This is a genomic window from uncultured Winogradskyella sp. (genome assembly GCF_947498345.1).
Taxonomy (GTDB): domain Bacteria; phylum Bacteroidota; class Bacteroidia; order Flavobacteriales; family Flavobacteriaceae; genus Winogradskyella.
The window spans coordinates 1-57,671 of the sequence record NZ_CANMJY010000012.1; the positions used below are offsets into that span (position 1 = coordinate 1).

At 32.9% G+C, this 57,671-nt stretch carries 55 protein-coding genes and 2 tRNA genes (1 of these 57 running past the window's edge); 31 read left to right on the plus strand and 26 right to left on the minus strand.

What is annotated here, in order from left to right; translation table 11 throughout:
• Positions 1-182: 182 nt before the first annotated feature.
• The 4 genes from thrS to rplT all read left to right on the plus strand — a co-directional run bounded on the left by thrS (position 183) and on the right by rplT (position 3,412).
• Positions 183-2,123, plus strand: coding sequence for a threonine--tRNA ligase (thrS, locus tag Q0912_RS14770; RefSeq protein ID WP_299116471.1), 1,941 nt, complete (start codon positions 183-185; stop codon positions 2,121-2,123).
• 33 nt (positions 2,124-2,156) lie between these two features.
• A complete protein-coding gene (gene infC, locus Q0912_RS14775; protein ID WP_299116729.1) occupies positions 2,157-2,708 on the plus strand; it encodes a translation initiation factor IF-3 in 552 nt (183 codons plus the stop codon).
• 58 nt (positions 2,709-2,766) lie between these two features.
• The gene (rpmI, locus tag Q0912_RS14780) at positions 2,767-2,964 is read left to right on the plus strand and encodes a 50S ribosomal protein L35 (RefSeq protein WP_299116473.1); all 198 of its coding nucleotides are present in this window, start codon (positions 2,767-2,769) and stop codon (positions 2,962-2,964) included.
• 103 nt (positions 2,965-3,067) lie between these two features.
• Entirely contained in the window at positions 3,068-3,412 is a 345-nt protein-coding gene (gene rplT / locus Q0912_RS14785; protein ID WP_299116474.1) for a 50S ribosomal protein L20, read from the plus strand.
• 71 nt (positions 3,413-3,483) lie between these two features.
• On the opposite strand, the gene Q0912_RS14790 is transcribed toward rplT, so the two are convergent.
• From Q0912_RS14790 to tgt, 10 genes are all read right to left on the minus strand, one after another.
• Positions 3,484-3,909 carry a secondary thiamine-phosphate synthase enzyme YjbQ gene (locus Q0912_RS14790; RefSeq protein ID WP_299116475.1) on the minus strand — a complete coding sequence of 142 codons (426 nt, stop codon included), beginning with the start codon at positions 3,907-3,909 and terminating at the stop codon, positions 3,484-3,486.
• A gap of 7 nt (positions 3,910-3,916) precedes the next feature.
• Complete coding sequence (locus Q0912_RS14795; protein ID WP_299116476.1) at positions 3,917-4,195, minus strand: EF-hand domain-containing protein; 279 nt, start codon at positions 4,193-4,195, stop codon at positions 3,917-3,919.
• 44 nt (positions 4,196-4,239) lie between these two features.
• Entirely contained in the window at positions 4,240-5,313 is a 1,074-nt protein-coding gene (locus Q0912_RS14800; RefSeq protein ID WP_299116477.1) for an adenylate/guanylate cyclase domain-containing protein, read from the minus strand.
• 12 nt (positions 5,314-5,325) lie between these two features.
• Complete coding sequence (locus Q0912_RS14805) at positions 5,326-6,591, minus strand: asparagine synthetase B (RefSeq protein ID WP_299116478.1); 1,266 nt, start codon at positions 6,589-6,591, stop codon at positions 5,326-5,328.
• Between the two features lie 74 nt (positions 6,592-6,665).
• Entirely contained in the window at positions 6,666-7,700 is a 1,035-nt protein-coding gene (locus Q0912_RS14810; protein WP_299116479.1) for an AI-2E family transporter, read from the minus strand.
• Between the two features lie 71 nt (positions 7,701-7,771).
• Complete coding sequence (gene dnaB / locus Q0912_RS14815; protein ID WP_299116480.1) at positions 7,772-9,304, minus strand: replicative DNA helicase; 1,533 nt, start codon at positions 9,302-9,304, stop codon at positions 7,772-7,774.
• Positions 9,305-9,473: 169 nt separating this feature from the next.
• Positions 9,474-10,427, minus strand: a complete 954-nt coding sequence (locus tag Q0912_RS14820; protein WP_299116481.1) for an acetyl-CoA carboxylase carboxyltransferase subunit alpha — start codon at positions 10,425-10,427, stop codon at positions 9,474-9,476.
• A 55-nt stretch (positions 10,428-10,482) separates the two neighbouring features.
• Positions 10,483-11,391: a DMT family transporter gene (locus Q0912_RS14825; protein ID WP_299116483.1), complete on the minus strand. Its 909-nt coding sequence runs from the start codon at positions 11,389-11,391 to the stop codon at positions 10,483-10,485.
• Entirely contained in the window at positions 11,378-12,454 is a 1,077-nt protein-coding gene (locus Q0912_RS14830) for an LptF/LptG family permease (protein WP_299116485.1), read from the minus strand. Before Q0912_RS14830 ends, Q0912_RS14825 begins: the two co-directional genes overlap by 14 nt.
• 3 nt (positions 12,455-12,457) lie before the next feature.
• Positions 12,458-13,588, minus strand: coding sequence for a tRNA guanosine(34) transglycosylase Tgt (gene tgt / locus Q0912_RS14835; RefSeq protein WP_299116487.1), 1,131 nt, complete (start codon positions 13,586-13,588; stop codon positions 12,458-12,460).
• Positions 13,589-13,765: 177 nt separating this feature from the next.
• Between tgt and Q0912_RS14840 the strand changes: the two genes are divergently transcribed.
• Genes Q0912_RS14840 through Q0912_RS14850 form a run of 3 tightly spaced genes read left to right on the plus strand, consistent with a single transcriptional unit; the run spans position 13,766 to position 16,237 of the window.
• Positions 13,766-14,611, plus strand: coding sequence for a transketolase (locus Q0912_RS14840; protein WP_299116489.1), 846 nt, complete (start codon positions 13,766-13,768; stop codon positions 14,609-14,611).
• Positions 14,612-14,629: 18 nt separating this feature from the next.
• Positions 14,630-15,583, plus strand: coding sequence for a transketolase C-terminal domain-containing protein (locus Q0912_RS14845; protein WP_299116491.1), 954 nt, complete (start codon positions 14,630-14,632; stop codon positions 15,581-15,583).
• Between the two features lie 54 nt (positions 15,584-15,637).
• Positions 15,638-16,237, plus strand: coding sequence for a porin family protein (locus Q0912_RS14850; protein ID WP_299116493.1), 600 nt, complete (start codon positions 15,638-15,640; stop codon positions 16,235-16,237).
• Positions 16,238-16,308: 71 nt separating this feature from the next.
• On the opposite strand, the gene Q0912_RS14855 is transcribed toward Q0912_RS14850, so the two are convergent.
• Positions 16,309-17,457 carry a hypothetical protein gene (locus Q0912_RS14855; protein WP_299116495.1) on the minus strand — a complete coding sequence of 383 codons (1,149 nt, stop codon included), beginning with the start codon at positions 17,455-17,457 and terminating at the stop codon, positions 16,309-16,311.
• A 29-nt stretch (positions 17,458-17,486) separates the two neighbouring features.
• Here Q0912_RS14855 and Q0912_RS14860 point away from each other — a divergent pair, with 29 nt between their 5' ends.
• The 3 genes from Q0912_RS14860 to Q0912_RS14870 are packed head-to-tail and all read left to right on the plus strand — an operon-like array spanning position 17,487 to position 18,993.
• The gene (locus Q0912_RS14860) at positions 17,487-17,855 is read left to right on the plus strand and encodes an RNA-binding S4 domain-containing protein (RefSeq protein ID WP_299116497.1); all 369 of its coding nucleotides are present in this window, start codon (positions 17,487-17,489) and stop codon (positions 17,853-17,855) included.
• Positions 17,842-18,432, plus strand: a complete 591-nt coding sequence (locus Q0912_RS14865) for a methyltransferase domain-containing protein (RefSeq protein ID WP_299116499.1) — start codon at positions 17,842-17,844, stop codon at positions 18,430-18,432. Before Q0912_RS14860 ends, Q0912_RS14865 begins: the two co-directional genes overlap by 14 nt.
• A gap of 57 nt (positions 18,433-18,489) precedes the next feature.
• Positions 18,490-18,993 (plus strand): phosphoribosyltransferase family protein, encoded by a 504-nt coding sequence (locus Q0912_RS14870; RefSeq protein WP_299116501.1) that lies wholly within the window; start codon positions 18,490-18,492, stop codon positions 18,991-18,993.
• On the opposite strand, the gene Q0912_RS14875 is transcribed toward Q0912_RS14870, so the two are convergent.
• Positions 18,985-19,506: a shikimate kinase gene (locus Q0912_RS14875; protein WP_299116503.1), complete on the minus strand. Its 522-nt coding sequence runs from the start codon at positions 19,504-19,506 to the stop codon at positions 18,985-18,987. The two genes, Q0912_RS14870 and Q0912_RS14875, sit on opposite strands and share 9 nt — an antisense overlap.
• A gap of 129 nt (positions 19,507-19,635) precedes the next feature.
• Between Q0912_RS14875 and Q0912_RS14880 the strand changes: the two genes are divergently transcribed.
• The 11 genes from Q0912_RS14880 (at position 19,636) to Q0912_RS14930 (ending at position 28,834) form a co-directional block, all read left to right on the plus strand.
• A tRNA-Lys gene (locus tag Q0912_RS14880) sits at positions 19,636-19,708 on the plus strand.
• A gap of 336 nt (positions 19,709-20,044) precedes the next feature.
• Positions 20,045-21,124 carry a bestrophin family ion channel gene (locus Q0912_RS14885; RefSeq protein WP_299116505.1) on the plus strand — a complete coding sequence of 360 codons (1,080 nt, stop codon included), beginning with the start codon at positions 20,045-20,047 and terminating at the stop codon, positions 21,122-21,124.
• Positions 21,125-21,212: 88 nt separating this feature from the next.
• Positions 21,213-21,953, plus strand: coding sequence for a 2OG-Fe dioxygenase family protein (locus tag Q0912_RS14890; protein ID WP_299116507.1), 741 nt, complete (start codon positions 21,213-21,215; stop codon positions 21,951-21,953).
• Between the two features lie 165 nt (positions 21,954-22,118).
• Positions 22,119-23,003, plus strand: coding sequence for a pentapeptide repeat-containing protein (locus tag Q0912_RS14895; protein WP_299116509.1), 885 nt, complete (start codon positions 22,119-22,121; stop codon positions 23,001-23,003).
• Positions 23,003-23,995 carry a hypothetical protein gene (locus Q0912_RS14900; protein ID WP_299116511.1) on the plus strand — a complete coding sequence of 331 codons (993 nt, stop codon included), beginning with the start codon at positions 23,003-23,005 and terminating at the stop codon, positions 23,993-23,995. The genes Q0912_RS14895 and Q0912_RS14900 overlap by 1 nt, the downstream gene beginning before the upstream one ends.
• 197 nt (positions 23,996-24,192) lie before the next feature.
• Positions 24,193-24,645, plus strand: a complete 453-nt coding sequence (locus Q0912_RS14905) for a hypothetical protein (RefSeq protein ID WP_299116513.1) — start codon at positions 24,193-24,195, stop codon at positions 24,643-24,645.
• 205 nt (positions 24,646-24,850) lie between these two features.
• Positions 24,851-24,936, plus strand: a tRNA-Leu gene (locus Q0912_RS14910).
• Positions 24,937-25,125: 189 nt separating this feature from the next.
• Positions 25,126-26,025, plus strand: a complete 900-nt coding sequence (locus Q0912_RS14915) for a MerR family transcriptional regulator (RefSeq protein WP_299116515.1) — start codon at positions 25,126-25,128, stop codon at positions 26,023-26,025.
• A 6-nt stretch (positions 26,026-26,031) separates the two neighbouring features.
• Positions 26,032-27,492 carry a phytoene desaturase family protein gene (gene crtI, locus Q0912_RS14920; RefSeq protein WP_299116517.1) on the plus strand — a complete coding sequence of 487 codons (1,461 nt, stop codon included), beginning with the start codon at positions 26,032-26,034 and terminating at the stop codon, positions 27,490-27,492.
• Positions 27,493-27,529: 37 nt separating this feature from the next.
• Complete coding sequence (locus Q0912_RS14925; protein WP_299116519.1) at positions 27,530-28,369, plus strand: phytoene/squalene synthase family protein; 840 nt, start codon at positions 27,530-27,532, stop codon at positions 28,367-28,369.
• 18 nt (positions 28,370-28,387) lie between these two features.
• Positions 28,388-28,834: a sterol desaturase family protein gene (locus Q0912_RS14930; RefSeq protein WP_299116520.1), complete on the plus strand. Its 447-nt coding sequence runs from the start codon at positions 28,388-28,390 to the stop codon at positions 28,832-28,834.
• 51 nt (positions 28,835-28,885) lie between these two features.
• Here Q0912_RS14930 and Q0912_RS14935 read toward each other — a convergent pair whose 3' ends face one another.
• The 4 genes from Q0912_RS14935 to Q0912_RS14950 form a co-directional block, all read right to left on the minus strand.
• Entirely contained in the window at positions 28,886-29,440 is a 555-nt protein-coding gene (locus tag Q0912_RS14935; protein ID WP_299116522.1) for a hypothetical protein, read from the minus strand.
• A gap of 13 nt (positions 29,441-29,453) precedes the next feature.
• The gene (locus Q0912_RS14940) at positions 29,454-30,017 is read right to left on the minus strand and encodes a TlpA disulfide reductase family protein (protein WP_299116524.1); all 564 of its coding nucleotides are present in this window, start codon (positions 30,015-30,017) and stop codon (positions 29,454-29,456) included.
• 9 nt (positions 30,018-30,026) lie between these two features.
• A complete protein-coding gene (locus Q0912_RS14945; protein ID WP_299116526.1) occupies positions 30,027-30,698 on the minus strand; it encodes a Crp/Fnr family transcriptional regulator in 672 nt (223 codons plus the stop codon).
• 125 nt (positions 30,699-30,823) lie between these two features.
• Positions 30,824-33,091: an aconitate hydratase gene (locus tag Q0912_RS14950; RefSeq protein WP_299116528.1), complete on the minus strand. Its 2,268-nt coding sequence runs from the start codon at positions 33,089-33,091 to the stop codon at positions 30,824-30,826.
• 431 nt (positions 33,092-33,522) lie between these two features.
• Between Q0912_RS14950 and Q0912_RS14955 the strand changes: the two genes are divergently transcribed.
• Positions 33,523-35,832: a prolyl oligopeptidase family serine peptidase gene (locus Q0912_RS14955; protein WP_299116530.1), complete on the plus strand. Its 2,310-nt coding sequence runs from the start codon at positions 33,523-33,525 to the stop codon at positions 35,830-35,832.
• Between the two features lie 88 nt (positions 35,833-35,920).
• On the opposite strand, the gene Q0912_RS14960 is transcribed toward Q0912_RS14955, so the two are convergent.
• Genes Q0912_RS14960 through Q0912_RS14975 form a run of 4 tightly spaced genes read right to left on the minus strand, consistent with a single transcriptional unit; the run spans position 35,921 to position 41,074 of the window.
• Complete coding sequence (locus Q0912_RS14960) at positions 35,921-36,874, minus strand: MoxR family ATPase (protein ID WP_299116532.1); 954 nt, start codon at positions 36,872-36,874, stop codon at positions 35,921-35,923.
• Positions 36,875-36,877: 3 nt separating this feature from the next.
• The gene (locus Q0912_RS14965; RefSeq protein WP_299116534.1) at positions 36,878-38,335 is read right to left on the minus strand and encodes a peptidylprolyl isomerase; all 1,458 of its coding nucleotides are present in this window, start codon (positions 38,333-38,335) and stop codon (positions 36,878-36,880) included.
• Positions 38,283-39,134, minus strand: a complete 852-nt coding sequence (locus tag Q0912_RS14970; protein ID WP_299116536.1) for a peptidyl-prolyl cis-trans isomerase — start codon at positions 39,132-39,134, stop codon at positions 38,283-38,285. The genes Q0912_RS14965 and Q0912_RS14970 overlap by 53 nt, the downstream gene beginning before the upstream one ends.
• A gap of 5 nt (positions 39,135-39,139) precedes the next feature.
• Positions 39,140-41,074, minus strand: a complete 1,935-nt coding sequence (locus tag Q0912_RS14975; protein ID WP_299116538.1) for a peptidylprolyl isomerase — start codon at positions 41,072-41,074, stop codon at positions 39,140-39,142.
• A gap of 227 nt (positions 41,075-41,301) precedes the next feature.
• Between Q0912_RS14975 and Q0912_RS14980 the strand changes: the two genes are divergently transcribed.
• Together Q0912_RS14980 and Q0912_RS14985 are read left to right on the plus strand one after the other, a co-directional pair.
• Positions 41,302-41,757 carry an SRPBCC family protein gene (locus Q0912_RS14980; RefSeq protein WP_299116540.1) on the plus strand — a complete coding sequence of 152 codons (456 nt, stop codon included), beginning with the start codon at positions 41,302-41,304 and terminating at the stop codon, positions 41,755-41,757.
• A complete protein-coding gene (locus tag Q0912_RS14985) occupies positions 41,750-41,989 on the plus strand; it encodes a hypothetical protein (protein WP_299116542.1) in 240 nt (79 codons plus the stop codon). The genes Q0912_RS14980 and Q0912_RS14985 overlap by 8 nt, the downstream gene beginning before the upstream one ends.
• Here Q0912_RS14985 and Q0912_RS14990 read toward each other — a convergent pair.
• Entirely contained in the window at positions 41,986-43,125 is a 1,140-nt protein-coding gene (locus tag Q0912_RS14990; RefSeq protein WP_299116544.1) for a lycopene cyclase family protein, read from the minus strand. The genes Q0912_RS14985 and Q0912_RS14990 overlap by 4 nt on opposite strands.
• Positions 43,126-43,295: 170 nt before the next feature.
• On the opposite strand from Q0912_RS14990, the gene Q0912_RS14995 reads away from it, so the two are divergent.
• The 3 genes from Q0912_RS14995 (at position 43,296) to Q0912_RS15005 (ending at position 46,895) form a co-directional block, all read left to right on the plus strand.
• Positions 43,296-43,826: a hypothetical protein gene (locus tag Q0912_RS14995; protein WP_299116546.1), complete on the plus strand. Its 531-nt coding sequence runs from the start codon at positions 43,296-43,298 to the stop codon at positions 43,824-43,826.
• A gap of 294 nt (positions 43,827-44,120) precedes the next feature.
• A complete protein-coding gene (locus Q0912_RS15000) occupies positions 44,121-45,959 on the plus strand; it encodes a DEAD/DEAH box helicase (RefSeq protein ID WP_299116548.1) in 1,839 nt (612 codons plus the stop codon).
• Between the two features lie 123 nt (positions 45,960-46,082).
• Positions 46,083-46,895, plus strand: a complete 813-nt coding sequence (locus Q0912_RS15005) for a carboxypeptidase-like regulatory domain-containing protein (RefSeq protein WP_299116550.1) — start codon at positions 46,083-46,085, stop codon at positions 46,893-46,895.
• Positions 46,896-46,904: 9 nt separating this feature from the next.
• Here the strand turns inward: Q0912_RS15005 and Q0912_RS15010 are convergent, their stop codons facing one another.
• Genes Q0912_RS15010 through Q0912_RS15020 form a run of 3 tightly spaced genes read right to left on the minus strand, consistent with a single transcriptional unit; the run spans position 46,905 to position 48,500 of the window.
• Complete coding sequence (locus tag Q0912_RS15010) at positions 46,905-47,267, minus strand: VOC family protein (protein ID WP_299116552.1); 363 nt, start codon at positions 47,265-47,267, stop codon at positions 46,905-46,907.
• 5 nt (positions 47,268-47,272) lie between these two features.
• Positions 47,273-47,803, minus strand: coding sequence for an SRPBCC family protein (locus Q0912_RS15015; RefSeq protein ID WP_366125137.1), 531 nt, complete (start codon positions 47,801-47,803; stop codon positions 47,273-47,275).
• A gap of 40 nt (positions 47,804-47,843) precedes the next feature.
• Positions 47,844-48,500, minus strand: a complete 657-nt coding sequence (locus Q0912_RS15020) for an RNA methyltransferase (protein WP_299116554.1) — start codon at positions 48,498-48,500, stop codon at positions 47,844-47,846.
• 170 nt (positions 48,501-48,670) lie between these two features.
• Between Q0912_RS15020 and recG the strand changes: the two genes are divergently transcribed.
• From recG to Q0912_RS15035, 3 genes are all read left to right on the plus strand, one after another.
• Positions 48,671-50,773 (plus strand): ATP-dependent DNA helicase RecG, encoded by a 2,103-nt coding sequence (gene recG / locus Q0912_RS15025; protein WP_299116556.1) that lies wholly within the window; start codon positions 48,671-48,673, stop codon positions 50,771-50,773.
• Positions 50,774-51,144: 371 nt separating this feature from the next.
• A complete protein-coding gene (locus Q0912_RS15030; protein ID WP_299116558.1) occupies positions 51,145-51,918 on the plus strand; it encodes a helix-turn-helix domain-containing protein in 774 nt (257 codons plus the stop codon).
• Between the two features lie 162 nt (positions 51,919-52,080).
• Positions 52,081-54,111, plus strand: coding sequence for a hypothetical protein (locus Q0912_RS15035; protein WP_299116590.1), 2,031 nt, complete (start codon positions 52,081-52,083; stop codon positions 54,109-54,111).
• Between the two features lie 75 nt (positions 54,112-54,186).
• On the opposite strand, the gene Q0912_RS15040 is transcribed toward Q0912_RS15035, so the two are convergent.
• Positions 54,187-55,275, minus strand: a complete 1,089-nt coding sequence (locus Q0912_RS15040) for a DUF2911 domain-containing protein (RefSeq protein WP_299116592.1) — start codon at positions 55,273-55,275, stop codon at positions 54,187-54,189.
• Between the two features lie 176 nt (positions 55,276-55,451).
• On the opposite strand from Q0912_RS15040, the gene Q0912_RS15045 reads away from it, so the two are divergent.
• Positions 55,452-56,861: a TIGR00366 family protein gene (locus tag Q0912_RS15045; RefSeq protein ID WP_299116594.1), complete on the plus strand. Its 1,410-nt coding sequence runs from the start codon at positions 55,452-55,454 to the stop codon at positions 56,859-56,861.
• Positions 56,862-56,972: 111 nt separating this feature from the next.
• Here Q0912_RS15045 and mtaB read toward each other — a convergent pair whose 3' ends face one another.
• On the minus strand, positions 56,973-57,671 hold the 3' portion of the coding sequence (mtaB, locus tag Q0912_RS15050; protein WP_299116596.1) for a tRNA (N(6)-L-threonylcarbamoyladenosine(37)-C(2))-methylthiotransferase MtaB. It continues 636 nt past the right edge of the window; the window shows 699 of its 1,335 coding nt (coding positions 637-1,335); its start codon lies off the right edge, out of view — the gene reads right to left on this strand; its stop codon occupies positions 56,973-56,975.

Consider the following 57,671-nt stretch of genomic DNA (forward strand, 5'->3'; position numbering starts at 1 on the left):
TTAGCGGGCGCAAATATATAATACCTTTTTATTATCGCAATACCTTTTTGCATTTTATTTGTACTTTATTTTTATTTGCTTAATCTACAAGGAATTACAATCTGTTTTTTTTTATTAAAACTTCACTTTGTCCTTTATATATATAGGTATATCTTTGTGGGCTAAAATTTACACTATATATAATGATAAATATTACTCTACCTGACGGTTCAGTTAGATCTTTTGATAAAGATGTAACTCCTTATGAAGTGGCTGTAGATATTAGCGAAGGTTTTGCACGCAATGTTATCTCAGCAAAATTCAATGACAATGTTATTGAAACCACCACTCCATTAACCACAGATGGTAGTCTTACATTATATACATGGAGGGATGATGCTGGTAAAAAAGCCTTTTGGCATTCTTCAGCTCATGTCTTGGCTCAAGCTTTAGAAGAGTTATACCCTGGTGTGAAACTTTGGGTTGGCCCAGCAATTGATAATGGTTTTTATTATGATGTTGATTTAGGAGATGGTGTTATTTCTGAAAAAGATTTTAAAACCATTGAAAATAAGATGATAGAGATTGCTCGCGGAAAACACAATTTTAAAATGCGAGAAGTTTCCAAAGCAGATGCTCTTTCTTTTTATAGGGATAAGAATGCGTACAAAGTTGATTTAATAGAAAACCTTGAAGATGGTACCATCAGCTTTTGCGATCATTCTACATTTACAGATTTGTGTCGAGGTGGACACATTCCTAATACTGGCATTATAAAAGCTGTAAAAATTCTTAGTGTTGCTGGCGCTTATTATAAAGGAGATGAAAATGAAAAACAACTCACAAGAGTCTATGGGATTTCATTCCCTAAACAAAAAGAACTTACTGAATATTTACACCTTTTAGAAGAAGCTAAAAAGCGTGACCATAGAAAGCTTGGAAAAGAACTTGAGCTTTTTACTTTTTCTCAGAAAGTTGGGCAAGGTTTACCGCTTTGGTTACCTAAAGGTGCTGCTTTAAGAGAACGTTTAGAAAACTTCTTAAAAGCTGCTCAAAAAAAAGCAGGTTACGACATGGTAGTTACACCTCATATAGGTAATAAGGATCTCTATGTAACTTCTGGGCATTTTGCAAAATATGGTGAAGACAGTTTTCAACCCATAAATACACCTGCAGAAGGAGAAGAGTTTTTGTTAAAGCCCATGAACTGTCCTCATCATTGTGAAATTTACAATGCTAAACCATATTCATATAAAGAACTACCAAAACGTTTTGCAGAATTTGGTACAGTATATAGATATGAACAAAGTGGTGAATTACATGGTTTAACTCGTGTTAGAGGGTTTACACAAGATGATGCTCATATATTCTGTACTCCAGACCAGCTAGATACAGAGTTTAAAGAAGTCATAGACTTAGTACTTTATGTCTTTGGTTCTTTAGGTTTTGAAAACTTTACAGCTCAAGTGTCTTTAAGAGACCCTAAAAATCCTGATAAATATATAGGTAGTGATGAAAATTGGGATAAAGCCGAACAAGCCATATTAAATGCTGCTAAAGATAAAGGCTTAAATTATGTTGTTGAAACAGGTGAAGCAGCATTTTACGGCCCAAAACTAGATTTTATGGTAAAAGATGCTCTTGGTCGTCAATGGCAACTAGGAACCATTCAAGTAGATTACAACCTACCTGAACGTTTTGATCTAACTTATAAGGGCAGTGATAATGAGCTACATAGACCTGTCATGATTCATCGTGCTCCTTTTGGAAGTATGGAAAGATTCGTAGCTATTTTATTAGAGCATACAGGTGGGAATTTTCCGCTTTGGTTAATGCCAGAACAGGCAATTATTATCTCAATTAGCGAGAAATATGAAAAATACGCTGAAAAAGTTTTAAATTTGCTAGAAAATGACGAAATTCGCGCCCTTGCAGACAATAGGAATGAAACTGTAGGTAAGAAAATTCGTGAAGCTGAAATGCAAAAGTTTCCGTTTATGATTATCGTTGGAGAGCAAGAAGCGCAAGACGGTACAATAACTGTGCGTGAACATGGTGGTGAAGACCTTGGCACAATTAGTGTAACGGATTTTGTGAAAATTATAAAAGAAAGAATACATAAAAGTTTAAAAACTTTTAAATAAATAACGTTTAATTTAAATATATAAGCCATAGCAATACGTAGAAACAGAAGAAATTATAACAGACGTGTATCTCAAGAAGATAAACACCGTATAAATTCTAAAATTAGATCTGAAGAAGTAAGAGTTGTAGGAGACAATGTTGAAGTAGGAGTTTATCCTATTAAGCAAGCTCTATCCATGGCTGACGAACAAGGTTTGGATCTGGTTGAGATTTCGCCAAATGCGAATCCTCCTGTTTGTAAAATCATGGATTATAAAAAGTTTCTTTACGAACAAAAGAAACGTGAAAAAGCGTTAAAATCTAAAGCAACAAAAGTTGTAGTAAAAGAAATTCGTTTTGGTCCAAATACAGATGACCATGATTATGAATTTAAAAAGAAACACGCTATTAAGTTCTTAAATGATGGTGCAAAGCTAAAAGCCTTTGTATTTTTTAAAGGACGTTCAATAGTATTTAAAGAGCAAGGTCAAATCTTATTATTAAGATTAGCGCAAGACCTTGAAGAATATGGCAAAGTAGAACAAATGCCAAAACTTGAAGGTAAACGTATGATTATGTTTATTGCTCCAAAAAAGAATAAATAAAATGTTGAAATAATTCAGCATAAAAAATAAGCGAAACGTAAATTAAAACTAGGACAAAATGCCTAAAATGAAAACAAAATCGAGTGCTAAGAAACGTTTCAAACTAACTGGCACTGGTAAGATTAAAAGAAAGCACGCTTTTAAGAGTCATATATTGACAAAAAAATCTAAAAAGCGTAAGCTTGCGTTAACTCATGATACTTTAGTACATAAGTCAGACGAGAATAATATTAAAACCATGTTACGCTTAAAGTAACAGTGTTTTAATCGGTTAAAACAATTTATAAACCCTGGAGTTAGGCAAAAGTATTTAGCAAGTGTAGATAATCTACCGCCTACTACAAAAAACAATTAAAGAAATGCCAAGATCAGTAAATTCAGTTGCAAAGAGAGCCAGAAGAAAAAAGGTTCTTAAGCAAGCAAAAGGTTACTTCGGAAGACGTAAAAACGTTTGGACAGTAGCAAAGAATGCGGTTGACAAAGCGATGCAATATTCGTACAGAGATCGTAGAAACAAAAAAAGAACATTTCGTTCGTTATGGATTATGCGTATAAACGCAGGTGCAAGACAACATGGAATGAGCTATTCAAAATTGATGGGAGGATTAAAAGCTAATAACATTGAATTGAATCGTAAGGTTCTTGCAGATTTAGCCATGAATCACCCAGAAGCTTTTGAGGCTATAGTAAACAAAGTTAAGTAAGGCTTTTAGCCAAATTAATAACAACATTTCGCTTAAAAAAATCCGATTCTAACGAGTCGGATTTTTTATTTTTAATTGCTGCCCAGAGCTGTAATTACTATATTTCTCCCCGAAGCGTTATTTCTATGCTCACATAGGTAAATACCTTGCCAAATGCCAAGATTAAGTTTGCCATTCGTTAATGGAATTAGGACTGACGACCCCATCAAAGATGCTTTAATATGTGCTGGCATATCATCAGGTCCTTCAAAAATGTGCTTATAATACGGTTGATTCTCAGGTACCATTTCATTTATATGGCTTTCAAAATCTTGTCGAACGGTTGAATCTGCATTTTCATTTATCGTTAAACTTGCAGAAGTATGTTTTATGAAAACTTGTAGCTGACCAGTTTTTATAGTTTTAATTTCAGGAATCGCATTTAATATATCGGACGTAATTAAATGAAAACCTCTTGGATAAGCTTTCAATCTAATCTCTTTTTGAAAAAATTCCATTCAACAATTATTTAGATTCATCTGAAATCTCATCGATAGAATATTTAAACTCTTCCCAGTCTATAAGTCCATCACCATCTTTATCGTAACCTTCTATGAGTTTTGACGCTACAACACCTCTAATAAAGCCACTAATCTCAGCTTGCTTTAAAAGCTTTACAATTTCTTTCCTAGTGAGTTTGCCATCACTGTCCTTATCAAAAAAGGCAAAAGCTTCTTCTGGTGTATTAAAATGATTTGTGATTAAAATTTGAATTTTGTTGAGTATGGCTTCTTTTCGTCCCATCAGAATTGCTTTAGAATTATCTTTTACAAGATAAAGTTTTCTCTTTATTTAGAAATTTCAAAAATTTGAACAGCCCTCTCTTTACCTTTTAATGTAATCGTACCTTTTGAATTTGTCATATATTGACCATCTAGTTTTAATTTTTTTAAAGTTGTTTCAGACACTAAAAGTGAGCTGTAATAGGTATTACACAGGCTTTGAATTCTTGATGCCGTATTAATGACATCTCCATGATAAGCAATTTCTTTTTTAACTGTACCTACTTCTGCAATCATGAGCTTACCAAAATGAATACCTGCTTTAAAAATGGGCTCATAGCCAAACTTTAGTGTGTAATGTTCATTTCGTTTTTTTAGCTGTTCTCTAAAAGCAAAGAATAGTTTGATACAGTTATTCTTTTTAAAACCCTTTTTTGAAGTCCATGTTACAACCGCCTCATCCCCTACATATTGATAAACTTCTGCTTCGTATTTATTTAAAACTTTATTTAAATCCGTAAAACAATCCTGAATAAACTTACTATACTTAATATGACCTAAATGTTCTGCTATTTTAGTAGAATCTTTTAAATCCAGAAACATTAATATCCTACTTTCTTCTCGAGGTTTTCTATATTTACCAAGAAGGATATTCAGAAACATGCCTCTACCAAACTTATCGTTGGCAATTCTTATGAGTGAAAATACAATGGAAGCTGTTATAAAATAAATAACTGTATTCCAAAAAAATGGATCTGTACGCCACCAACCCCTTTCGTTAGGCAAATCAATATCAATCTGTTCTTCAATTCTAAATGATAGCAAACTAAGTACTATAATTATTAAAATAAGATAAATTAGAGACTTAATTATTACACTAATACCTAGAATAAGTTTTTTACTAAAAAACTCATCAAACAAAAATTCAATGACAGCATAAAAAGTACCTAACAAAAGGCCAAGTATAATACCATATTTATAAAACGCAGATATTGGTAGCCCAAGGTCTTCATCTGTATATATAGCTAACTCTTCAATTAGACCATTATATCTTATAACAATAAAAAAAGTGAAGGCTATAAGCCAATAAATAATAGAAATTACAAATAACTGAAGAAAGGGTTTTAATCTATTACTCATAAAATTAAGTAATTAGGTCTTCTGTTTCTTCTTTTTAGCAGCCGGAAATAACACATTATTTAAGATTAACCGATAACCAGGAGAGGTTGGATGTAAATCGAGTTCTGTCTTTGGGTCTCCTACTCTATGTGTATAATCTTCTGGATCATGACCACCATAAAATGTAAAAAAGCCTTTGCCTTTTATACCATGAATATATTTGGCTTCACTATTGGTTCGGTTTTCACCCATTACTAAAACATTAGACTTTATTTGCTCTCTTGTAAATGATGTGGTCTGTCCCATAAATCCTTTTACTAAAGAAGTATGGTTTTGTGTCAGCATTGTTGGAATTGGGTCCCATTTTGCTGAGTATTCCATCAATGAAAAATAGTCAGTTTTAAAAGGGATTTGACGTTTTTGCGTCATATCTATTGAGGAGAATTCATAGACATTAGGACTGCGTTCTAGAATATAATCCTTAAAAGCAAACGTTTTGGAATAATCAATTTTATTTTGATAACCAGGATCGCTACCATCACCATCAAACATAGGCTCGCAGATATCTACATTTTCGGCGGACAAAGCGATATCAAAGCTATCTGTAGCTGAGCACATCGCAAACATAAAACCACCACCAACAACATAATCCTTTATTTTTTTGGCTACAGCTAATTTAGCATCAGAAACTTTACTATATCCTAAACGCTTTGCTAATTCTTCTGCAGCTTTTTTCTCTTCAATATACCATGCTGCAGAACGGTAAGTTCGGTAAAACTTACCATATTGACCCGTAAAATCTTCATGATGCAAGTGTAGCCAATCATAAAGTAGCAATTCATCCTTTAAAACTTCCTCATCATAAATGGTTTCATAAGGGATTTCAGCATATGTTAACACCATAGTTACCGCATCATCCCATGGCTGTTTTCCATAAGGTGTATATACTGCAATCTTTGGAGCTTTCTCTAACACTACAGCTTCTTGATTAACCGCAGGACTACTAATATCATCTAGTATTTTTGCCGCTTTTGCATCAGAAATCATTTCAAAAGACACGCCTCTAATTTGGCATTCGCGTTGTATGATCTCTGCATCTGGTAATAGGAATGAACCGCCTCTATAATTGAGTAGCCATTTCACTTTAAGTTCACGTTCTAAAGTCCAGTAAGTTACACCATAAGCTTTTAAATGATTCTCTTGTGATTCTGCATCCATAGGAATAAGAATATAGGATGCATAGGCATTTATACTTATGAATAGTGTAAAGAATATGACAACTATTTTTTTCAAGTTCATAGATTTAGAACGAAATATAATTAAAATTTAGTCTAATTATTATCTATTTACCATTCTTTTAAGAAGCTTTTATACTATTCTATTGAAGTTTCTTTGCCAGAAAGTAAGCTTGCTATAATCTTGGTACTAGGGAATTGTTCTAATATTATTTTAATAAATACTGTTATAGGGATTGCCATGATTAACCCTGGAATTCCCCACAAAAACCCCCAAAACATTAGCATTACCAAAACAGCAATAATATTAATTGAGAAAGATTTGCCCATAAAAATTGGCTCTAAAATAGCACCAAAAGTGACTTGCACTAATGTAATAGCAAGCACAAAAAAGAATAGTGTGCTTGTTGGGTCTAACTCTACAAAGGCAAAAATTGAAAGCAAAATAACCGAAATAAATGAGCCCACCATTTGCACAAAATTTATGGCAAATGCAAATAAACCCCAAAAAATTGGAAAACTTACATCAAAAAACACACACATTAACCCAGTAAATAAACCAGTTAGAGCACTGACCAAAAACTTAACTTTAATGAACTTTATCAAATCCTTTTCAATTTTCATAAAAGCCTTTATGGATGTGTGTTTCTGTTTTAACAATGTATTGTTAAGTAATTTGTGTACGTTAATGGATTCTGCTAACCAAAGTACCACAAAGAATGCGGTCATTAATAATGTTGTGAGAAAGGTTCTTAAAAACCCAAAAGTAGAACCCAGATTTTCTTTTTCAAAGAATTGTGCTAATGGGTTTTTATTGTCTTCATATTCAATTCCGAAGTTTTCAAAAATATACATTTTTAAATCGGCTAACTTCTCTTCTGCCTTTGGAAAGAAATCTGATTTAGTAGCTAAAATTTCTTTACTCGAAAGCTGAATTAGTTCTATGCCTAATTTTAACCCTCCGGCAACTAATAATAATACAATGATTATACTAACGACCTTGGGTACTTTACGGCGTCCTAACCAACGCATAACTGGCAAAAACAATAAAGCAATAAACATTGAAAAAATCAATGGTATAAATATGAAGGAAAGTATTTTAAGTAGGTAAAATACCAGTGGTATAACTATTATTAACAACAAAACATTTGTTGTACGTCTTTGATCTAACATGAGGCAATTTTCTTATAAATAGCGAAAAGTAAAGATACGTTAAAAAAGCACTTCAAAAACCCTAAATGCTGTTAAAAAGGAACCCCATCGTCTTCTGGTGCATCAAAAGCATCAGAGGCAGAAGGGAAATTATCTGGCTTAAAGGTATCATCGTTAGCAGCTGCATTCATTTTAGAATGGAACTCTCCGAAAGGAGTATCAAAATCGTCTAAATTATCAAACTTACCTAAGTGACCGATAAACTTTAATCTAATATTATCCAATCCACCATTTCTATGCTTGGCTACTATAAATTCACCTTGACCTTCAGTTGGTGAGCGTTCTTCATCATCCCATTCATCAATTTTATAATATTCTGGTCTGTAAATAAAAGATACAATATCAGCATCTTGTTCAATAGCTCCAGATTCACGTAAATCAGACAATAAAGGGCGTTTGCTTCCTCCACGTGTTTCTACTGCACGCGACAACTGAGATAATGCAATTACAGGAACATTTAACTCTTTTGCCAATGCCTTAAGATTTCGGGAAATCATTGATATTTCTTGTTCTCTATTTCCGCCTTTTTGACTTCCACCTGCAGTCATTAACTGCAAATAATCTATCATTATCACTTTAATACCATATTGCGACGCCAATCTTCGGGCTTTAGCTCTTAAGTCAAAAATAGATAATGAAGGGGTATCATCAATAAATAAAGGAGCGTTTTCTAAGGTCTTTACCTTAACATTAAGTTGCTCCCATTCGTGTTTTTCTAATTTCCCTGTTCTCAGTTTCTCAGAAGATAATCCGGTTTCACTAGATATTAAACGTGTAATTAATTGAACAGAAGACATCTCTAAAGAAAAGAATGCTACAGGTTGGTTAAAATCTACGGCAATATTCCTTGCCATAGTTAAAGTTAAAGCTGTTTTACCCATACCAGGACGTGCAGCAACAATAATTAAATCACTAGGTTGCCAACCAGATGTTAATTTATCGAGCTTATCAAAACCTGTAGGTATACCACTAAGACCTTCTTTATTTGAAATTTCTTCAATCTTCTTCTTGGCTTGAATTACTAGGCTCTGTGCAGTTTCAGTTGATTTTTTGACATTACCCTGAGTAACTTCATACAACTTAGCTTCTGCATTATCTAGTAAGTCAAAGACATCTTTGGTTTCGTCATAAGCTTCTTCAATAATTTCGTTAGAAATTTTAATTAAACTACGTTGAATATACTTTTGAAGTATAATACGAGCGTGAAACTCAATATGTGCAGAAGACGACACACGCTGGGTTAAAGAAATAAGGTAAAAATCACCACCGATTACATCTAACTTTTCATCTTTTTTTAATTGGCTAGAAACGGTTAATAAGTCAACCGGCTCACTGTTTTCAAATAATTTGAAAATAGCTTCAAAGATGTGTTTATGTGCTTCTTTGTAAAAAGCTTCAGGACTTAAAATATCAATAACCTCATCAACACCTTTTTTATCAATCATCATCGCACCAAGCACAACTTCCTCTAAATCAATGGCTTGAGGTGGTATTTTTCCTTTTTCTAAGTTAATGATAGTGCTTTTATCGACTTTATAGCCTTGTATTGGGTTAGGTTGTTTCATAAGTAACAAAAGTAGCTAAATAGTATCGACGAACTGCATGTTGTTGTTTTTACAATCTCAACAGGTAGTTAACAATTTAACTGTTAATAACTTGAATTTATTGTTAATAGTGTCAAAAAAAACCGAAGCTAAAGCTTCAGTTTTTTTTAGTTGCCTATGTACAGTGGTTTTAGTCTTTGTAAACTCCCATCTGATCGTATTTATCCATACGTTGTTTCACCAATTCTTTTGGTGATAAGTTTTTTAACTCATCGTAAGATTTTACAATAGCATCCTTGACTGCCAAAAATGTTTTTTCTTTATCAGTGTGTGCTCCACCTAAAGGTTCTTTAATAATCTGATCTACGAGTTTCATGCGTTTCATATCTTTTGCTGTAAGCTTTAAAGCTTCAGCAGCTTGCTCTTTATATTCCCAGCTTCTCCATAAAATAGAAGAGCACGATTCTGGTGAAATAACAGAGTACCACGTGTTTTCTAACATCATCACTTTATCCCCTACACCTATTCCAAGAGCTCCACCAGATGCACCTTCACCAATAATAATCGTAATAATAGGAACTTTAAGACGAGACATTTCTAAAATATTTCTGGCAATTGCTTCTCCTTGTCCTCGCTCCTCTGCTTCTAACCCAGGATAAGCGCCTGGAGTATCTATTAATGTTACTACCGGAATTCCAAATTTCTCAGCAGATTTCATTAAGCGCAAGGCTTTACGATAACCTTCTGGATTAGACATTCCGAAATTGCGATATTGTCTTGTTTTAGTATTATAACCCTTTTGCTGACCCACAAACATATACGTTTGGTCCCCAATCTTTCCCAGACCACCAATCATGGCTTTATCGTCTTTTACATTTCTGTCCCCATGTAGCTCTAAAAAAGATTCACCACATAATGCTTTAATATGATCTAATGTATAAGGTCTATTAGGGTGGCGCGATAACTGAACACGTTGCCATGCCGTAAGATTTTTATATATCTCTTTTTTAGTTTCGGCTAGCTTTTTTTCAATTTGCTTGCAAGTCTCTGTAACATCAACGTCACTTTCTTCTCCAATGATCTGACATTTTTCAAGCTGTTCCTCTAATTCTTTTATAGGTAATTCAAACTCTAAGTATTCCATACAATTTGAAGTTATTTTTTATTTCGTTAGTTAGTAGTATGCAAATATAAAAACTTTAATTGGTAATAGTGGTGGTTTTGTTACTAGTACGTTTGTAATTTTTAAAAATTGCATCTAGTAATACTGTTACAATGATTAAAGCCGCACCAATATAAAACTGTGGGGACATTTGTTCGGTCTCAGGATATATAAGCAATGCCAATGCAATACCGTAAATAGGTTCTAGATTATAACTTAAAATCACTGTAAACGGGCTAATGTAACGCATAACATCAACAGAACCTATAAACGCATAAGCTGTGCAGACCGATGCTAAAATAAAAATGTATATCCAATCTTTGCTAGAAAGCATGAAAAATTCGGCATTGAATTCTATATCCGAAAAACCTATAAATACAGTTAAAAAAAGTACACCACTAACAAATTCGTAAAACGAAATGACAGTTGCATTATGACGTTCTATAAGGCGTCCGTTTATTACCGCAAATAAGGTTGAAAAGAGGGCAGATAATAATCCCAAAACTATACCATAGATGTAATGCATCTCGCTACTTGTAATTAATAATACTCCAGCGATTACAATAAGTCCAAATAAAATTTCATACAATAATATACGTCGTTTAAAGAATATAGGCTCTATAAACGATGCAAAAAAAGCTCCTGATGAAAACATCGCCAACGCTATTGAAACGTTGGCTTGTTTTATAGATTCGAAAAAAGTGATCCAGTGTAATGCTATGATAATGCCTGCCACTGAGAATTGTAAAAGTGCTTTTTTTGTGATTTTAATGTTTAATCTAATTACCACAATGAATAGATACATCAAAATACCAGCAATAGCCATTCTGTACCAAACCAAAGCTAAAGCTCCAATAGTAATTAATTTTCCGAGGATAGCAGTAAAACCAGCAATAAAAACCAGAAAGTGTAAATGAAGGTAATGCTTTAATTTAACGTTTGGCATTTTGTAGAAGGTATATTGCTAAAATACCAAATATTACATTAGGAAGCCACACTGCAATAACTGCAGGGAAATTAGACTGTTCTGCCATCACCCCAAAAACCTTATCGAAAAACACATAAATCATTGCTATAGATATACCAAAAGCCAAATTTACTCCCATGCCTCCTCTACGTTTAATAGAAGATACAGCCACAGCTATTATTGTTAGTATAAATATAGAAACTGGTAAGCTCCATTTTTTGAGTTTTACCACCTCATAACGTCCAATATTTGGTGATCCACGTCGTTTTTCTGCTGCAATAAAATCTAGCAATTCACCATAGGGTTTTGTTTCAGCAGCATATTCAACAGGTGATAAATCCTCGAGTTCAAAAGGGAAATCCATATCCATCCTACGCTTTTTCTCTACAGTTTCAACACCATTATTAAACGTTCTTTTTAGGTAAGATGTAAGTCTATATATACTATCTTCTTCAAGATACCTTATGTTATCAGCAAATATTTTGTATTTGAGTTCGTTGTTTTCAAAATGCTCGTAGGTGAAATTTGTACCTACTTTACTTTTCGTTATAAAATTATTGATATAGATATAATCGTTATCATTTATCTGCCTATATACATCTCGGGTCTGCTGAATTTTTTTACTTTTCTTTAGATATTTATATTTAAAGTCATTAAACCCTTGACTAGCTACGGGAGCGAGATACATTCCTAAAAACAAAGCAAAAGTGGCAATAATTGTAGCACCAATTAAATAAGGTCTTAAAAACCTTGAAAAAGACACTCCTGAACTTAAAAATGCAACTATTTCAGTATTGTTAGCTAACTTGGATGTAAACCAAATCACTGATAAAAATAAAAACAGTGGAAATAAAAGATTAGCAAAATAAACTGTAAAATTTAAATAGTAGACTGCTGTCTCTTCAAAAGGCACTTTATTCTCAAGGATTTTTCCAACTTTTTCAGCAAGATCCACTGTTATACCAATAGGTATAAACAAGAGAAGCATCATTAAAAATGTAAACAAGTAACGTTTTAATATGTACCAATCAAGGATTTTCACGCCTTACAATCTATTATCCATTTGTTTAACCATTTTTTCTTTCCATGTTCTAAAGTCTCCTTCTATGATATGTTTTCTTGCTTCTCTAACCAGCCATAAATAAAATCCAAGGTTATGAATTGTTGCTATTTGTTTTCCCAACAATTCATTTACTGTAAATAAATGTTTTAAGTAGGCCTTTGTATAATCTGTATCTACAAATGTAATTCCCATTTCGTCAATAGGAGAAAAATCATCTGCCCATTTTTTATTTTTGATGTTAATTGTCCCATGGGCAGTAAATAACATACCATTTCTGGCATTTCGAGTAGGCATTACACAATCAAACATATCTACACCTAACGCTATATTTTCTAATATATTGATTGGTGTTCCTACTCCCATAAGATAACGTGGCTTTTCTTTTGGTAAAATATCGCATACCACTTCTGTCATGGCATACATTTCTTCGGCAGGTTCACCAACAGACAAACCACCAATAGCATTACCTTCAGCACCAGCATTGGCAATATATTCTGCAGATTGTTGTCTTAGATCCTTATAAGTACTTCCTTGTACTATAGGAAAAAAGGTTTGGCTATAGTCGTACTTATATGATACTTTTTCTAAGTGATTTATACATCTGTCCAACCAACGATGCGTCATGTGCATAGAACGCTTTGCGTAGTTGTAGTCGCATGGATATGGTGTACACTCATCAAAAGCCATAATGATATCTGCACCAATGGTTCGCTGTACTTCCATCACATTTTCTGGAGTGAACACATGGTAACTTCCATCGATATGTGATCTAAATTTCACACCTTCCTCTTTTATTTTTCTGTTAGCAGATAATGAATAGACTTGGTAACCACCAGAATCGGTCAAAATATTTCTATCCCAATTCATAAACTTATGCAATCCGCCAGCTTGCTCTAAAATTGGCATTTGAGGACGTAAGTATAAATGATAAGTATTCCCAAGAATAATATCTGGATTGATATCATTCTTTAACTCGCGCTGATGCACTCCTTTTACAGAAGCTACAGTACCAACAGGCATAAAAATCGGAGTTTCTATTGTGCCATGGTCTGTAGTAATAACACCTGCCCTTGCTTTGGTCTCTTTATCTTTTGCTAGTCTTTGAAAATTCATTAATTATAAGTCTAATGGCAAATATAATTAACTCAAAAACATTCCATCTTAATAAAAACCAAATTATAAATTAAAATTGTTAGCAAATCCATTAAATCGTTAATAAGTGGCTGTATTCAATCTTTGAAAGGCTTATGTAAAAAACTATTTTTGTGGCATTAATTTAAGCAACACAACATGCCAAACATTCAACAATTAGAAGATTTAACCACTCAAGTTCGAAGAGATATTCTTCGAATGGTACATAAAGTAAACTCTGGTCATCCAGGAGGTTCATTAGGTTGTGCCGAGTTTTTTGTTACATTATACCAAGATATTATGGAAACCAATGAAGGTTTTGATATGGATGGAAAAGGAGAAGATTTGTTTTTTCTATCAAATGGTCATATTTCACCTGTATACTATAGTGTTTTAGCAAGATCTGGCTATTTCCCTGTTGATGAGTTAAATACCTTTAGGTTAATCGATTCGCGTTTACAAGGTCATCCTACTACTCACGAAGGTTTACCAGGTGTTCGTATAGCTTCGGGTTCTTTAGGTCAAGGTATGTCTGTTGCTATTGGAGCAGCCGAAGCAAAAAAACTAAATAATGACAATCATATAGTCTACAGCTTACATGGTGATGGTGAGTTACAGGAAGGCCAAAACTGGGAAGCTATTATGTATGCTGCAGCAAGAAAAGTTGACAATCTTATCTCAATAATAGATCTAAACGGTCAACAAATTGATGGCTCAACAGATAATGTACTGCCAATGGGAAGTATCAAAAATAAATTTGAAGCGTTTGGTTGGACTGTTATAGAAATTGAAGAAGGGAACAATGTAGAAGCCATAATTAAAGGTATGGCTGAAGCTAAAACTTTAACAGGAAAAGGAAAACCTGTTTGTGTACTACTAAAAACAGTAATGGGTAATGGTGTCGATTTTATGATGCACACACATGCATGGCATGGTAAAGCACCTAATGATGAGCAATTAGAAATTGGATTAGCTCAAAATGCTGAAACCTTAGGAGACTATTAACCATCAATTAAAAAAACAATGAAAACATATACAAATACAGGAAACAAAGATACACGCTCAGGTTTTGGAGCTGGATTAACAGAACTTGGAAAAACCAATGGAAATGTTGTAGCACTTTGTGCAGACTTAACTGGCTCACTTAAAATGGATGAATTTAAAGCCAATCACCCAGAGCGATTTTTTCAGGTTGGTATAGCCGAAGCTAATATGATAGGTATTGCTGCTGGTATGACTATTGGAGGTAAAATTCCGTTTACCGGAACATTTGCTAATTTTTCTACTGGAAGAGTTTATGATCAAATCCGTCAAAGTGTAGCATATTCTGATAAAAACGTAAAAATATGTGCATCTCATGCAGGTGTAACACTAGGTGAAGACGGAGCTACACATCAAATACTTGAAGATATTGGCCTGATGAAAATGTTACCTGGAATGACTGTTATAAACACTTGCGATTATAACCAAACCAAAGCTGCAACATTAGCTATAGCAAAACATCATGGCCCTGTGTATTTAAGATTTGGGCGACCAAAAGTTCCTAATTTCACACCTGAAAACGGAGAATTTAAAATAGGTAAGGCTGTAAAACTAACTGAAGGTAGTGATGTAACTATAGTTGCCACTGGTCATTTAGTTTGGGAAGCCTTAGAAGCTGCTAAAGCATTACATGAAAAAGGCATAAGCGCCGAAGTTATAAATATTCATACAATTAAACCTTTAGATGACCAGGCTATTTTAGATTCTGTATCTAAAACTGGTTGTATTGTTACGGCTGAGGAGCACAACTATCTTGGTGGTCTGGGAGAGAGTGTTGCAAGAGTATTAGCACAACATCATCCTGCACCTCAAGAATTTGTCGCTACTAATGATACTTTTGGCGAATCGGGTACTCCTGCGCAACTCATGGAAAAGTATGGACTCAATAGTGACGCAATTCTAAAAGCCGTTAATACTGTACTGAAAAGAAAATAACTTCATCTTGGCAACGTTTTTGATATTAGATACCTAATCTTAAAAACGAACATTATGAAACATTTGAAAAAAACAGCTTTTATGGCTGTAGTTTTTGCATTGATAGGGTTTTCCGTTAATGCTCAAAAAGGTACTTCCTTTGGCTTTAAAGGTGGATTAAATTATAGTGCAAACGGAGATTATTTTGAATCTATTGGCGAAAATGCCAAAAATCCAGATCGTAACATAGGATACCATATAGGTGTCTTCGGAAAGATTGGAAACCGGTTGTATTTTAGACCAGAGCTTGTCTATACTGCTACAAAAAGTGATTATGATAACAATGACTTTAATGTTAAAAAACTCGATGCACCACTACTGGTGGGTATTAAAGTCTTAGGACCTGTTAGTGTATTTGGAGGACCTTCTTTACAATACATTCTGGATACCGAATTTGATGGTATTGATATCGATAATGTAGAAGATGATTTTTCAGTTGGATTAAATTTTGGAATTGGAATAAATTTCAACAAAATAGGAATAGATCTAAGATACGAAAGAGGTTTTAGTGACAATGAAGCTACATTTATCAATGACAATATCGGATCTGGAGCGGCAAGTAGAATAGACACCAGACCAGATCAATTGATACTGAGTTTATCCATTGCATTGTAAAAATTAGTTTTAGTACATAAAAAAAGCCGCTCATGGAGCGGCTTTTTTTATAATCTTATTTGATGAGAATATTATTCTTCATCTTCATTATAATTTATACTTACAGAATCGTCCAGATAATCTAATATCCCATTACTATTTGTGTCTTGAGCAGTTACAGTTATAATAACAATACCCTCAGAGGTTTCATCTCTACTGTAAATGTATTCGTTTTCTGCTAATACGGGCTCTTGATTGTATGTAGCTTGTACGAGCTCGTTAAATGTTGTAATACCATCACCATCATCATCAAAATCTACAAAATCTGGTATGTCGTCTTCATCAGTATCGTTATCTAGCACATCTTCATCATTATTATAATCTTCAACATATGAAGGTATACCATCATTATCATGATCTACCTCTTCATGTTGTAAGAGCTCAAACTTAAATATTAAATTAGAATAGACTGGTACATCTAGTATAATTGCAGAAAAATATGCCAAACCAGAAGGCACAAACATTACTCCCAACCCATAATTATCGTAATCAACAATACCATTATTTAGAGTAAAACCAGTTGCCGTATTAAAAGTAGGCATTACTAATTGCCAGGCCTTTATTGAGCCAGAGGAACCAAATCCATCGGCTTGTAAATTTAAATTACTAGGTGTACTGATACTTTGAAACACCTCTTTAGTTTCTACAATTGATCCTTCGAATCTAAAGCGAACGGCATCTGTAAATTTAGGAGCTACTCCTTCTCCTTGATTAAGACGTAGCACATAATATTCGTATTCCGTATCTAAAAAAGTAGTAGTCAGTGTTTCAACGGCATCAATTAGTAAAGTATTATTGTCAGGATCTGGCATGTCTAAATAGTTGCCGTCATCATCTTGAGGCAATTCAGTAATAATTATGTCTGTATACTCATAATCAGAACTAGGTTCAAAAAAACCAGAGTTATAATAGTGTGTCGATAAATATGCTAAAAGCGAATCTCTATCTGCTACTTGCTGCTCAGTTCGGTCTCTAACAGGAACTGTTGAAGTTGAATTATCATCCTCTTCACATGATATAAGTATTGCTAATAACATCAGCAAACTAATTCCAAATTTCAACGCTTTAATTTTCATATGCTTTATTATTTCAAGTACAAGATTCACCATAAATCTTATACTAGGTTCATTATTGCTTTTAATCTGGTCGCAAGATACATTAAAATAATATTTTTGTATCATAAGATTAACGTAGTTTTTAGTTAAAATATATGCGGATTGATAAATATTTATGGTGTGTGCGTTATTACAAAACACGTAGTATAGCTACACAAGCTTGTAAAAAAGGGCAAATAAAACTTAATGGTAGTGCTACTAAACCGTCGAGAGAGGTTTACCCAACTGATAAAATTGAACTTAGAAAAAATCAAATCACCTATCAGTTAACCGTCAATGATATTCCACCAAATCGCGTTGGTGCTAAACTTGTGGATATTTACAGAACGGACACAACTCCAAAAGAAGCTTTTGAAGCTCAAGAGTTATTAAAATACAGTAAGGACTATTATAGAAAAAAAGGAACTGGCCGACCTACCAAAAAAGACAGACGCGATATAGACGATTTCTATGAAGAAGAATAACTTAGATAAAACCTATTGGGAAGATAGATATAAAACCAATCAAACCGGATGGAATATTGGCTACCCATCAACACCAATTAAGCACTATATAGACCAGCTCAAAGATAAGTCTTTAAAGATTTTGATTCCTGGTGCCGGAAATGGCTACGAAGCAGAATATCTTTGGAACAACGGTTTTAAGAATGTTTATATACTCGATTTAGCCAAGCAACCTTTAGAAAATTTAAAGAAGCGCGTTCCTGATTTACCTAATGCGCAATTGCTACAGACCAATTTCTTTGAGCTTAATGATCAATTTGATTTAATTATAGAGCAAACCTTTTTCTGCGCACTCAATCCTAATCTAAGGTCTACCTATGTTGAAAAAATGCAGCAACTCTTAAAAACTAATAGAAAACTAGCGGGCTTACTTTTTGATTTTCCATTAACCGAATCTGGTCCTCCTTTTGGTGGTAGTCGCGAAGAATATGAACGCCTTTTTAAATCTCATTTTAGAATAAAGACACTACAAGCATCAATAAATTCTATAAAAGAACGGCAAGGTAAAGAACTGTTTTTTATCTTTGAAAATCTATAGTATCTTATCAGATAAGTCATATTTCTACTATAGACAATATTTATAACAGAACAAGCAATGGCATTAACAAAGAATACTATTTTAAGTCATAAAGAAATTGAGCATAAAATTAAACGCATTGCCTATCAAATTTATGAGAGTAATGTAGACGAAACCGAAATTGTTATTGCCGGTATTGAAAGTAATGGGTATATATTAGCAAGAAAAATAAAACAACAATTAGATAAAATCTCTTCAATAAACTCAGCGCTTTGCAAAGTTACAATTGATAAAGCTGAGCCTACCAAACCTATTAAAACATCGATACCAAAAGAAGATTATGCCAATAGCTCTCTAGTACTGATTGATGATGTTTTAAACTCTGGAAGTACACTTATTTATGGGATAAAGCATTTTTTAGATGTACCACTCAAGCAATTTAAAACTGCAGTATTGGTAAACCGTAATCATAAAAAATTTCCTGTAAAAGCCGATTTTAAAGGCATTTCTTTATCCACCTCTTTATTTGAGCATGTACATGTTAATCTCTCCAAGCAGCCTTACGAAGCGTATTTAGATTAATTGCATTAAAATAGTTTCTATGGTCTCTTGCTGCGATGTGTTATCAGTATCTATGATATAGTGCGCTTGATTGTAATAGTAAGTACGCTCAAAAAGGTGCTTACCAATAAACTCAACTAACTCAGATTCTGAATTCAAATGGTTTATCAATGGACGTTTGTTGCGTTTGGTAAATAATCGTTTTGCTAAAAGTGGTATAGATAATTTTAAATAGCATAATTTTACCAGAGGATGATCTAGTAATAGATTTAGGTTTTTACCATAACAAGGTGTACCTCCACCCAAGGCTAAAACTATATTTTCTTTAGAATTTAAAACCTCATTTAAGTAATAGCTTTCCTTTTTCCTAAAGTAGATCTCACCAGATGTATCAAATATAGTTGCAATGGTTGCATTTTCTTGCTCACAAATGTACTGATCTAAATCTAAGAAGGTATAATTTAAAACCTTAGCTAAATCCTTACCTACAGTAGATTTACCCGATCCCATATATCCCATTAAAACAACAATCATAAGGCTTACAATTTGATTATTAAAACACTAGCTGAATAGACCACAAAAAAACAAAAATTTAAATAAAAAAAGTATTGTTTTATTAATTAAACATTTTATATTTGCACCCTCGTTAGAGAAAAACATTATGACCGGGTAGCTCAGTTGGTAGAGCATCTCCCTTTTAAGGAGAGGGTCCTGGGTTCGAGCCCCAGCCCGGTCACTTTTTTTTATAAAATTTTAAAGCTAAGAAATTGATTATCAATAACTTAGCTTTTTTATTTTCGGGGTCACAACCATATAAATACGGAAATTTAAATTATTGATTTTCAATTTGTTATAAAATTCAAAAGTCATTTTTTTAACCTAAACTACCCACAAACAACTCAGAATTATTTAGACAATATAGAACTGTGTTTTAAATAATTATTTGTAGTTTAGTTATCCTTATAATCTCTTTCCTGTTGACGCGTATTTACCCTTAATAAATACACTAAAATATAATGGGGCTAAAAACAATGTTTTTATTCCTTTGTTAGCTGCAAGTGAAAAATAAAATATGTACACAAAGCCAGTATACTCACTAAAAATTGTACTCCTATGGACAAGGAAGTATATCTACTTTTTTTTCATCCTTTCCATTGTACCTGTGATACTGTATGATTTTTTTGACTTAAAGTGGCTATATCTCCCTTGGCTTCCAATTGGACTAGTAGGCACATCTCTCGCATTTATAACTGGATTTAAAAACAATGCTTCATATGAAAGACTTTGGGAAGCTCGAAAGATATACGGAGGCATTGTGAACACTTCAAGACTATTAGCTACAATGGTCAATGATTTTATCTCTAATGAATTCGCAGAAGTAAATAGAAGCGATGACGAATTTCTTAAACTCAAGAAGACTGTAATCATGCGTCATATAGCTTGGCTGACTTCTCTCAGGCATGCGCTTAGAATCAAAAAACCTTGGGAAACCACTGTGGACAGTAAGTCCAATAAAGAGCACATGCAAACGATAAAAGTACAAGAGCACGAACTCTCTCTAGAAGAAGAACTTCATGGATATTTAAATGAAGGCGAGAAAGAATTTGTGCTGGGCATGACAAATAAACAAGCAGCCTGCCTCAATCTTCAATCCAATCATTTTAAGGAACTAAAGTTAGAAGGATTGATCGATGATTTCCGACACATGGAGTTCAAGAATATTATTGGCGAACTATTTACATTACAAGGGAAAGTAGAAAGGATTAAAAACTTCCCATATCCAAGGCAATTTGCCACTCTAAACATGTTTTTTGCTTGGATTTTTATGATTCTCCTACCTTTTGGAATGATGCATGAATTTCACCTGATAGGACTGGACCTGGCCAGAGATGAAAATACAAACATCATAAACCGTCTAATTGCTGAAAATTTTGTCTGGATGACAGTTCCAATCAGCGTAGTTATATCATGGGTGTTCATGCTTATGGAAAGGGTTGGTGATGTGTCAGAAAACCCTTTTGAAGGAAGTAGAAATGATGTCCCAATTACTACAATTTCAAGAGCCATAGAAATCGATATTCGAGAGATGATTGGAGATGATAAAAAGAACATACCAAATCCTTATACAAATAGTGGTGATACTGAAATGTAAAAAACCAGCAGCTAACACTGTATATGAAATCATAGCACCCTGCGGGATGCTACGCTTCATATACTAACCGTTGGCAACAATAATAGACATGAAAATAAAAAAGTCAATTACTGATGATTTAATTGAGAATGGTTTCACAAGAATAAATTGTAATAACTATGAACTTTCAAAAACTGAAAGAGAATCCTTTAATGTGTTTCAAAATTATTACAAAAGTTTACCACCAGACAAGTTTCTGCATTTAGTTGACCCCGAAAATATTCACAACTGTTACAGATATAGAAGATGGGGAAGATATTCGCTGAATCCATTAAATTTATCATTAAAAGAACTAGGCCATATTCCTTACAATCAAAGTAGAAAATACAATAAAAATGCTGGTGATATAGAAAGAGATTTCGCTCCATTAACTGAGGGTATATTAAATAACCTTTTTCTCAAGTCATTAATAATAAATAACTTTAAATTGTTTCCAACGTCAAATTCGATGATGGCAAAAATATGGCACGTATATGTGCACTTAATCAAAATTTCAACTGATCATAATGGCATTGGAAAACCATCACCTGAAGGAATTCATCAAGATGATGTGGATTTTTTCTCAATACATTTAATAAAAAAAGTGAATTGTGATGGAGGTAAGGCCATTATTTATAATCTTAAAGAAATAGAATTAGAAAGAATAGACTTAAATAGACCCTTAGACAGCTATTATGTTATCGATTCTAAGCTTATGCATGATGTTGAAGATATTTTTAAAAGAACTAATATAGGTCGAGCAGAAAGAAGTATTCTAATTTTAAGTTTTAAATCATTTATCAATAAATAATCAGAAATGACTAGTTAATCAACAAACTATAGCCTCAATTGTCGTTTTCCAGTTAAGACAAAATATCAACAACTTTTTACTATATTGTAACTACTTTATACAATGAGCATTCTTGTCAAGAAATGGCATTAATACTAACACAATTGTTCTAATTTATAAGGGTTTTTGAGTTTAAAAGGAAAAAAATATAATAATCAATCTGAATTTACAGAAGATTTTAAAGGTAAAGACCTCTCAATGAGTGAATTCATAAAATGTGATTTATCTGGAGTTAGTTTTAGTAAAGCTATTCTTACTGGTTCGAAGTTTAAAGGATGTTTTATAACTCATCAAAAATCAATAGATTTTAAAGAAGCTATTTTGACAAATTCAACTTTTGAGGAATGCGTGTTTCCTGGTATAGTTCTTGAAAACACTTCTTTTGAAAATTCAAACATTTCTTATTGTGACTTTCGAAATGGTTCACTTATTGGTTGTAGTTTTGATGAATCTACAATTGAAAATCTAAATATATCTAAATGTAGAATACATCTTTCTTCATTTCTCAATTCAAAAATTATTTCAATCCAATATTTACCTGAAACTCACATTCCATATACTCGTGGACTAAAGCTCTTTAGTAAGAAGCGTCAAATATATAGAACTGTTTTTATAAATTACAATTCCCATCTTGATTTTACAGAATTTTGTCATACCGAAGCTAGAAAGGACAAGCTTTATGCTTCAGCGGCAAAAAAGGGATTTTTTTTACGTGAAATATCTATCTTATTAGTGGCTTTATTTGGAATTTTGACAGATTATGGTACTTCACTGCAAAAGTGGTTTATGTGTGTAATTTCAATAATTGCTCTCTATGCAATAGGAATTTTAAACTACAGTAAAAATTTAGATATGCTTGGCAGTATTAAACTATCTATTAAATTTTTTTTTAATTTAGATTCAATCACTAATCATTCGATGCCTTTTTATTTTGTCACAGAATCAATTTTAGGTTTTTTCATGTTAGGGGTTCTCGTTACTTTACTAACAACAAAAATCATTTCAAACTGATGCCAAAACCAATAATGCATAGCTTAAGACATTCCTTGGGACTTTGTTCGTTTATAAATGGAAAAATCCACCCTTGTGATTATCATAAAAAAAAATGGAATTCATCAATACATAAACTCAGCGATAGTTCAGGACTTAATAACGTTGATGATTCAAATCATCAAATTCACTTTGTAACTCCAGACATAATAAAATTATCAAAGCTTTTCAATAGCTCAAAAGATCCAGCTGGTGGTTGGTACTTAGTGCAGGAACAACGTATGTGGTTAGAAGAAGAATTAGTCAGTATTTTTTCCAATTATTTGAATTCAAAAACTAATTGTAGGATTCTCGTAGCTGGGGTAGCAAGTTATGTGCATTTTTATACATTTTTAAAAATCGTAATTTCTGCTGCCGATATTTCTAAGTTATCTCTAACAAAGTTAGAGATTGATGTTGTGGACAAATGTATTTATCCCCTTAACCAAATTGCAGCAATTGAAAGCAATTTAAGAAATAAGCATAAATTTTTGTTTAGAAATAGTTTTTCGGTTTTTAACGAAAAAATCAAAATACCTCGTGATAATTTAAAATTCCTAAAGAAGATTAGAAATGATGTAAGGAAAATTAATATTCGATTATTTTTAAGGGATCTAAGGCAATTAGAAGACATACATGCTTTGGGCAAATACTCAATTATTACTGAACATTTTCTAACATCGATGTTATATAAACAAGAAGGTTTAATAAAAAAAACTCGTGAGTCTTATAAAAATTTAATTGACAGAAATGGATCATTACTCATTGCCACTGGTGTACCTAACAATGATTTTTTTTTAAAATTTATCGATTTACACGAAAATAATGGTTTCAAACTTGTTGAAAAAAAGACAAAATGGGTTTGGGATCCATATGGTCACGCTAGAGAGCAATTAGAAACTTTACTATTTAATCCAAAGTCAAACTTTACTACTTTAGTAGATAATGCATTGCTAAGATTCGATAAAGTCTAGAGTTCAATAATGTTGAATAAGAACTTGACTGAAGTTATAATGAATTAAAATATTACAGTTGCCAACAACGTGTATAGTTAATTGCTAGCTCTCACCTACTTCTAAAACCCCTCGCGGATTTTCTATTCGATATGTATTTGCTAAATTAGTTACTCAAATACCTTAGGCGTCATTTAAAAAACATTATTATTTACAGAATGGAAGATGAATCGAAACAAAAAAAATTTAATTCAAGGTTTATATATATTTCCATCGGTTTTGTTTTAGCTACATTAATCTCCTGGCACTTTACTTATAACACTGATCATTTTTTAACAACTGTAAAAATATCTTCCATCGGTTTGTTCGCTTGGTCTGTATGGGAGTATAATTTACTAAAATACAACCACGTTTATTTAAAACTATTGGCCTTATCGCTTTTACTAGCACTTACAGGCTATTATTTTTTATTAGAAGAAGATGCCAGCACTTGGTTAAGGGTAACAAAAATGAGTTTGTGTTTTCTCATTTTGTTTAGAGTGCTACGGTATTTTTATATTTTAATCTATAATAGAGAACCTAAATTAGAGAAAACTAAAGGCCGAATGGCAGATAGAATGTTTTCATTTATAGTAATAGCAGGAACAGCGCTTGTAACTATGGCAATATAAAGCAACACACAGTAACGGTTATAGTTTATTAAGGCTAAACTATAATTCATTTCAAAAATCAGTTTTGTGTTTTTTGCACAACATCTTTTTCAACAAAATCCTTAACTGGTTTTACAAGTATTTTTATATATTCGCAGCCGTAGTATTTTTAAATTAAAATACGCTATTATTACCTAAAAATAAGTGTAATTTACACAACTTATTTGCGCACGTGGCGGAATTGGTAGACGCGCTGGCTTGAGGGGCCAGTGACCGTTTTAGGTCGTGGAAGTTCGAGTCTTCTCGTGCGCACTTTTTCTTTAAGACTTTTTACAGCAATTATCTTAACTTCTCTGGATTCTTCTTTTCAGTAACGCACCAATAGTTACCTTTTTAAAGCGACTAAAAACTTATCAACACCCAATTTTTATTTAAATTTTGTTAATTCTGGTATACTTAACTATATAAATCTTATTTTTGTTTAAACATTTTTATGAAAAAATGAACAATATTAAGAATCAGTTTAGTATTAAAGACTTAGAGAATCTCACTGGTATAAAAGCACATACGATTAGAATATGGGAGAAGCGCTACAACCTTCTCGAACCTAAGCGTACAGATACTAATATAAGATATTACGATTTAGCAAGCTTTCAGAAATTGCTTAATGTGAGCTACCTTAATAGTAATGGCTACAAAATATCAAAAATTGCAACTATCGAGGCGCATAAAATTCCTATTCTGGTTAGAGAAATTGCGGCAGAGAATAATATGGAGAGCCATGCCATAAATGCCTTTAAATTATCCATGCTCAATTTTGATCAGGCCTTATTTTACAACACTTACGAATCCCTGCTAAAAGAAAAAGCTTTTGATGAAATCTTTTACGACATATTTATTCCCTTGTTAACTGAAATTGGCTTACTCTGGCAAACAGATACCATTACACCAGCTCACGAGCATTTTTTAACCTCATTGATCAGGCAAAAGATTTTGATAAATACCGAAAAAGTACAATCAAATCGAATCAATAATTCTAACAAAGCTTTTGTGCTATATCTGCCAGAAAATGAAATCCATGAGTTAGGCCTTATGTTTATCAATCACGAATTGGTGAGTCGAGGGTTTCAATCTATATTCTTAGGGTTTAGCGTACCTCTTGAAAGTTTATCAGATTTACAAAGTTATTATGATGAGATCATTTATATATCTTATTTCACTGTTAAACCCGAAAAAAGTAAGATTGATGATTACATCAAAGATTTCCATAAACTGCTAATAGACAAAACAAATACCAAGCTTTGGATTTTAGGTAAAATGTTAAATACCATAGACATAGACAAGTTACCAAAAGGTATTTCGGCATTTAAAAGTATTCAATCATTAATCGATAATGTTTAACATTAAATGCGTAAAACTATATCCATAATAGGTTCGGGATTTTCTGCTTTATCAGCATCTTGCTATTTAGCCCAAGCAGGTCATAAGGTTTCGATATTCGAAAAGAATAGTACTGTAGGTGGAAGAGCCAGACAATTGGTTAAGGATGGTTTTACTTTTGATATTGGTCCTAGTTGGTATTGGATGCCAGATATTTTTGAAAATTTCTTTAATGATTTTGGAAAACGTACTAGTGATTATTATCAGCTTGATAAGCTGAGTCCTGCCTATAAAATTTTCTTCTCCGATGAAGTGATAACTATAGGTGATCATATGGATCAAATCTGTGAAGAATTTGAACGTATTGAAACTGGCAGTTCTAAACCACTTCGAAAGTTTATTTCGCAGGCACAAGAGCACTACGATATAGCCATTAATAAGGTAGTTTTAAAACCAGGTATTTCGCCTTTTGAACTTGTTACTAAAGAAACCGTTACCAGAGTAGATCGTTTTTTTAAAACCATAAGTTCTGAAGTACGTAAAAAATTTAAAAACCCTAAGCTAATTTCAACATTAGAGTTTCCAGTACTCTTTTTAGGCGCTAAACCTAGCCAAACGCCTTCATTTTATAGTTTTATGAATTTTGCTGACTTTGGTTTAGGCACGTGGCATCCTAAAGGTGGTATGTATGAGATTATAAAAGCTATGAGAAGTCTTGCCGAAAGCCTTGGTGTAAAAATCCATACAAACAGTAATGTTGAAAAGATTACTGTTGAAAACGGAAAGTCTATAGGCATAACCGTAAATGGTGAGTTTATTAAATCTGATGTGGTTTTAAGTGGAGCTGATTATCATCATTCTGAAACATTACTAGATACAGACTACAGACAATACAGTGAAGCCTATTGGGACAAACGTACATTTGCACCATCTTCCCTACTCTTCTATGTTGGTTTTGATAAAAAATTAAACCAAATAGAACATCATAATTTATTCTTTGATACTAATTTTGAAAATCATGCTGAGGATATTTATGATGACCCTAAATGGCCAGAAAATCCATTATTTTATGTTAACTTTCCATCAGTAACGGATAGTAGCATGGCACCAGAAGGTTGCGAAACTGGTTTTTTTCTTATACCAATCGCGCCAGGATTAGAAGATACTCCAGAACTAAGACAACAATATTTTGACATAATTATTAACCGCTTTGAAAATTTAACACATCAAAGCGTACAAAAACATATACTTTTTAAAGAGTCATTTTGTGTTAACGATTTTGTAAGTGAATATAATTCCTATAAAGGCAATGCTTATGGTATGGCTAACACCTTAATGCAAACCGCGTTTTTACGCCCAAAATTAAAAAGTAAAAAAGTAGATGGTTTATACTTTACAGGACAATTGACCGTACCTGGTCCTGGTGTACCTCCATCATTAATATCAGGCAAGCTCGTTGCTGATCTGATTAATAAAAATGAAGTTTAATTACTAAATCAAAACGATTTTACAAATCTACAACCCTATGAAATCAATTTTTGATAATGTATCCAGAGAATGTAGTAAGCTCGTAACGACCTCTTACAGTACCTCTTTCTCTATGGCTACAAAAATGCTATCCGACAGCATTAGACAAGACATTTATAATATTTATGGCTTTGTGAGATTTGCTGACGAAATCGTAGATACATTTCATGACTATGATAAAGAAAAGCTCTTTAAAAATTTTGAAACCGATTTAGAGCGTGCACTGACCGACAAAATAAATCTAAATCCTATCTTAAATGCGTTTCAGGAAACTTATCACAAATACAATATCGATAAGCACTTAGTAGATGCTTTTATGAATAGTATGCGATTAGATTTACACAAAACAGATTACCTCACTGAGCAAGAATATAAAGATTACATTTATGGATCAGCTGATGTTGTAGGGTTAATGTGCTTAAAAGTGTTTGTAAAAGGTGATAATGAAAAGTATAATAACCTAAAAGATTCTGCCATGAGCTTAGGCTCCGCTTTTCAGAAGGTGAATTTTTTACGAGATCTTAAAGCTGATTTTGAAGATCTAAGCAGAACGTATTTCCCTAATACTGATTTAAATCATTTGGATGAAGCCTCAAAACAATCCATTATCACTGACATAGAAGACGATTTTGCAAAAGGGCTAAAAGGAATTAAACGTTTACCATTAGAAGCACGTTTTGGCGTATTTATGGCTTATCGTTATTATAATAAACTATTGCAAAAATTAAAAAAGACACCAGCGCTAGAGATTAAGTCTACAAGAATTAGGGTGCCTAATTACAAAAAGATTGAACTACTAACGAGAAGCTACGTAAAATATCAACTTAACTTACTTTAAAATATAAAAGACCTTATTATGCAAACTGTTTTTTGGATACTCATTTTCTTAGGAACATTTTTTATCATGGAATTTAATGCATGGTTTACACACAAGTATATAATGCATGGTTTTTTATGGAGCTTACACAAAGACCACCATCATAAAGATCATGATAGTTGGTTTGAACGTAACGATGCTTTTTTTATTTTCTACGCTGTTGTAAGTATGGTCTGTTTTTACCTTTGGAGTTATGAAGGTGTTTGGTTTACACTTCCTATTGGCTTAGGTATATTAATGTATGGTATAGCTTACTTTATTGTACATGATATATTTATTCACCAACGTTTCAAATGGTTGCGAAATATTGACAACAAATATGCCAGAGGTGTACGTCGCGCACACAAAATTCATCATAAACACTTAGGAAAAGAAAAGGGTGAGAATTTTGGAATGTTAATTGTCCCTTTTAAATATTTTAAATAAAGCTTTAATTTGAATTGTTAGATTGTTATATGAATCAAACTCAGAAAATTATTAAGCATTCATATATTCTAAAACATCATTGACAACACCTTTAAAGTCATTTGAAATATCAAAATAGACAAGATCATTATTTTTACACGATGTTTCAATTTTTTTACTGTAATCTATCATATTGGCAATATGGTTAGTAACGTAAACATCAGGTTTGTCATTTAACCAATCTGTGTATCCTGTACTGAACTTTTTAATGTTTTTACTTTTTTCAACGATAGAAATATTGGCATAACCCAAAAAACATACTTTAATTGTTTTAGGGTGTTTTTTTATTAATTCAACTATTAATTCTGGTAATATTGCTTCTCCTTCAATAATACAATCATCACCAGCCCAAATCATACTTTCGCACATTGCTTTAAAAAAACTCCATAGCCTTTTAGCAATATCGTCTGGCATTAACAGATCATGTATACCATATTCTGAAATACCATTAGTGAATCCCATTACCAGCCAATCTAAAGATATATATGGAATACCTTTTTGTACGGATAACTTTTTGGCAATTGTGGTTTTTCCAGACCTGGAAGCACCACTAATTAAGTATAACATATAATGAGCTTTGTTATTCTATAAGTAAATCATTTAACTGATTTCTCACCGTTTCACTATTCCAATCTATCGCACCAGATTCATCAATTACAATCTCACCTTGTTTATTGATTATAAATGTTCTAGGAATAGAACGTGTATATAATTCTTTTGGAATTTCGTTTAAAGATTTAAAAACTTCAAAATTAAAATTCTTTTTGTTTTTAAATTGCGCTACGACATTAAAATCATCATTGGTTACAAATAAAAACTCAACCTTATCATTATAATCATTGTATAGTAACTGTAGGCTTGGCATTTCTGCAATACAAGGAGGACACCAAGTAGCCCAAAAGTTTATAAATACAACTTTACCCTTAGTATCGCTAAATGTAAGTACTCTATTATTATCCGATTTTAGTTTCCAATTAGGATAGTTAATCGGAACTCTTTCTGCTTTATCAATAAGCGAAGATTGATTGATATAGCTTAAACCTTTGTGCAATAATATTTGTAATGGTTGCCTGGTTTGAGGGATGATAAGAATGGCTATTATAAGAAGAAATATGATATTGCGTTTGGTAAGTTTAGCTTTCATATAGCAAAATTAAGCAGAAGTCTCATAAATACGGATTTGTTTACGGTTAAAATCTATAACCTTATCTTCTTTTAATTCGTTCATTAAAATGTTTAATGTAGGCCTGGACACCCCTATTAGGCAGGCGATATCTTTTTGTGTATAGGGATGATTAATAATATGGTCACCTGTTTTATCGCAATCATAACCATACTCAGAACATAGCTCATCTAAAAACTCCATTAATCGCGTTTTCGAATCCTTAAACAGTAAAAGCTGAAGACGACGTTCTAATTTTTTAAACTTCAACCCAATAAACTTATAGATTCTAAGACTAAACGTTTTATTGTCCCTCATAAGTTCGTGCATGGTATTTACACCCACAGGACAAATCGAAGTATTATTGTCTAAAGATTGTGCAAATTCTTCGCGTTTTTCTTCTCCTAAAATGGCTTTTTCTCCAAAGAGTTCACCTTTTTTTAAAATTGCTTTTACAACTTCTGTTCCATCTTCGTTATAATATCCAATCTTTACTTTTCCTTTTTCTATAAGATACACCTTATTAGCTGCATCTTCTTCAAAATAAATATAATCGCTTTTTTTATAGGCATCAAAATCGTGGCAAGCCTTATATTTCTTAAACTTATGAGGACATAACAAGTTAAATAAATTAACATCCTCGAATATCCAGATGGCATTCATGACTAATAAAAGATTAATTGAGTTAAGCTTTATGTCGTGTTAAAGTTTCAAACCTTTCAGTTTAAACCTAAAAAAAACTCTCAGCCAAAACTGAGAGTTTATAGAATACTATCTATTTTATGGTACTAAGCGTTCTGTTTCTTAATTAAATTCAGAGCAGAACCTTCTTTATACCATTCGATTTGCGCATCGTTATAAGTATGATTTAAAGTTATGGTATCCTTAGAACCATCTGTATGTACAACTTCAAGATGCAATGGTTTATGAGGTGCGAATTCATTTAAATCCAGAAAATTAAATGTATCATCTTCTTGTATTAAATCGTAATCAGATTCATTAGCAAATGTTAAACCTAGCATACCTTGCTTTTTAAGGTTGGTTTCGTGTATACGAGCAAAAGATTTTACAATCACTGCTGCAACACCCAAATGTCTTGGCTGCATTGCCGCATGTTCTCTTGAAGATCCTTCACCATAGTTGTGATCACCTACAACAACCGACCAAACACCATTCTTTTTATACTCTCGTTGTGTATCTGGAACACCTCCATATTCACCAGTTAATTGGCTCTTAACAAAGTTGGTTTTTTCATTAAAAGCATTAACAGCTCCTATTAATGTGTTATTGGCTATATTATCTAAATGTCCTCTAAAACGTAACCAAGGTCCTGCCATAGAGATATGATCTGTTGTACATTTTCCAAAGGCTTTAATTAACAATTTAGCACCAGTTATAGTGTCTCCAATTGGTGTAAATGGTTCTAAAAGTTGTAAACGCTCAGACTCAGGGTTTACAGAAATTTCAACTCCACTTCCATCCGCAACTGGTTCTAGATAACCATTTTCTTTAACATCAAAACCTTTTGGAGGTAATTCCCATCCTGTAGGTTCGTCTAACATCACTTCCTCCCCATTTTCATTGATTAACGTATCTGTCATTGGATTAAAATCCAATCGACCTGCTATTGCTATAGCCGCAGTTATTTCTGGAGATGCTACAAAAGCATGCGTATTAGGATTTCCATCTGCACGCTTAGCAAAGTTTCTGTTAAAGGAATGCACAATACTATTCTTTGGTGCATTTTTAGGATCACTATAACGTGCCCATTGTCCTATACAAGGTCCACATGCATTGGTAAATATCTTAGCATCTAATTTTTCAAAAACATCAAGGATACCATCACGTTCAGCTGTGTAACGCACCTGTTCTGATCCTGGATTTATACCAAACTCAGCTTTGGTTTTTAAACCTTTATCTAATGCTTGTTGCGCTATGGATGAAGCTCTGGATAAATCTTCATAAGATGAGTTAGTACAAGAACCGATAAGCCCCCACTCTACTTGCATTGGCCACTCATTTTCTTTAGCCTTAGTTGTCATTTCGCGACCAACTGTTGTCGATAAATCTGGCGTAAAAGGTCCGTTTAATAATGGTCCTAATTCCGAAAGATTAATATCTATAACCTGGTCAAAGTATTGCTCAGGGTTTGCGTACACTTCGTCATCAGCTGTTAAGTATGCTCTAATTTTATTAGCTTCTTCTGCAACATCTTCTCTATCTGTAGCTTTTAGGTAACGCTCCATAGAATCGTCATATCCAAATGTAGAAGTAGTTGCTCCAATCTCTGCACCCATATTACAGATAGTACCTTTTCCGGTACAAGACATTGATAGTGCACCTGGTCCAAAATATTCAACTATTGCACCTGTCCCACCTTTTACAGTAAGAATTTCTGCAACTTTAAGAATTACATCTTTTGGTGCTGTCCAACCCGAAAGTTTTCCAGTTAACCTTACACCAATTAACTTAGGAAATTTAAGCTCCCAAGCCATACCAGCCATAACATCCACAGCATCAGCTCCACCAACACCAATAGCTACCATTCCTAATCCGCCTGCGTTAACAGTATGAGAATCTGTACCTATCATCATTCCGCCAGGGAATGCATAATTTTCTAAAACCACTTGATGGATGATACCTGCACCTGGTTTCCAAAATCCAATACCATATTTATTAGATACTGATTCTAAAAAGTTAAACACTTCACTACTTGTATTATTAGCATGCTTTAGATCTGTGGCTGCACCATCTTTAGCTTGTATTAAGTGATCGCAATGTACCGTAGTTGGTACTGCAACCTTTGGTTTGCCTGCTTGCATAAATTGTAATAACGCCATTTGAGCTGTTGCGTCTTGACAAGCAACTCTGTCTGGTGCAAAATCTACATAATCCTTACCTCTGTCGAATGCTTTGGTAGGTTTTCCTTCCCACAAATGCGAGTATAAAATCTTTTCTGAAAGTGTTAATGGTTTACCAACTATTTCTCTAGCAGCATCAACGCGCTCCGTCATGTTAGCATAAACCTTTTTAATCATATTAATGTCAAAAGCCATATAGTATATTTAAAGGTTGATATTTTTTTTAAGAAGCACAAAAGTACGAAATTCGATTGAATTTTAAAATATATGCAATAAAAACGCTCTTACACTAAACATTATTTAATAAATAGTGGAATATTTGATGTTTTTATATGTAATAATTAATATTTAAGCTAAAAGTGTAATAAATTAACAGTTTTGAATAGAGATATTTAATCACTCCTTATTTAGAATGAATATGTATTTCATAGCTTGTGCCCATAAAGTTGAAAATCTTAACCATAGATTTGTTTATTTTTTAGCAAATAATATTACTATCTCATTATATAATCTAATACATAAAGTTAGAGTCTTTGTATTTATCCTAATTTTTTGTAACAAAATTTATAATTTCTCTTCTAACATATCATATGGAGCAATTAATAAACAAATCTTAAATCACTAAAATGAAAACTACAATCTTAAAACTAGGTAGTACCTTATTTTTATTTTTAGGTACGCTAGCACAAATTAGTGCACAAGAAATTGTCGGCACCTGGGAAGGAAAAATAGCTGTACAAGACACAGAAATTCCACTGGCATTCAATGTAACAATGGAAAACAACAAGTATTCTTCTACAATGGATAGTCCATCACAAGGAGCAACAGGCATTCCTATGGATGTTACGACTTTTACTGATAATACTTTAACTATAAAGTTTAATCAGGCAGGTATAAAATATGTTGGCACTTTAGAAGAAAATATAGTAACGGGAACATTTTATCAAGGCCCTAATGAATTACCTCTAACACTTAACAAGACGGTTAAAACATTACCAGGCAATACAGCCTTACCTTCTTCGGATGAAGAATTAGAAAAACTAGCTAACTGGAATCCTATTAATAGTTACAAATATTCTGTCGAAGACTATTTTGCAAGACCTAAAGCTAGATCATTTAATTTTTCTCCAGATGGAACATATTTATCTTATAGAGAAAAAGATGAAAATAAAAAGAATCATGTTTATGTAAAAAATATAGAGACTGATGAAGTTAAACGTATTATAGAAGAAAAGGAAGAACTTATCAGAGGTTTTGGCTGGGCTAATGACAATAGAATAGTCTATGTTATGGATAAAGGCGGAAATGAAGATTATCATTTATTTGCCGTTGATATTGATGGTAAAAACCAAAAAGAGCTGACTCCTTTTGATGGTGTGAAGGTAAATATCTTAAATGGTTTAAAAGAAGACAAAGACCATATGATAATTTCTATGAATAAAAACAACCCTCAAATATTTGAGCCATATAAAATAAACATTGTTACCGGAGAACTTAAGCAACTTTATACAAATGAAGATGCTGCCAACCCAATTAATGGTTATCAATTTGATAAAGATGGTAATCTACGTGGTTTTGCAAAACTTCGTGATGGCGTAAATATAGATATGTACTATTCTTTAGATGGCGAAAACTATGAGGTAACAAAACAATTAAGCTGGAAGGATAGTTTTAGTATCTCTTCTTTTAATTATGCAACTGACTATCCTCATGACGCCTATGTGATATCGAACTTAGATAGTGATAAAACTCAAATTTATCTATATGATCTAAAAGAAGACAAAGTCATTGAAAAATTATTTTCTAACGAAAATTATGATGTCTCTGGCTTGTCTTTATCAAGAAACAGAGGTTATGAATTAGATTATTTCTCATACGAAGGTGAAAAAAGAAACATAGTTCCTGTTAGTGGTTATTACAAAAAGCTGCATGAGAAAATCACAAAAAAATTCCCAAATTACAGCTATTCCATTGCCGACAAAACTGATGATGAGAGCAAATATTTAATCTTTTTACAAAGTGATAAGTTATACGGAATTTACTACTCGTATGATGCCAAAAAGGATGAATTTAAATTACTCTATAACTTAATGCCAAATCTTATCGAAGAAGATATGGCAGAAATGCGACCAATTACTTTTAAAAGTAGAGACGGTAAGACCATTCATGGTTATATTACTTTACCAAAAGCAGCTCTTGAAGGAAATAGAGTACCAGTGATTGTAAACCCACATGGAGGACCACAGGGTATTAGAGATTCCTGGGGTTTTAACCCTGAAGCACAACTTTTTGCTAGTCGTGGTTATGCTACCTTACAAGTAAATTTTAGAATTTCTGGAGGATATGGTCGTGAGTTTTTAGAATCTGGATTTAAGCAAATAGGAAGAAAAGCTATGGATGATGTTGAAGATGGCTTACAATATGTCGTAGATCAAGGTTGGGTAGATAAAGATAATGCTGCTATTTATGGCGGTAGCCACGGAGGGTATGCCGTATTACGTGGCTTAACTAAAACACCAGATTTATATGCTTGTGGTGTAGATTATGTTGGCGTATCTAATATTTTTACATTCTTTGATTCTTTCCCGGAATACTGGAAGCCTTATAAGAAAATAGTTAAGGAAATTTGGTATGATTCGGATATCCCTGAAGAAAAAGCGATTATGAAAGAAGTGTCCCCTGTTTTTCATATAGACAAGATTAAAAAACCACTTCTTGTTGTACAAGGTGCTAATGATCCAAGAGTTAATATTGATGAATCTGACCAAATAGTTGAAGGTCTAAGAGCAAAAGGTGTTGATGTTCCATATATGGTAAAATATGATGAAGGTCACGGATTTGCTAAAGAAGAAAATTCTATTGCGCTATATAAAGCAATGATGGGATTTTACGCAAAGCACTTAAAGCAAAATTTACAACAACCCATAAAGGATTAAGTTGTTTTTATACATACTATAAAAAAGACCTTTTGATAATATCAAGAGGTCTTTTTTTATATGAATTTTTGGATTAAACTTTAAACCATTAAAACAAACTTTCAATAATCTTTTCGTCTGTAATACCTTCTGCTTCTGCTTTATAGTTTTTAATGATCCTGTGTCTAAGAATCCCTGTAGCTACAGCTTGAACATTTTCTATATCGGGAGAGAATTTACCATGTATTGCAGCATGTGTTTTTGCTGCTAAAATTAAATTTTGTGAGGCTCTTGGTCCTGCTCCCCAATCAACAAACTCTTTAACAATATCTGCAGCAGTATTAGCTTTTGGTCTGGTTTTAGCAACTAGGTTAACGGCATACTCTATAACATTATCTGCAACAGGAATACGACGAATTACATTCTGAAAATCTATAATTTCTTGTGCAGTAAATAACGCATTTACAGTTAACTGAATATCTGTAGTTGTCGCTTTTACAACTTCAACTTCATCCTTAAAAGATGGGTATTCTAAATTTATAGCAAACATAAAACGGTCTAATTGTGCTTCTGGCAAAGGATAAGTTCCTTCTTGCTCAATTGGGTTTTGAGTAGCCAAAACAAAGTAAGGCAAACTTAATTTGTACTGATGACCAGCAACAGTTACTGCGCGTTCTTGCATAGCTTCTAACAATGCAGCTTGTGTTTTTGGTGGTGTTCTGTTGATTTCATCTGCTAAAATGATATTAGCAAAGATTGGCCCTTTTATAAATTTAAACTGTCGGTTTTCATCTAAGATTTCGCTTCCTAAAATATCGCTAGGCATTAAATCTGGCGTAAACTGAATACGTTTAAAATTTAACCCTAAAGCCTGAGCTATGGTATTAACCATTAAAGTTTTTGCCAATCCTGGTACACCTATTAAAAGTGAGTGTCCTCCTGAAAATATTGAGATTAAAATCTGGTCTACTACATCATCTTGACCTATAATAATCTTAGCAATTTCTGTTTTAAGTGCTTTATATTTTTTTACGAAATTTTCAATTACGGTAACATCAGACATATGCTATTGTGTTTTTAACCAATTATTTGCAAAATCACACGACCTATATTCCCCATTTACTTTTATATAGGTTTCTTCAATGGTTTCCTTTTGCCATTTTTCAATAGCTTTGATTTGCTTATCTTGTAGTGCCAAATCCTTAATTTTCAGATAATCCTTAGCATAGTCTGCTTCGTGATCATCAATTCTATCAAACACCGTTAAAATTTTAAACTTAATTCGGTTAATCCTATCTTCATCTTGTATAACCTCGCTAATTTCATTATCCTTTAATTCTTGTATTTGGGTATAGAGTTCGGTATCCATTCTAGCCAATTCAAAATTAAAATCTTGAGTAGTAGGGTTTGTGAGTTTACCACCTTCAAATTTGGTTTCTTTTTCATCACTTACCTCTCTGGCAGCTTCAGCAAAACTTATCTTTCCTTGTACAATTTTTTGTCTTACGTCGTCAATTTCATCTTTAGCCTTCTGTATAGCAGATTGGGATAGCTGAGGGCGTAATAAAATGTGTCTTACTTCATATTCTTGCCCTCTAATTTTTTCGAGATAAATAATATGATAACCAAAATCTGTTTCAAAAGGTTCTGAGATTTCACCTTCTTCTAGATTAAAAGCCACATCTCTAAACTCCTTTACCATTCGAGGACGTTTTCTGTTCATAGTAGGTAATAAACCTCCATTATTCTTTGAACCTCCATCCTCAGAGTAAAGCAATGCCTTAGAAGCAAAATTAGCACCATTTTCCTCCACATCTTTCTTGAAGCCATTGAGTCTATCAACAACAGCTTGTTTTGCATCTTCTGTAACCTCAGGAATAACAACAATTTGTGCTACCTTTAATTCTGTACCAAATGTTGGTCTTTCGTCTTTAGGAATGTCATTAAAAAATGTTCTCACCTCTTCGGGTGTAACTTCAATATCCTGAATTACTTTTTTTCGCATTTCCTGAGATAAGTAAGTACTTTTATTAATCTCAAACATTTCGTCTCTTAAAGCCTGTTCTGATTCTTTTTTATAGAACTTTAACAAGCCTTGCATATCCCCATTGGTTTGTGCCAAAATTCCTTGTATCTGTTGTTCTACCAGAGATTGAATATATAACTCATTGACAAGTACACTATCTTGTATGGCTTGGTGTGCATAGAGTTTATTTTCTAATAAACTTCCAAAAAGTTCGCATCTGGTAACACCAGATAAATCTGCGCCTTGTGCTTCTAATTGTGCAATTTCGCGATCGAGGTCTGACTCTAATACAATAAATTCACCAACAACAGCTGCAACACCATCTGCTTTAATTCTTGTAGGGTTAACAACGCTATCTTTCTTTTTTAATGTTGGTTCTTCATCTGGAATAATTTCTTGTGCATGTAATGCACCAAATAAGAAAAAACAGTAAAGACATACTGCTTTAATTATATATTTGAAATTGATTGTTTTTAATGGCATCTTTTGTAATATCATTTTCGAGTTGCTTGATAAGCTCTAACTTTCGCTTGTTTATAACAATTTGTTTTATTGAAGGTTTAACGTACTCTAAAGGTGCATAATCGTTCTGTAGCCGTACGTCATTAACTTGCATCAAATATAGGTTTAATGAATCTTTGAGTTGTAAAAAATTAGTTTTTTTTAACAGTTGATTTTTGTTTTCGGGATTTACCACAGGTATTTTCTCAGCAATCTGACTAAATTTTACCCATAACGAGTCGTTTAAGGAATATGATTTAAACTGAACCGAAATAGAATCCAGATATTTTTTATCATTAACGTTAAAACGTCGAAACCTTGTCTTTATACTATCAAAATCTATAGTGTTTATAGGTAAACCCACATATCTAAATTGCAACAATTCATCATTTAATTTAAAAGATTCTTTATTCGCTTCATAAAATACCATGGCTTCATCGAGTTGCACAATGGTATCTATTTTTTTCTTTACCAAAGCTTCTAAATAAGCTTTGGTGTATAAATCATTTTTATACTGATCTACCAGTTTAGAAAATTCGCTTTGTTTATCCTCGGATAGGTTTAGTAATGCTCCATCCATAAGCAACAATTGACGTGCCCAACGGTTAATAAATCCATTAACCATAAGTGTACTATCTTCCACACTAGCTCCTTCTGGCACAATACCTTCAATATCCTCTTTATAAAGATACGATTCATTTACTCTCGCAATAGGCTGGCGATTATCTGTTTTTTTAAAGAAATCGCAACTTGCAAACAGTATGCATATGGCTAATATATAGAAGTTATTTTTCAAACACACTATTGATTTTTAATCTTAAGCTTAACAGCTTCCAAGGCCTGATCATTAACTTCGATTTTAAATCGCTTATAGAGATTATCAATCCAATTTGCTTCAATCTCGGCTTGGTAATCATTGATAACGTTGCCTTTAGCTTCTTCTAAAGTTTTAATCCCAGAAGGTATTACCTTCTTAACATCTATAACATGAAACGCATCGTTGTGTTTGTATATTTTAGAAACCCCTTCTTTCATTTCAAAATCTGATGGTAATTTTTTATCTGTAATAGAAAAGGTATCTTTTGTGAAAATAACGTTTTTCTCAACATCTGTATTTAAAGCCTCTTCTATGTCTTTTTCAGATTTAGTACGATTCATCATTTTTAAAACCCTGGTAATGATTTTCTCACTAGCTGAAGATGCAATAACAACTTCAACACGATCATTCCATTTATAATTTTCTTTATGTGTTTCGTAATAGTTCTCTAATCCCACTGAATCCTTAGAAGCTTTGTTCCAGACTTCTTTTTCCATAAGATCAAATAAGAGCAGCCCATCTCTATATTCTTTTAAGATATTTGCAAAATCCTTATTTTCTAATTCTAAATTATCTTCTCTGTATTGCAGTATAGATTTTTCAAAAAATCGTTCAAATTCCTTTTCTACAAGAACATCAAAAGGAATAACTTTACCTGCATATAGTCGCTGTGAAGACACGAGGTGTGTACCTAATTCGTTATAGGTGTATTTTCTGTTATTTATAGAAAATAGAGTTTTGCTTTTTTCAAAAGTCTCTGGTAATCTCCATGCTCTCTTAAAATATGTACTGGATAATATCGATTCAAAATAGGCTTTAGCTTTTGTATTGTAAGATATTTGATAACGTGATTTAAGTTCGTTCACCATTGCAGCATTGATTAACTTAGATCTGGTGTCTCGTTTTACTTTAGATTCTAATGTTGGTCTTAAATCTTCAAAAGATTGTATAGGTTTTAGCTTAATACGCTTAACAATATGCCATCCATAGGCAGTTTTAAATGGTTTGCTCACAGCTCCGTCTACTTTTAAGGCAAAGGCTTCATCTTCAAATTTAACAGAACTTAATTGACCACTTTTAAAAGGCACTAATTCCCCTCCTTTAGTAGCAGAACTTTTGTCATCAGAGAATTGCTTGGCCAAAGACTCAAACTTTTCTCCTTGCTGTAACTTTTTATAAATATCGTTAATTCGCTTTTCTGGGTCAAGGACTGAATCTTTTTGTTCTAATGCTACCATAATATGTGCGGCTGTCATTGTACCTCTCGACGCTCTTTTTTCATCTACCATAACAACATGGTAGCCGAATTGGGTTCTAAAAGGCATAGAAATTTCACCTTCTGGCGTATTATATGCAGCAGTTTCAAAACTATAAACCATTTTAAAAGCCGAGAAATAGCCCAAATCTTCCAAAAATATAGTTGTGCCATTATGCATTTCTTTTTTTACGGCATCAAAACCTTCTTTTAATGCGCGTTCTCTCAATTTTAAAACTTCGTTATAGGTTTTTAGAGTGTCCTTAGCATTTTCATCTAATCTTACCAATATGTGAGTGGCATTAATATCTATTTTACTACGCTCGTATGCTTCTTTTATTAAGTCGTCTGTAACTTTGTTTTCTGAAATGTAATTTTTCGTTAACTGTTTTTTATACCTTAAAAACTCACGTTGGTAGTTTCTGTCCTCATTTAATTTTAAGCGCTTTGCTTCTCTAAGTTTTAATTGATATTCCGTAAACAACTTTAGGTAACCATCGATATCCTTTTGACTTTCGTCCTTTACTAAATCCAGATTTTTGTTATAAACTCTTAAAAATTCTGAAGTCATAATTTGCTCGTTATCAACCGTAAGAAGCACCTCATCTTTTTCCTGACCAAAAGAGATGTTAAATGCTATTAGTAATATAAATAAGCTTTTCATTTGTATGTTCATAAGGCTTCTCATTTTTAATCAATTAATATGCTTTAAAATGCACAGCAAAAATAAAATAAATACTACATATAACAAGCTATACAAAAGGTTAAATCTTTATGTATCTACTTTTGATGAATAGCTTTCAATTATGAGAATAATTATCGTCTACTTAAGATTATTTATTGATTTATTGGGCGTTTTTTTTATATTTAAATAATTGACCTAAGCATATAATGAAATACACTACAGAAATTATTATTGAAAAACCTTTAGAGTACGTTATCAATAAGATGGACTCTACAGATAACATGAAACATTGGCAAGAAGGTTTAGTTAGTTCCGAACATATATCTGGCACACCTGGAGAGTTTGGTGCAAAAATGAAGCTGAATTATGATTTTGGAAAACGAAAAATGGAACTCATAGAAACGATTACCAAGCAGGATTTTCCAAACGAATTCCATGCCACATACACTACAAAAGGTATGCGCAACATACAGCAAAACTATTTTAAAACTATTGAAGGAAATAATACCAAATGGATTTGCAAAAATGAGTTTCAGCCTACCAACTTTGTAATGAATGCCATGCTGTTTTTAATGCCAAAAGCATTTAAAAAGCAAACCAAAACGTATATGACTAACTTTAAAAACTTCGCCGAAAACGGAACTTCAGTTGCTAATGCGTAAATTAAAATTGATTTGGGATTTTAGAGGTCCTGCAAGTAAACAAACAGCTGAACATCATTTAGTCCATCTAAGAGAATATATTGAAATGAATGATTTGGACATTACTATAAGTGGTGTTGAAATACTAAGCGAAATGCATTGCCTGGCCTATTTGGTAGTTGACGAATCTAAAATGAAACCTATCAGAGATGCGCTAAAACCACATCGTGGACAAGTCTATAATGACCATTAGAAGAGCCGCTTAAAAAAAGCTTGAATAAAACGCTTGGGTGGAACAGATAAAATAATTTTTAAGTCTCCTAACAAGGTAGATTCTTCGTCCAGAAATTTAAATATAGTTTTAATATTTCCTTTTCTAAACATCGATGAAAACAGCGCAGCACCTTCTTCATTATGGTTGGCCAATACGTCTAAAAATATAAGATCGTAAAACCAGAATTTCGACTTTTTATAAAACTTAGATAAGTCTTTTTCCTGCTTTAAAAATAACACCAAATCTTTAGTCTTTTTAGAAGTGTTATTAAATGTATACCCTGTACTTGCTTTGGTCCATGCGCCTGCTGTACCAATATGTAGAATATGTGTTGAGTTTAATTGCGAAAACTTAAAAGATGTCATAGGTATAGATCCGCTTTCTTTTTCTATAATATCAAAATCCGATAGGCCTTTATCCTCTAGGTATTTAGATATAGCATTTTCGTAATCTGAGCGCTTTAAGTGATGTTTAGAAAACAAAGTGTACTCAAAAAGTGCCGTTTTTTTATCTATGGGCAACACATACATAAAGCGTGTATTTCCATTTTGCGGCACCGTAAAATCCATAAAAGTAGCTGTAGTCTCATCAAAAACATCTTCGTTAGTTTTAACAAACCAACCTAAAAAGTGCTGTTGCAAAACAGGATACTTTTTTTGGGACTTGTACACTTCTGGGTTGAGTATACTACTAAATAGTTTTAAACCAAAATAACGCCCTTTATTAGTAATGACTTGTACACCATCTTTTAGCTCAGTATAGCTGTCAACAACATCTTCTAAAAACGTAATATTCTTATTAGTGCTTATGAATTCCCAGAGTGATTTATAGAATTTATCACTACGAATCATTTTATAATGATAAGGCATAATATCTATTGTTTCGGAATAGTTGTCACTTCCAAAAAATATTTTAGGCCATGTTTTGGTCAGTAAATCATCCCATTCCCCTTCGCCTTCTTCCCAAAAGCACCAGGTTCTGTCATTACCTTTATCCTTAAGCTTATCAATAATTAAAACCTGTTTACCATCAAAAAACCCATCTTGCGATATGCGGTATGCCAGCATTAAACCTGCAGCACCTGCACCTAAAATAATATAATCGTATTTGGTCATTGACTTTATAAGAATTCAAATAGCGAAGATACAACTATTGCTTTGTTTATAAATGCTTATAAAAAGAGTTGATTATCCATCAGCGAAAACCTAACTTCGCTTAACGACTTGATATAAGTCATTGAAACGGACTCATATCAACAAAGTTGGCTGTAATTTAAACAAACCTCATGGTAGGATACTTAATGCGAAAGTTTCTTTTCAAAAAGTTGTCGAATGCGATAACTGACATTGAGTTGACTAAAAATGGTTTTATAATAAATGAACCTTTTGGTGCAAAACCTAAAAATATTAAATGGAATCAGATAAAATCAATAAGGTTTTCGAGTTATGACAAAGTCCTTATTGTAAAAACAGCTGAAAACGAAATCGCTCTGAATGACGACCAAATTGGCTGGTATGAATTTATCCAAAATATCCCTAAATCATTTAGGCAGTTTGACTTTAAAAAAGCTGATTTGATTATTGATTCTCTGAAATCTTGCGAAGTTTGTGGAATCATAGCTGTAAGAAGCAATATTTGTAAAGTTTGTGACTCTAAACCTTGGAATCTAAATAGTGAAAAAAGTAAAGTGGAATATTTAAAACAAAAACAACTTGAACATTTCGAATATGAAATGAAAAACAAAATAGAAATTAAGGAATTTTCAGAACCTGAACACGGATTTAAAGCTGACAGTAACTGGAAATTGTATATATGAAAAAAAACTACAGCCAACACTATGTATAATTAATTGCTTGGTTCACTGCCGACTTACGAACATTCCTGCGGAATATTCTATCTGTGATTTATTTACTAAATTAGGTGCTTAACCACGCAACTAACCATACACAACAACGTTAAGCGCAACCAAAAATTGTATATCCAATTAAAAGTCTATCTTTGCCAAAATTTCCTCAGCGCGAGGATGTGTTACCAGAAGTTTAGGTTTAAGTATGTCGATACGCTTCTTATGTAACACTACATAAATGATATCGAATACTTATAGAACAGAATGAGCACATTCCAGGAACTAGGTCTTAATGAAGACCTGCTTAACGCTATTACGGATTTAGGGTTTAAAACACCTAGTGAGGTCCAAGAAAAAGCTATCCCAATTTTATTAGAAGAAGAACGCGATCTTGTTGCCTTGGCACAAACAGGTACAGGTAAAACTGCAGCGTTTGGTTTTCCGATGCTACAAAAAATAGATATAACGAGTAGAACGACCCAAGGTTTGATCTTGTCACCTACACGCGAGCTTTGCTTACAAATTACCAATGAGCTTAAACACTATGGCAAACATTGTAACGGCTTAAATGTTGTCGCTATTTATGGTGGTGCCAGTATTACCGAACAAGCCAGACAAGTAAAGCGAGGAGCACAGATCATAGTGGCAACTCCGGGTCGTATGAAAGATATGATCAGCAGAAAGCTGGTAGACATTTCTAAAATACAATACAGCGTATTAGACGAAGCTGACGAGATGCTAAACATGGGCTTTTACGAAGATATTACAGATATCCTGTCGCATACTCCAGATGATAAAAGTACATGGTTATTTTCGGCTACAATGCCGAAAGAGGTCTCTATAATTGCGAAGAAATTTATGTACGATCCTACAGAAATTACGGTAGGAAACAAAAATGAAAGTACAAATCAAGTATCTCACGAATATTATTTAGTAAACGCAAGAGATCGATACCAAGCGTTAAAACGTTTGTCAGATGCCAATCCAGAGATCTTCTCTGTAGTATTCTGTAGAACAAAACGCGATACACAAAAAGTTGCCGAAAACTTAATTGAAGATGGTTACAATGCTGGTGCTTTACATGGTGATTTAAGTCAGAATCAACGTGATTTAGTGATGAAATCGTTCAGAAACCGACAAATACAGACATTGGTAGCAACAGATGTTGCTGCTCGTGGTATTGATGTTGATGATATTACACACGTTATACATTACCAATTGCCAGATGAACCAGAAATATACACACATAGATCTGGCCGAACAGGTCGTGCTGGAAAAACTGGCATCTCAATGGCCATTGTTTCTAAAAGTGAAGTTAGACGAATAAAAAGCATTGAGCGCATTATTAAAAAACAATTTGAGAAGAAAGACATTCCTTCTGGGACTGATATTGTTGAAGTACAATTAATGGCTTTAGCTAATAAAATTCATAAGACCGAAACCAATCATGAAATAGATAAGCACCTTGAAAGTATCAACGAATTATTCGCCGATACTGATAAAGATGAATTGATTAAAAAATTCTTTTCAGTAGAGTTTAACCGTTTCTTTAACTACTACCAAAAGTCTAAAGACTTAACCGTTTCAGACTCTAGAGGTTCTGACAGAGATAGTGGAGGCAGAGATTACGAAAAGCAATCTAATGATACGCGTTATTTTATTAATGTTGGTCGCAAAGATGGTTTTGATTGGATGAAGCTAAAAGACTTCCTGAAAGAAGTTCTAGAATTGGGACGTGATGACGTCTTTAAAGTTGATGTAAAGGATAGTTTTTCATTTTTTAATACTGAGAAAACCTTACAAGAAAAAGTATTAGCTTTTTTTACAGACTATAAGCACGACGGTCGTTTTGTTAATGTAGAAGTGAGCGAAAATAGAGGTCGAAGCGGAGGCGGAAGACGTGACAGAGGTCGTGGAAAAGACGATAGACGCTCTGGCGGAAGAGGACGCAGACGTGACGAAAAACCTCGAGGAGATAGACGTTCGCGTAGAAGTGATAATTCAGAAAATCGAGGCGAAAGACGAAGTAGACGCTCAGATGACTCTAAACCCAGACGCTCTGGATCTGCTTCAGACCGACCTAGGCGTTCTCGTAGAAAATAGTATAAAAAAGTCTCTTAATTGAGGCTTTTTTTAGGCATAATTGTTGTTAATATTAAGTCAAATCTGTAATTGAAAGACACAAAATCCGTTTTGTTTAGTACCTTTACAACGTAATCAACACTAATGCGATACTTACTAATTATATTTCTATGTTTTACTTCGGTTTATAGCCATAGTCAAGACAGTACAGCCACCAAAATACCAGAAACCGTCAAAGGAACAATTATCAGTTCTTCTACTGACGAAATCTTAAGTGAAGTTAATATTGTAAACATCAATAAAGTTATTGGTACTGCAACAGATGACAATGGTGAGTTTGAAATTAAAGCATCAGTTAATGACACTTTGCATTTGTCTTATCTAGGCTATAAGTCCATAAAAGTTAGAGTCACCAACGATTGGTTAAAGTATGGAAATACACAAATAGCCATGACAGAACTCGCTTTGGCTTTAGAAGAGGTTACAGTAAAACAATTAGAACTTACGGGCTATTTAGAAGTGGACATGAAGCAAGTTCCTATTCGATCTAATAATCAATATAGAATTTCTGGTTTGTATGGTAAAGCGTATGAAGGTGGAAAAACCAATATTGCTACCAAGGTTTTAGGCGCAATTTTTAATCCTGCTGATTTCTTGTACAACATGTTTGGTAAAAAGCCTAACGAAATGCGTAAGCTAAAAAAGATGAAGGAAGATGATGAAATCAGAAATCAACTTGCTAAACGTTTTGATAGAGAAATGCTTATCGTATTACTACAAGTCACTAAATACGATCTAGACGAAATTGTAAATCAATGTAATTACTCCAAAGATTTTATAAATACCGCAAATGACCTTCAGGTACTAGACGCTATAAGCGAATGTTACGAAGAATATAAAGTGATTCAAAGAAGTAGTGAGCGCAAAAAACGTAAAAAGAAAAAGAACAAAGCTTAAAAAATACGTTTAAGCATTTGAGTGTAATGCTACCCTATTCCCTTCTGTATCTATAAAAACTCCCATAAAACCATGTTCATCAGAGATTTTAGTTTTGGGTTGATAAATTTTTCCACCTGCAACTTCAACGCTATCTAATTCATTTTGCACATCCTGGGACATAAAATAAACCAACGTTCCTTCTTTACTAGGAATATAAGATTCTTGTTTAATTAACGTTCCTGTAGCACCATAGGCGCCATTATTATCAGGGAACCATCCCATTTTTAACTCTCCAAAATCAACATCTTTCACTTCGATATTAAAAACGGTTTCATAAAACTGTTTTGCACGTTGCATATCGTTTACCGGAATTTCAAACCAACCTACCATTATTATTATTTTGCTTCTAAAATACGTTTTAACTCACTCAAACCTTCCTGAAAATCTTTTCCAACGGTTTTATCCATATTAAAAAATAAAAAGAAAATATTTGAAGGTGGTTTATTGATACCTGAAAATCCCCAAATGATCTCTGTAGAATTATCATCAACCTCTCTTAAAGTTAAATAAGCATCAGATTGAGATTTCCATGGTTTATAAAATCGCAATTGACTATTAATGGATTTATTTTTAGTAATAGAAATGATTTCCTGTTCACCAGTACCAACCTCTTTGTTGCCTTCCCATCTCGAGATAAAGCCAACCTCTCCATCAGTACCTGTATACTCTTGCTTCATATTAGGATCTTTCTTTTTCCATGGCGACCATTCGTTTTGGTTTTTAATATACTTTAAGTAATTAAATACTTCAGGAACAGGTCTATTAATCGTAATTTTTCTACTTACATTGTAAGTTTTAGGAGCAATTAAAGCGAGTAAAATTATGACACCTACAATAGCAAGTACCACGTATAGTAATACCATCATAATATTTTAGATTTTAGTTAGTGTTATAAATTTACAAAAATTAAGTTTTTGACTTGTAATGTTTAAGGATAGAATCGTAGTTTTTAATAGTCTTCTTAACCCAATCCAAACGTTTTTCTATAATTTCCTCTTCAGTCAATTGCCATTTTATATTGGATTTTCTCAATTTTGAAGTTGTATGTTGAAGTATAATTGCTGCGGAAACCGAAATATTTAAACTCTCTGTAAAACCTACCATCGGTATTTTTAAAAAGCAATCTGCATTATCAAGAACCTGTTGCGATAAGCCTTCTGTTTCTCTACCAAAGAAAAAACAAGATTTTTTAGAAATATCGAAATCGATTAACTCACAATCTTCAACATGTGGTGTTGTCGCTACAATTTGATAGCCTTTAGATTTTAAATCTTCAATACAAGACGTCGTAGTATTGTAGCGGTTTAAATCCACCCATTTTTGCGCTCCCATTGCAATTTCCCTATCGATACGTTTAGAGTTGACTTCTTCAACAATGTTAACTTCCTGTATACCAAACACATCGCAAGAACGAATTACAGCACTTGTATTGTGTAGCTGATAAACATCTTCTGTAGCAACAGTAAAATACTTTGTCCGTTGCGATAAAACCTCCTCAAAACGCTTGCGTCTTTTTTCTGTAAGGTAGGATTCTAAATAATCAAGAAGTTTTAAATCTATCATAATCCAAAAATAAGGAATGTCACTACAAATGCAGCACAATTGAATTTCTAATATTATAGATGTACTACACTATATAAAGCAAGAAGCATCTTCATTACATGCCTTTATTTTTATTATAACTAATGAATTTATGAATTTTCAATTTCGCAGGAATTAGGTAAATTCGCTGTATGAGTGTGAATTTACAAACACCTATTGATTATCTCAAAGGAGTAGGACCTAATAGAGCAGATTTATTACGCTCAGAGTTAGGAATACACACGTACCAGGACCTTATAAATCTATTCCCAAATCGTTACATAGATCGCACTAAATATTACAAAATTAATGAGCTACAACGTAACAACGCAGAAGTACAAGTTATTGGCGTTATCACAGGTTTTAGAGAAGTAGCTCAAAAACGTGGTAAACGTTTGATAGCAGATTTTAAAGATGACACCGAAACGATGGAATTGGTGTGGTTTAGAGGACAAAAATGGATTAGAGAAAGCCTTAAAATTGGTAAATCTTATGTTATTTTCGGAAAGATAAATTGGTATAGTGGCAAATTCAGTATGCCACACCCAGAACTGGAACTACAGTCTGAGCATGAAAATAACTTGCGCTCAACTATGCAAGCTATTTACCCTTCAACAGAAAAACTATCTAATAAAGGCATTAGTAATCGTGTTGTTGCAAAAATTATGCAAAATTTATTTTTAGAAACCAAAGGTAAGTTTGCTGAGACCATATCTAATTCTATTAGAGAAGAACTAAAATTGTTGTCAAAATCTGATGCCCTTTTCAATGTTCACTTTCCTAAAAACCCAGACCTACTTTCCAGAGCTCAGTTTAGATTAAAATTTGAAGAGTTATTTTATATTCAATTGCAATTGATTCTAAAAAATCTTATCCATAAATCAAAAATAAAAGGTTTTGTATTTGATAAAATTGGAGACTATTTTAATACATTTTATAAAGACCATTTACCTTTTGAATTAACCAATGCTCAAAAGCGCGTTTTAAAGGAAATTAGACACGATTTAGGTAGCAATGCGCAAATGAATCGTCTTTTACAAGGAGATGTAGGTTCTGGGAAAACCATAGTTGCTTTTATGTCAATATTGATGGGACTTGATAACGGTTTTCAATGCTGTCTAATGGCGCCAACTGAAATTTTGTCAGTTCAGCACTATAATGGACTAATTAAATTATGTAATAAATTGAATATCAGTATTTCAATATTAACAGGTTCAAGTAAAACTTCAGAACGTCGCGATATTCACAAAAATCTTGAAAATGGTAATTTACAAATCTTAATTGGCACGCATGCCCTACTTGAAGATAAGGTAAAATTTAAAAATTTAGGGCTGGCAATTATAGACGAACAGCATCGGTTTGGAGTAAAACAAAGAAGTAAATTATGGAAGAAAAATACGTCACCTCCGCACATACTCGTCATGACCGCAACACCAATTCCAAGAACTTTAGCCATGTCTGTTTATGGTGACTTAGATATCTCCGTAATTGATGAATTACCTGAAGGAAGAAAACCCATAAAAACTGTACATCGTTATGATAATAATCGACTGAAGGTTTTTAAATTTATGAAAGATGAAATTGCGAAAGGCAGGCAAATTTATGTGGTCTATCCTTTAATCCAGGAAAGTGAGAAAATGGATTATAAAGATTTAATGGATGGTTACGAGAGCATCTCTAGAGAATTTCCAATGCCTAATTATCAGATTTCCATTGTCCATGGCAAAATGAAAGCTACAGATAAGGATTATGAGATGCAACGTTTTGCAGAAGGCAAAACCAATATCATGGTAGCTACCACTGTCATTGAAGTTGGTGTTAATGTACCCAATGCATCAGTAATGGTAATAGAAAGTGCTGAACGTTTTGGCTTATCGCAACTACATCAATTACGCGGTCGTGTTGGTCGTGGTGCTGAACAAAGTTATTGTATTCTAATGACTAGTCACAAGCTTAGTAATGATAGTAAAACAAGACTAGAAACCATGGTGCGCTCTAGTGATGGTTTTGAAATTGCAGAAGTAGACTTAAAACTGCGCGGACCTGGAGATATTATGGGTACCCAACAAAGTGGAGTCTTAAATCTTAGAATTGCAGATATTGTAAAGGATAAAGATATTTTAGAGCAAGCACGTTACTTTGCCAAATCTGTTTTAAAACTAGATCCCAGCTTAGCTTTACCAGAGCATAAAGTGATCTTAAATACCTATAGACAAATGAGCAAGTATCGTAATATTTGGAATTATATTAGTTAATATTTTTTTAAATATTAACATATGTATAATACAACTTATATCTTTAATTATGGCTTTACTCTCGGTTTTACTTTTGCTTGGTACTTTCAATGGTATTTTAATTTCTATAGTATTACTATATCAAAGTAATGTGAAGCAGAAAAAAAAATTTATTTTTAGCAATTCTGCTGATAATAATTTCGGGTTATTTATTAAAACATTATTTATTTATAACCTACAAAGCAGAAAATACACCACATTTAATTGCAGCTTTTATACCATTATTATTTTTAATAGGCCCTTTGTTTTACTTTTATATAAAGTTCAATTTTAAAGCGTCTATAAACCTAAAATCCTTATTACATCTTCTCCCAACAATAATAAGTTTTCTAATGATCCTCCCTTTCTATCTAAAATCAGGAAGAGAGAAATATATTTTATATTTAAACGGACATCATTATTTCCCATACAAAGGTTTTATATATACCTGCTTAGGCTTTTCATTGGTGTTTTATGGATTAAGGACTCTGTTTTATATTAAAAGAAATTCTAAAAGTATAGATGGGAGAAGAACTAAGTTAGTACACTTAAAGTGGGTAAAACATTATACCTTATTATTTCTAACTATTTCACTCTGCTATATAATATGCCTATCAATTATATCATTTTCTTATTTTCATCATTTCGAAGTTTTTTTAAGTATCATTCTTATATTTTCATTACTAATCCATTTTGTTGGTTTTAGAGCTATTATTGAATCTAATATAATTTCAGAAAAACCCACAATAAAGTCCAATAAACTACTCTCAGACGAGAAGACATCGTATATCAAGAAGGAGATAATCTATCTTTTGGAAGTAGATGAAGTGTATACAAAAAATGATTTATCTTCTCAGTTTTTTACCACTAAACTTCAAATAAACACACAATATTTGTCTTATGTTATTAATAATGAATTTAACTGCAACCTCACACATCTAATAAACTCATACCGCATAGTTAAAGCTAAACAAATGATAAATGATAAAGATTATAATCATTTAAACCTCCTCGGTATTGCAATGGAAGTAGGTTTCAATACAAAAAACACATTTATCAGAGCATTTAAAAAACATACCGGAATGACACCTACAAAATACAAAGCATCGTTATTTATATTTTCCTAATAAATTAAAAGTTTCATAAAATGTGGTACCAATTTATAAATTGTGGCTCAGGAATGATTAAAATATAATTTCTTTAATCAAAAATTTGATAAACATAAATTGTACACTAAAATGAACCGTTCCTCCTTATCTCTGTTACTGTTTTTAGCATTAAACAGCTTAATGTTTGCTCAACTACCATTAGACACAATAGTTCACAATAGTACTATTTATGATGTGGAAATCTCTAAAGACAATTCAAAGATATTGTATGCTGGTAAAGACTCTATTGCTTACATATGGCATGCAGATACCAGAAAAATAATTAAACTTAAAGGGCATGATCATGCCGTATCTTCCATAAGCTACAACGATAAACACAAATCAATTATATCTGCTGATTACAGCGGAAATATTTACCAATGGAATGATAATGGAGACTTATTAAAAAAGCAGAAAGTACATAATGATGCTACAATAAAAATATATCAACAAGACGATTTTATAAGTACAGCCAGTAGAGATAAAACTGTAAACATCTGGAAAAGAAATGAGAATGCAAAGACTACTCTAATTGGTCATTCAAAACAAGTTAATGATATTAAGTATTATGCTAAAAAGAAATATATTATTACTGGTAGTTGGGATAAGACAATTAAAGTATGGAGCCTTAATGGTGATTTAATAAAGTCTATAGAGCCTCATGATTCTGGTATAAGAACTCTAGCAATTTTGGAAAACAAAAATTATGTAATGGCTGGGCATCGTGATGGAAAAATTACTATTACAGATTTTATTAATGATAAATTAATAAAAAAAATAGATGCTCATGGAGACATAGTAACTGATATTGAACTCGTTGAAAACGAAGACTTTTTTATATCTAGCAGTGCAGATAAATCTATATCCTTTTGGGATACTGATGGCAACTATATTTCTAGTATTAATGGTCACACTTCTTATGTCTCAGGAATATCATATTCTAACGGTTTATTGGTTTCATCTAGTGGCTCACCTGACAATTCAATTAAGATTTGGAACGCAAGTTTAAACAATTTAAAACCTCAAAAAAAATACTCTTGTAATAACAAAGGTTTTGATAATTTAAAACCAATCATAGGCACTTGGTTTGTAAATACAAAAGACCGCACCGCTATAGATGTTTATCAAAATAATACTGGTTATGCAATCACAAAACCGAATATAGATGGTTGTGGAGTTACTATTAATCTCTCGGGAAGTTATAAAAATCATCCATATGCCCTAAATATGAATTTAATGACTTTGGACCGTTCAAATGCACAGATGTCAACGGTAGATTCTGAACATGGCTCATTCTCTTTATTTAATGGCAAAATTAAAGATAATTCTATTGAGTTATTATGGTATAGAGATATTGAAAAAAAGAAGCTGCAATCAAAATATAAAATGACAATTATAAGTGAAGATGCATTTGAATTTTCATCATATTTATCCACCGATTATGGTAACTACTGGGCTTTAACTTACGAAAGAAAATATCAAAGAATAAAGCATAAAGCGATACACTTTAAAACAAAAGATAGCGTAACTGTCTATGGAGACTCATATACTATCAACAAAACATACCCAACTATTCTTTTGTTTCATCAAGGAGGCTCTAATTCACGAGGAGAGTATAAAGACATTAAGCAAAAGCTTTTAAGCAATGGTTATAATATTATAACCATTGACCAACGTGTTGGAGGCTCTTTATATTATGGAAATTATAATAGAACAATAATGAATTCAATAAAGAAGGACTTTGATTATTGTGAAGCTTATCCAGACTTAGAAGCTACTTTAGATTATGCAATTAAAAGCAACTATACTGGAAAAAAAATATTATGGGGCAGTAGTTATAGCGCAGCTTTGGCTATACAGTTAAGTAGCAAAAACGCAAAAGATGTAGATGCAATATTAGCCTTCTCCCCATCAACAGGGAATGCAGTAGCTAAATGCCACCCAAACTCATATTTAGAAAAAAACAAAAAACCATTATTGCTCTTAAGACCCAAAAGAGAAATGCATCGAGAAAGCTCCATTATCCAATTTAATCTGGCTGAAAAGTATGGACATCAGACTTATATTGCTGAACATGGAATCCATGGATCTTCTATGTTGGTTGAAAAACGTGTTAACGCTAACGTAGATGATAACTGGGAAATTGTCTTAGCGTTTTTAAAGAAAATATAATTAAAAAAAGGCCTGGCACCAACAACGACCAGACCTTTTAAAACACAACTGTACGTGTTTTTGCTGATGAATATTTTACAAAGCTCCTAACTCTTTTAAGTTCTTTTCTGAATTTGCTTTTACATTGGCTGGTGGGTTTAATGCCAGTGACTTTTTAAAGTACTTTATTGCTGTTTTATTTTCACCTTTAGCCATATAAGCTTCACCTAAACTATCGTGCCAATTAGCATTTTCAGGATCATTCTTTACATTAATGCTTAAATATTTTATAGCCCTATCATAATCCTTAGCGTTGATCATTGCATAGCCCATTCTATTAATTTGGTTAGGATTAGCCATAGTTACAGCTTCATCCATAGCTTTTCCAAAACCTTCCATATCTCCTTTTTTCTGCAGAATTTGAGCTTTAATCGCTAAGCCATTAACCGTTTTTTGACTAAAAAACTGACCTTCTAACGCCGAGTTAATCCAACCTAAGGCTTCGTCTAGATTACCACCATTGTTCAAAGCAAAGTTTGCTGCCTGTTCCCAATTTTGTCTTGTAAACCCTTTTTGCCCTTTAAACTGTGCTCTTATATCTTTCAAAACAACATCAGCAACGTTAACCTCTACATTAAAAGGAATAGCTTTCTTTCCCCATTTTAATGATGCCGTAGCTGAATTTGCTTTCACTTCATCAAAACTATAAGTTAACAATTCTGTGTGATCAATAGCTTTAAGTTTTACATCTGCTCTTAATGCATCATTAGCTGGATCATAAAAATAACTTCCCCAAGCATCTTTATCCTTAGATAAAATGATAGTAGCATTATCTGCATCTTTTACATTGATGTGTAAACCATAAGTACCAGCCTCTATAGACTTACCTTCTACCTTAGCATCATGCGTAAATGTTATTGTTGTATTTTCATTAGCGCCAGCTCTCCACGGAGCCGCTTTAGAGGTTCCAAAACCTAAATTATTCATACCATAAGGGACTAATTTCCCCCAAATTTCGCGTCCGTTAACACTTGGTCTAGAATAGGTGATTGTAATATCAGTAGTTCCTACACGCTGAATAACAGAAGCCATTTGACTGCCTCGAGGTGTATCTAACTGCGCGGTTGCTGTAAAAGAAATGCTTAGCAACAAACACACTACAAAAGAAGTAATTGTTGTTTTCATTTTTATATATTTTGATTAGTAGTACCACCAAGTTAGTAGGATTATAAATGCATGACTGTTAGGGACTTGTTAAAGAAATTCTCGATAATGTTAATTAACGTATTATTAAGAGTCCTGAAAAGTTAGAGAACAATTCTAGAAAACTTCTATCTTAGTCTAAACGAACTTAACAGATAATGCTCACCAAACTAGGACAGAAATTTACAGATGGCTTTACTAAATATATGCCAAGCGCTTATGTTTTTGCGCTTCTATTAACATTAATTACTGGTGTTTTTGCACTATTTACAGTAAAGGCCGATAATTTTAGCGACAAAGGAATCATAATCTTAGAAGGATGGTACTCAGGGTTTTGGGATTTACTATCCTTTGGGATGCAAATCGTTTTAATTATTATAACTGCGTACTGCATTGCACAATCCTCACCTGTAAAAAGAAGTATAGATTATATTGCTAAACTCATTAAAACACCTACACAAGTTTATCTAATTATCATTGCACTTGGTGCTTTATTATCCTTAATTAGCTTTGGTATGGTAGTAATCACAGCCATTTTAGGTCGAGAATTAGCCATACGTATTAAAGGCATTCATTACCCTTTTTTAGTTGCTTGTGTGTATTTTTCCTTTAATGGATGGGTCTGCGGTTTATCGAGTTCTATTGCCCTATTACTTAATACCAAAAACAACTTCTTAATTGAAAAAGGAATTCTTAATGACACCATTTCTACCAGCTTTAGTTTGGGATCTAACTTAAACCTTGTAATGCTTCTTTTATTCATTGTTGTATCTCCAATACTTATTTGGGCATTAATTCCAAAATCTTTTACTGGAAAGGAGCTTAAAGATTTAAGAACAGATTCTGAAGGTGACGAAGATTCTGTAAAAGAAGAGGCATTATCTTATAAACTACCTTTTAAAGCTGTTTCTGATGCCTTAAATAATGCTGGCTGGTTACAAATTAGCGTAGCACTTTTAGGGGCCATTTATATCATCTATTATTTTTACAACAAAGGATTTGAGCTCAACCTAAATATCATGATTTTTATATTCCTTGTCATCGGAATGCTACTCCATATTACGCCAATGCGTTACAGTATAGCAATGAAACGCGCTAGTAGTAATATCTCAGGAGTATTATTTCAGTATCCATTCTATGCAGGTATTATGGGTATTATGATAACCTCTGGCTTAGGCGAAAAAATCAGTACCATTTTGGTATCTATTGCCACACCAGAATCGTATGCTTTTATCTCATATTTAGCTGGTGGCATTATCAATTTTGCAATTCCTTCCGCAGGTGGTGAGTTTGCTGTAATTGGCCCAAGCATTATAACCATGGTACAAGAATTAGGTACCAACCTCTCTTCTACTGAGATTACAGCCATGATAGCAAGAGTTTCAATGTCAGTGGCCTATGGCGAAAGCCTTAGCAATTTACTACAACCCTTTTTTCTTTTAATTGTTTTCCCTGTAATGGGTAAGGGGATTAAAATACAAGCCAGAGATGTAATTGGGTATTTGTTTATTCCGTTTATAATACTATTTGTAATACAAGCATTACTGGTAACATATATACCATTATAAACTATTTAGAATACAGACATAGGCATAATGAATCATCCATTATGGATTTATACCATCTAGATAATATGTTTACCAAAAAATTAAAACTTTACAATTTCCGGACAAGGAATTCTAATCTAAAATCGGTGCTTTAACAAAATTAAATCTTACTAAACCGTCTTCATCTATCTGAGTAAGATCGACTTGATGAAGCGTATTGACTAACTCAGGATTCCAAGGTGTTTTCACTTTTACATAGTTTTCGGTAAATCCATGAATATACCCTTCTTTGTTTTCGCTTTCAAACAGAACGGTTCGTTCAGTACCTAATTGTGCTTCGTAGAATGCTCTGCGCTTTTTAGCAGATAAACCTCTTAGCATTTTGCTACGTTTTGCTCTTACATTTTTCGGCACTACTCCTCGCATTTCAACCGCTTCAGTATTATCACGTTCAGAATAGGTAAACACATGCAAGTAGGAAATGTTGAGTTCGTTTAAAAAATTATACGTCTCTAAAAAGTGCTCGTCAGTTTCTCCAGGAAAACCCACAATAACATCCACACCAATACAAGCGTGTGGCATCACTTCTTTGATTTTTAACACACGGTCTACGTACAATTCTTTCATGTAGCGACGCTTCATTTTTTTAAGAATAGCATTGCTTCCACTTTGTAATGGTACATGAAAGTGTGGCACAAAAGCCCTCGATTTAGAAACTAAATCAATCGTTTCATTTTTTAGCAAATTAGGCTCAATAGAAGAGATTCTCAAACGTTCTATGCCTTCAACTTTATCTAGCTCAGTCACCAAGTCTAAAAAAGTGTGTTCGTG

What these genes read in the sequence shown, in the direction of transcription:
- crtI (WP_299116517.1), top strand. Translation starts at nt 26,032, where the DNA reads ATGCGTAAAACTATATCCATAATAGGTTCGGGATTTTCTGCTTTATCA.
- Q0912_RS14990 (WP_299116544.1), bottom strand. Translation starts at nt 43,125, where the DNA reads ATGACCAAATACGATTATATTATTTTAGGTGCAGGTGCTGCAGGTTTA.
- Q0912_RS14820 (WP_299116481.1), bottom strand. Translation starts at nt 10,427, where the DNA reads ATGGAATACTTAGAGTTTGAATTACCTATAAAAGAATTAGAGGAACAG.
- Q0912_RS14930 (WP_299116520.1), top strand. Translation starts at nt 28,388, where the DNA reads ATGCAAACTGTTTTTTGGATACTCATTTTCTTAGGAACATTTTTTATC.
- Q0912_RS14795 (WP_299116476.1), bottom strand. Translation starts at nt 4,195, where the DNA reads ATGGGACGAAAAGAAGCCATACTCAACAAAATTCAAATTTTAATCACA.
- rpmI (WP_299116473.1), top strand. Translation starts at nt 2,767, where the DNA reads ATGCCTAAAATGAAAACAAAATCGAGTGCTAAGAAACGTTTCAAACTA.
- Q0912_RS14860 (WP_299116497.1), top strand. Translation starts at nt 17,487, where the DNA reads ATGCGGATTGATAAATATTTATGGTGTGTGCGTTATTACAAAACACGT.
- Q0912_RS14900 (WP_299116511.1), top strand. Translation starts at nt 23,003, where the DNA reads ATGCCAAAACCAATAATGCATAGCTTAAGACATTCCTTGGGACTTTGT.
- Q0912_RS14945 (WP_299116526.1), bottom strand. Translation starts at nt 30,698, where the DNA reads ATGAATGCCATCTGGATATTCGAGGATGTTAATTTATTTAACTTGTTA.
- Q0912_RS14855 (WP_299116495.1), bottom strand. Translation starts at nt 17,457, where the DNA reads ATGATACAAAAATATTATTTTAATGTATCTTGCGACCAGATTAAAAGC.
- Q0912_RS14995 (WP_299116546.1), top strand. Translation starts at nt 43,296, where the DNA reads ATGGTAGGATACTTAATGCGAAAGTTTCTTTTCAAAAAGTTGTCGAAT.
- Q0912_RS14915 (WP_299116515.1), top strand. Translation starts at nt 25,126, where the DNA reads ATGAACAATATTAAGAATCAGTTTAGTATTAAAGACTTAGAGAATCTC.
- Q0912_RS15005 (WP_299116550.1), top strand. Translation starts at nt 46,083, where the DNA reads ATGCGATACTTACTAATTATATTTCTATGTTTTACTTCGGTTTATAGC.
- Q0912_RS15035 (WP_299116590.1), top strand. Translation starts at nt 52,081, where the DNA reads ATGTTTGCTCAACTACCATTAGACACAATAGTTCACAATAGTACTATT.
- thrS (WP_299116471.1), top strand. Translation starts at nt 183, where the DNA reads ATGATAAATATTACTCTACCTGACGGTTCAGTTAGATCTTTTGATAAA.
- Q0912_RS14845 (WP_299116491.1), top strand. Translation starts at nt 14,630, where the DNA reads ATGAAAACATATACAAATACAGGAAACAAAGATACACGCTCAGGTTTT.
- Q0912_RS14870 (WP_299116501.1), top strand. Translation starts at nt 18,490, where the DNA reads ATGGCATTAACAAAGAATACTATTTTAAGTCATAAAGAAATTGAGCAT.
- Q0912_RS15000 (WP_299116548.1), top strand. Translation starts at nt 44,121, where the DNA reads ATGAGCACATTCCAGGAACTAGGTCTTAATGAAGACCTGCTTAACGCT.
- Q0912_RS14850 (WP_299116493.1), top strand. Translation starts at nt 15,638, where the DNA reads ATGAAACATTTGAAAAAAACAGCTTTTATGGCTGTAGTTTTTGCATTG.
- Q0912_RS15030 (WP_299116558.1), top strand. Translation starts at nt 51,145, where the DNA reads ATGATCCTCCCTTTCTATCTAAAATCAGGAAGAGAGAAATATATTTTA.
- Q0912_RS14975 (WP_299116538.1), bottom strand. Translation starts at nt 41,074, where the DNA reads ATGAAAAGCTTATTTATATTACTAATAGCATTTAACATCTCTTTTGGT.
- tgt (WP_299116487.1), bottom strand. Translation starts at nt 13,588, where the DNA reads ATGAATTTTCAAAGACTAGCAAAAGATAAAGAGACCAAAGCAAGGGCA.
- Q0912_RS14825 (WP_299116483.1), bottom strand. Translation starts at nt 11,391, where the DNA reads ATGCCAAACGTTAAATTAAAGCATTACCTTCATTTACACTTTCTGGTT.
- Q0912_RS14965 (WP_299116534.1), bottom strand. Translation starts at nt 38,335, where the DNA reads ATGATATTACAAAAGATGCCATTAAAAACAATCAATTTCAAATATATA.
- Q0912_RS14890 (WP_299116507.1), top strand. Translation starts at nt 21,213, where the DNA reads ATGAAAATAAAAAAGTCAATTACTGATGATTTAATTGAGAATGGTTTC.
- Q0912_RS14875 (WP_299116503.1), bottom strand. Translation starts at nt 19,506, where the DNA reads ATGATTGTTGTTTTAATGGGATATATGGGATCGGGTAAATCTACTGTA.
- Q0912_RS14790 (WP_299116475.1), bottom strand. Translation starts at nt 3,909, where the DNA reads ATGGAATTTTTTCAAAAAGAGATTAGATTGAAAGCTTATCCAAGAGGT.
- Q0912_RS14865 (WP_299116499.1), top strand. Translation starts at nt 17,842, where the DNA reads ATGAAGAAGAATAACTTAGATAAAACCTATTGGGAAGATAGATATAAA.
- Q0912_RS14810 (WP_299116479.1), bottom strand. Translation starts at nt 7,700, where the DNA reads ATGTTAGATCAAAGACGTACAACAAATGTTTTGTTGTTAATAATAGTT.
- Q0912_RS14940 (WP_299116524.1), bottom strand. Translation starts at nt 30,017, where the DNA reads ATGAAAGCTAAACTTACCAAACGCAATATCATATTTCTTCTTATAATA.
- Q0912_RS14980 (WP_299116540.1), top strand. Translation starts at nt 41,302, where the DNA reads ATGAAATACACTACAGAAATTATTATTGAAAAACCTTTAGAGTACGTT.
- Q0912_RS15040 (WP_299116592.1), bottom strand. Translation starts at nt 55,275, where the DNA reads ATGAAAACAACAATTACTTCTTTTGTAGTGTGTTTGTTGCTAAGCATT.
- rplT (WP_299116474.1), top strand. Translation starts at nt 3,068, where the DNA reads ATGCCAAGATCAGTAAATTCAGTTGCAAAGAGAGCCAGAAGAAAAAAG.
- Q0912_RS14885 (WP_299116505.1), top strand. Translation starts at nt 20,045, where the DNA reads ATGTACACAAAGCCAGTATACTCACTAAAAATTGTACTCCTATGGACA.
- recG (WP_299116556.1), top strand. Translation starts at nt 48,671, where the DNA reads ATGAGTGTGAATTTACAAACACCTATTGATTATCTCAAAGGAGTAGGA.
- Q0912_RS14950 (WP_299116528.1), bottom strand. Translation starts at nt 33,091, where the DNA reads ATGGCTTTTGACATTAATATGATTAAAAAGGTTTATGCTAACATGACG.
- Q0912_RS14800 (WP_299116477.1), bottom strand. Translation starts at nt 5,313, where the DNA reads ATGAGTAATAGATTAAAACCCTTTCTTCAGTTATTTGTAATTTCTATT.
- Q0912_RS14960 (WP_299116532.1), bottom strand. Translation starts at nt 36,874, where the DNA reads ATGTCTGATGTTACCGTAATTGAAAATTTCGTAAAAAAATATAAAGCA.
- Q0912_RS14985 (WP_299116542.1), top strand. Translation starts at nt 41,750, where the DNA reads ATGCGTAAATTAAAATTGATTTGGGATTTTAGAGGTCCTGCAAGTAAA.
- Q0912_RS15020 (WP_299116554.1), bottom strand. Translation starts at nt 48,500, where the DNA reads ATGATAGATTTAAAACTTCTTGATTATTTAGAATCCTACCTTACAGAA.
- Q0912_RS14955 (WP_299116530.1), top strand. Translation starts at nt 33,523, where the DNA reads ATGAAAACTACAATCTTAAAACTAGGTAGTACCTTATTTTTATTTTTA.
- Q0912_RS14935 (WP_299116522.1), bottom strand. Translation starts at nt 29,440, where the DNA reads ATGTTATACTTAATTAGTGGTGCTTCCAGGTCTGGAAAAACCACAATT.
- dnaB (WP_299116480.1), bottom strand. Translation starts at nt 9,304, where the DNA reads ATGAAACAACCTAACCCAATACAAGGCTATAAAGTCGATAAAAGCACT.
- Q0912_RS14905 (WP_299116513.1), top strand. Translation starts at nt 24,193, where the DNA reads ATGGAAGATGAATCGAAACAAAAAAAATTTAATTCAAGGTTTATATAT.
- Q0912_RS14840 (WP_299116489.1), top strand. Translation starts at nt 13,766, where the DNA reads ATGCCAAACATTCAACAATTAGAAGATTTAACCACTCAAGTTCGAAGA.
- Q0912_RS14805 (WP_299116478.1), bottom strand. Translation starts at nt 6,591, where the DNA reads ATGAACTTGAAAAAAATAGTTGTCATATTCTTTACACTATTCATAAGT.
- Q0912_RS14925 (WP_299116519.1), top strand. Translation starts at nt 27,530, where the DNA reads ATGAAATCAATTTTTGATAATGTATCCAGAGAATGTAGTAAGCTCGTA.
- Q0912_RS15045 (WP_299116594.1), top strand. Translation starts at nt 55,452, where the DNA reads ATGCTCACCAAACTAGGACAGAAATTTACAGATGGCTTTACTAAATAT.
- Q0912_RS15015 (WP_366125137.1), bottom strand. Translation starts at nt 47,803, where the DNA reads ATGATGGTATTACTATACGTGGTACTTGCTATTGTAGGTGTCATAATT.
- Q0912_RS15010 (WP_299116552.1), bottom strand. Translation starts at nt 47,267, where the DNA reads ATGGTAGGTTGGTTTGAAATTCCGGTAAACGATATGCAACGTGCAAAA.